The 57,671-nt window shown below is 40.8% G+C and carries 49 protein-coding genes and 3 pseudogenes (2 of these 52 only partly in view); 34 read left to right on the forward strand and 18 right to left on the reverse strand.

The window, feature by feature from the left end; genetic code table 11:
* From V7K56_RS26570 to V7K56_RS26600, 7 genes are all read left to right on the forward strand, one after another.
* Positions 1–198 carry the 3' portion of a hypothetical protein gene (locus V7K56_RS26570; protein WP_334915236.1) on the forward strand. The gene continues 189 nt to the left of window position 1, outside the view, so only the last 198 of its 387 coding nucleotides appear in the window; its start codon lies beyond the left edge, outside the window; its stop codon occupies positions 196–198.
* 101 nt (positions 199–299) lie between these two features.
* Positions 300–1,580 (forward strand): S41 family peptidase, encoded by a 1,281-nt coding sequence (locus V7K56_RS26575; protein ID WP_334915238.1) that lies wholly within the window; start codon positions 300–302, stop codon positions 1,578–1,580.
* 146 nt (positions 1,581–1,726) lie between these two features.
* A complete protein-coding gene (locus V7K56_RS26580; RefSeq protein WP_334915240.1) occupies positions 1,727–2,635 on the forward strand; it encodes a hypothetical protein in 909 nt (302 codons plus the stop codon).
* Between the two features lie 17 nt (positions 2,636–2,652).
* Positions 2,653–3,636 carry an RNA polymerase sigma factor, RpoD/SigA family gene (locus V7K56_RS26585; RefSeq protein WP_334915242.1) on the forward strand — a complete coding sequence of 328 codons (984 nt, stop codon included), beginning with the start codon at positions 2,653–2,655 and terminating at the stop codon, positions 3,634–3,636.
* Between the two features lie 254 nt (positions 3,637–3,890).
* Positions 3,891–5,489 carry an efflux RND transporter periplasmic adaptor subunit gene (locus V7K56_RS26590; protein WP_334915244.1) on the forward strand — a complete coding sequence of 533 codons (1,599 nt, stop codon included), beginning with the start codon at positions 3,891–3,893 and terminating at the stop codon, positions 5,487–5,489.
* Positions 5,486–8,608 (forward strand): efflux RND transporter permease subunit, encoded by a 3,123-nt coding sequence (locus V7K56_RS26595; RefSeq protein WP_334915246.1) that lies wholly within the window; start codon positions 5,486–5,488, stop codon positions 8,606–8,608. Before V7K56_RS26590 ends, V7K56_RS26595 begins: the two co-directional genes overlap by 4 nt.
* Positions 8,609–8,929: 321 nt before the next feature.
* Complete coding sequence (locus V7K56_RS26600; RefSeq protein WP_334915248.1) at positions 8,930–12,052, forward strand: efflux RND transporter permease subunit; 3,123 nt, start codon at positions 8,930–8,932, stop codon at positions 12,050–12,052.
* A 144-nt stretch (positions 12,053–12,196) separates the two neighbouring features.
* Here the strand turns inward: V7K56_RS26600 and V7K56_RS26605 are convergent, their stop codons facing one another.
* The 3 genes from V7K56_RS26605 to V7K56_RS26615 all read right to left on the reverse strand — a co-directional run bounded on the left by V7K56_RS26605 (position 12,197) and on the right by V7K56_RS26615 (position 15,035).
* On the reverse strand, positions 12,197–12,400 hold the full coding sequence (locus V7K56_RS26605) for a hypothetical protein (protein WP_334915530.1): 204 nt from the start codon (positions 12,398–12,400) through the stop codon (positions 12,197–12,199).
* A gap of 725 nt (positions 12,401–13,125) precedes the next feature.
* Positions 13,126–13,356, reverse strand: coding sequence for a DUF6737 family protein (locus tag V7K56_RS26610; RefSeq protein ID WP_292871492.1), 231 nt, complete (start codon positions 13,354–13,356; stop codon positions 13,126–13,128).
* A 59-nt stretch (positions 13,357–13,415) separates the two neighbouring features.
* Positions 13,416–15,035: a cyclic peptide export ABC transporter gene (locus V7K56_RS26615; protein ID WP_334915252.1), complete on the reverse strand. Its 1,620-nt coding sequence runs from the start codon at positions 15,033–15,035 to the stop codon at positions 13,416–13,418.
* Positions 15,036–15,374: 339 nt separating this feature from the next.
* Here V7K56_RS26615 and V7K56_RS26620 point away from each other — a divergent pair, with 339 nt between their 5' ends.
* Entirely contained in the window at positions 15,375–17,030 is a 1,656-nt protein-coding gene (locus V7K56_RS26620) for a B12-binding domain-containing radical SAM protein (RefSeq protein WP_334915254.1), read from the forward strand.
* 126 nt (positions 17,031–17,156) lie between these two features.
* Here the strand turns inward: V7K56_RS26620 and V7K56_RS37260 are convergent.
* Positions 17,157–17,303, reverse strand: a pseudogene (locus V7K56_RS37260) (IS5/IS1182 family transposase); the annotation flags it as partial.
* Positions 17,304–17,509: 206 nt separating this feature from the next.
* Between V7K56_RS37260 and V7K56_RS26625 the strand changes: the two are divergent.
* On the forward strand, positions 17,510–18,538 hold the full coding sequence (locus V7K56_RS26625; RefSeq protein WP_334915256.1) for a helix-turn-helix transcriptional regulator: 1,029 nt from the start codon (positions 17,510–17,512) through the stop codon (positions 18,536–18,538).
* A 219-nt stretch (positions 18,539–18,757) separates the two neighbouring features.
* On the opposite strand, the gene V7K56_RS26630 is transcribed toward V7K56_RS26625, so the two are convergent.
* The gene (locus V7K56_RS26630) at positions 18,758–19,423 is read right to left on the reverse strand and encodes a hypothetical protein (RefSeq protein WP_334915258.1); all 666 of its coding nucleotides are present in this window, start codon (positions 19,421–19,423) and stop codon (positions 18,758–18,760) included.
* A 389-nt stretch (positions 19,424–19,812) separates the two neighbouring features.
* Here V7K56_RS26630 and V7K56_RS26635 point away from each other — a divergent pair, with 389 nt between their 5' ends.
* The 8 genes from V7K56_RS26635 to V7K56_RS26670 all read left to right on the forward strand — a co-directional run bounded on the left by V7K56_RS26635 (position 19,813) and on the right by V7K56_RS26670 (position 28,638).
* A complete protein-coding gene (locus V7K56_RS26635) occupies positions 19,813–22,338 on the forward strand; it encodes a TonB-dependent siderophore receptor (RefSeq protein ID WP_334915260.1) in 2,526 nt (841 codons plus the stop codon).
* Positions 22,339–22,424: 86 nt separating this feature from the next.
* Complete coding sequence (locus tag V7K56_RS26640) at positions 22,425–23,573, forward strand: PepSY-associated TM helix domain-containing protein (RefSeq protein ID WP_334915262.1); 1,149 nt, start codon at positions 22,425–22,427, stop codon at positions 23,571–23,573.
* An 80-nt stretch (positions 23,574–23,653) separates the two neighbouring features.
* Complete coding sequence (locus tag V7K56_RS26645; protein WP_334915264.1) at positions 23,654–23,890, forward strand: helix-turn-helix domain-containing protein; 237 nt, start codon at positions 23,654–23,656, stop codon at positions 23,888–23,890.
* Positions 23,891–23,961: 71 nt separating this feature from the next.
* Positions 23,962–24,294, forward strand: a complete 333-nt coding sequence (locus V7K56_RS26650) for a hypothetical protein (protein WP_334915266.1) — start codon at positions 23,962–23,964, stop codon at positions 24,292–24,294.
* A 75-nt stretch (positions 24,295–24,369) separates the two neighbouring features.
* Positions 24,370–24,900 carry a helix-turn-helix transcriptional regulator gene (locus tag V7K56_RS26655; protein WP_334915268.1) on the forward strand — a complete coding sequence of 177 codons (531 nt, stop codon included), beginning with the start codon at positions 24,370–24,372 and terminating at the stop codon, positions 24,898–24,900.
* A 104-nt stretch (positions 24,901–25,004) separates the two neighbouring features.
* A complete protein-coding gene (locus V7K56_RS26660) occupies positions 25,005–25,460 on the forward strand; it encodes a hypothetical protein (RefSeq protein ID WP_334915270.1) in 456 nt (151 codons plus the stop codon).
* A 305-nt stretch (positions 25,461–25,765) separates the two neighbouring features.
* Positions 25,766–26,371: a CDP-alcohol phosphatidyltransferase family protein gene (locus tag V7K56_RS26665; RefSeq protein ID WP_334915272.1), complete on the forward strand. Its 606-nt coding sequence runs from the start codon at positions 25,766–25,768 to the stop codon at positions 26,369–26,371.
* Positions 26,372–26,919: 548 nt separating this feature from the next.
* The gene (locus tag V7K56_RS26670) at positions 26,920–28,638 is read left to right on the forward strand and encodes an iron uptake porin (RefSeq protein ID WP_334915514.1); all 1,719 of its coding nucleotides are present in this window, start codon (positions 26,920–26,922) and stop codon (positions 28,636–28,638) included.
* A gap of 273 nt (positions 28,639–28,911) precedes the next feature.
* Here V7K56_RS26670 and V7K56_RS26675 read toward each other — a convergent pair whose 3' ends face one another.
* Complete coding sequence (locus V7K56_RS26675; RefSeq protein WP_334915274.1) at positions 28,912–29,574, reverse strand: GNAT family N-acetyltransferase; 663 nt, start codon at positions 29,572–29,574, stop codon at positions 28,912–28,914.
* A gap of 444 nt (positions 29,575–30,018) precedes the next feature.
* A complete protein-coding gene (locus V7K56_RS26680; RefSeq protein ID WP_334915276.1) occupies positions 30,019–30,210 on the reverse strand; it encodes a hypothetical protein in 192 nt (63 codons plus the stop codon).
* A 249-nt stretch (positions 30,211–30,459) separates the two neighbouring features.
* Here V7K56_RS26680 and V7K56_RS26685 point away from each other — a divergent pair, with 249 nt between their 5' ends.
* The 4 genes from V7K56_RS26685 to aepY all read left to right on the forward strand — a co-directional run bounded on the left by V7K56_RS26685 (position 30,460) and on the right by aepY (position 35,289).
* On the forward strand, positions 30,460–31,173 hold the full coding sequence (locus V7K56_RS26685) for a 2OG-Fe(II) oxygenase (protein ID WP_334915278.1): 714 nt from the start codon (positions 30,460–30,462) through the stop codon (positions 31,171–31,173).
* A gap of 142 nt (positions 31,174–31,315) precedes the next feature.
* Entirely contained in the window at positions 31,316–32,071 is a 756-nt protein-coding gene (locus V7K56_RS26690; RefSeq protein ID WP_334915280.1) for a phosphocholine cytidylyltransferase family protein, read from the forward strand.
* A gap of 255 nt (positions 32,072–32,326) precedes the next feature.
* Positions 32,327–33,982 carry a phosphoenolpyruvate mutase gene (gene aepX / locus V7K56_RS26695; RefSeq protein WP_334915282.1) on the forward strand — a complete coding sequence of 552 codons (1,656 nt, stop codon included), beginning with the start codon at positions 32,327–32,329 and terminating at the stop codon, positions 33,980–33,982.
* A gap of 128 nt (positions 33,983–34,110) precedes the next feature.
* Positions 34,111–35,289 carry a phosphonopyruvate decarboxylase gene (aepY, locus tag V7K56_RS26700; RefSeq protein WP_334915284.1) on the forward strand — a complete coding sequence of 393 codons (1,179 nt, stop codon included), beginning with the start codon at positions 34,111–34,113 and terminating at the stop codon, positions 35,287–35,289.
* A gap of 51 nt (positions 35,290–35,340) precedes the next feature.
* On the opposite strand, the gene V7K56_RS26705 is transcribed toward aepY, so the two are convergent.
* The 5 genes from V7K56_RS26705 to V7K56_RS26725 all read right to left on the reverse strand — a co-directional run bounded on the left by V7K56_RS26705 (position 35,341) and on the right by V7K56_RS26725 (position 41,357).
* Positions 35,341–36,045, reverse strand: a complete 705-nt coding sequence (locus tag V7K56_RS26705; protein WP_334915287.1) for a hypothetical protein — start codon at positions 36,043–36,045, stop codon at positions 35,341–35,343.
* A gap of 226 nt (positions 36,046–36,271) precedes the next feature.
* Positions 36,272–37,111 (reverse strand): SAM-dependent methyltransferase, encoded by an 840-nt coding sequence (locus tag V7K56_RS26710; protein WP_334915289.1) that lies wholly within the window; start codon positions 37,109–37,111, stop codon positions 36,272–36,274.
* A 49-nt stretch (positions 37,112–37,160) separates the two neighbouring features.
* Complete coding sequence (locus V7K56_RS26715; RefSeq protein WP_334915291.1) at positions 37,161–37,928, reverse strand: class I SAM-dependent methyltransferase; 768 nt, start codon at positions 37,926–37,928, stop codon at positions 37,161–37,163.
* Between the two features lie 579 nt (positions 37,929–38,507).
* On the reverse strand, positions 38,508–39,284 hold the full coding sequence (locus V7K56_RS26720) for a PIG-L deacetylase family protein (RefSeq protein WP_334915293.1): 777 nt from the start codon (positions 39,282–39,284) through the stop codon (positions 38,508–38,510).
* Between the two features lie 138 nt (positions 39,285–39,422).
* A complete protein-coding gene (locus V7K56_RS26725) occupies positions 39,423–41,357 on the reverse strand; it encodes a multicopper oxidase family protein (protein ID WP_334915296.1) in 1,935 nt (644 codons plus the stop codon).
* A 1,121-nt stretch (positions 41,358–42,478) separates the two neighbouring features.
* Here V7K56_RS26725 and ribA point away from each other — a divergent pair.
* The 12 genes and pseudogenes from ribA to V7K56_RS26785 all read left to right on the forward strand — a co-directional run.
* Positions 42,479–43,075: pseudogene (gene ribA, locus V7K56_RS26730) on the forward strand (GTP cyclohydrolase II); the annotation flags it as partial.
* Between the two features lie 426 nt (positions 43,076–43,501).
* Positions 43,502–44,158, forward strand: a pseudogene (locus V7K56_RS26735) (RibD family protein); the annotation flags it as partial.
* A gap of 291 nt (positions 44,159–44,449) precedes the next feature.
* Positions 44,450–45,430 carry a zinc-dependent alcohol dehydrogenase gene (locus V7K56_RS26740; RefSeq protein WP_334915298.1) on the forward strand — a complete coding sequence of 327 codons (981 nt, stop codon included), beginning with the start codon at positions 44,450–44,452 and terminating at the stop codon, positions 45,428–45,430.
* A gap of 5 nt (positions 45,431–45,435) precedes the next feature.
* Positions 45,436–45,693, forward strand: coding sequence for a 6-pyruvoyl trahydropterin synthase family protein (locus V7K56_RS26745; protein WP_334915300.1), 258 nt, complete (start codon positions 45,436–45,438; stop codon positions 45,691–45,693).
* The gene (locus V7K56_RS26750; RefSeq protein WP_334915302.1) at positions 45,686–46,414 is read left to right on the forward strand and encodes a glycosyltransferase; all 729 of its coding nucleotides are present in this window, start codon (positions 45,686–45,688) and stop codon (positions 46,412–46,414) included. Before V7K56_RS26745 ends, V7K56_RS26750 begins: the two co-directional genes overlap by 8 nt.
* 87 nt (positions 46,415–46,501) lie before the next feature.
* On the forward strand, positions 46,502–47,740 hold the full coding sequence (locus V7K56_RS26755; protein WP_334915304.1) for a glycosyltransferase: 1,239 nt from the start codon (positions 46,502–46,504) through the stop codon (positions 47,738–47,740).
* Between the two features lie 26 nt (positions 47,741–47,766).
* Positions 47,767–48,144 carry a 6-pyruvoyl trahydropterin synthase family protein gene (locus tag V7K56_RS26760; protein ID WP_334915306.1) on the forward strand — a complete coding sequence of 126 codons (378 nt, stop codon included), beginning with the start codon at positions 47,767–47,769 and terminating at the stop codon, positions 48,142–48,144.
* Positions 48,145–48,274: 130 nt separating this feature from the next.
* Complete coding sequence (locus V7K56_RS26765; RefSeq protein ID WP_334915308.1) at positions 48,275–49,129, forward strand: hypothetical protein; 855 nt, start codon at positions 48,275–48,277, stop codon at positions 49,127–49,129.
* Positions 49,130–49,566: 437 nt separating this feature from the next.
* Complete coding sequence (locus V7K56_RS26770; RefSeq protein WP_334915311.1) at positions 49,567–49,944, forward strand: 6-pyruvoyl trahydropterin synthase family protein; 378 nt, start codon at positions 49,567–49,569, stop codon at positions 49,942–49,944.
* The gene (locus tag V7K56_RS26775) at positions 49,928–51,001 is read left to right on the forward strand and encodes a glycosyltransferase family 4 protein (RefSeq protein WP_334915313.1); all 1,074 of its coding nucleotides are present in this window, start codon (positions 49,928–49,930) and stop codon (positions 50,999–51,001) included. The genes V7K56_RS26770 and V7K56_RS26775 overlap by 17 nt, the downstream gene beginning before the upstream one ends.
* Positions 51,001–51,888, forward strand: coding sequence for a class I SAM-dependent methyltransferase (locus tag V7K56_RS26780; protein WP_334915315.1), 888 nt, complete (start codon positions 51,001–51,003; stop codon positions 51,886–51,888). Before V7K56_RS26775 ends, V7K56_RS26780 begins: the two co-directional genes overlap by 1 nt.
* A 79-nt stretch (positions 51,889–51,967) precedes the next feature.
* Positions 51,968–53,041, forward strand: coding sequence for a 2-aminoethylphosphonate aminotransferase (locus V7K56_RS26785; protein WP_334915317.1), 1,074 nt, complete (start codon positions 51,968–51,970; stop codon positions 53,039–53,041).
* A gap of 113 nt (positions 53,042–53,154) precedes the next feature.
* Here the strand turns inward: V7K56_RS26785 and V7K56_RS26790 are convergent, their stop codons facing one another.
* From V7K56_RS26790 to V7K56_RS26815, 6 genes are all read right to left on the reverse strand, one after another.
* On the reverse strand, positions 53,155–53,595 hold the full coding sequence (locus tag V7K56_RS26790) for a DUF7689 domain-containing protein (RefSeq protein ID WP_334915319.1): 441 nt from the start codon (positions 53,593–53,595) through the stop codon (positions 53,155–53,157).
* Positions 53,579–54,244, reverse strand: coding sequence for a hypothetical protein (locus V7K56_RS26795; RefSeq protein WP_334915321.1), 666 nt, complete (start codon positions 54,242–54,244; stop codon positions 53,579–53,581). Before V7K56_RS26795 ends, V7K56_RS26790 begins: the two co-directional genes overlap by 17 nt.
* Before the next feature lie 64 nt (positions 54,245–54,308).
* Positions 54,309–55,037: a hypothetical protein gene (locus V7K56_RS26800; RefSeq protein ID WP_334915323.1), complete on the reverse strand. Its 729-nt coding sequence runs from the start codon at positions 55,035–55,037 to the stop codon at positions 54,309–54,311.
* A gap of 470 nt (positions 55,038–55,507) precedes the next feature.
* Positions 55,508–55,834: a DUF433 domain-containing protein gene (locus tag V7K56_RS26805; protein ID WP_334915325.1), complete on the reverse strand. Its 327-nt coding sequence runs from the start codon at positions 55,832–55,834 to the stop codon at positions 55,508–55,510.
* Between the two features lie 287 nt (positions 55,835–56,121).
* Positions 56,122–56,577 carry a cupin domain-containing protein gene (locus V7K56_RS26810; protein ID WP_334915327.1) on the reverse strand — a complete coding sequence of 152 codons (456 nt, stop codon included), beginning with the start codon at positions 56,575–56,577 and terminating at the stop codon, positions 56,122–56,124.
* A 128-nt stretch (positions 56,578–56,705) separates the two neighbouring features.
* Positions 56,706–57,485 (reverse strand): cysteine hydrolase family protein, encoded by a 780-nt coding sequence (locus V7K56_RS26815; protein ID WP_334915329.1) that lies wholly within the window; start codon positions 57,483–57,485, stop codon positions 56,706–56,708.
* 172 nt (positions 57,486–57,657) lie between these two features.
* On the opposite strand from V7K56_RS26815, the gene V7K56_RS26820 reads away from it, so the two are divergent.
* Positions 57,658–57,671: the 5' end (the start) of a FecCD family ABC transporter permease gene (locus tag V7K56_RS26820; RefSeq protein WP_334915331.1), read on the forward strand. It continues 1,003 nt past the right edge of the window; the window shows 14 of its 1,017 coding nt (coding positions 1–14); the start codon lies at positions 57,658–57,660; its stop codon lies beyond the right edge, outside the window.

Consider the following 57,671-nt stretch of genomic DNA (forward strand, 5'->3'; position numbering starts at 1 on the left):
GAAATTCGCAAGCAAGTTGAGGCAGTTCTTACCCCCGATCAGGTAAAGGAATTGTCAACGAAATTACAAAACGGCGAAAGAATGCGTAAAGCAGTATTGAGCCTAAATCTTACTGCTGAACAAAAGACTAAAATTCAGGATATATTTAAGACTGCTTATCCCCATCGCAAAGGAAAATCTCAAGATAATTCCCAGTAGTTTTATCAAAACAGAATTCAGAAGTAATGATCTGTTCTTGAGGTATTCAACCTTTCATTTATGGGATTCTGAATTCTGGATTATTCTTCAATAATTAAAGTATGTTTAAACAAAAATTGCTCGTCAAGATAGAACTGGCTGTTATAGCCGCAATCTTTGTAGGAACTAGTTTATACACTTCCAAAGCTATAGGTAAACCACAACCTAGCTCTCAAAAACTGGTGGATGAGGTATGGCAAATCCTAGATAAAAATTATGTTGATGTCAGCTTTAACCATCAAGATTGGCAAGCAATTCGCCAGCAGTATATTAGCCGTTCCTATAGTTCCAAGAAACAGGCTTATGGAGCGATTCAAGAAATGGTAGCGAAATTAGGCGATCGCTACACCGAGTTTTTTGACCCCCAAGAATTTAAAGCCCTAAATAACGATATTTCTGGCAATCTCAGTGGTGTAGGGCTGGAACTGGCAGAAAATCAAAAAACTAAAGCCTTAACCGTTGTCGCCCCAATTCAAGGAACCCCGGCTTTTAAAGCGGGTATTTTGCCGGACGATGTAATTGTCCAAATTAACGGTGAAAAAACTCAGGGTATGAAAATTGAGGATGCGGTGAAGCGGATTCTCGGCCCGGTGGGAACCAAGGTAGTACTCACGATTCAACGGGGTAGCCAATTGCAAACTTTCAAACTTACTCGTGCCAATATTGCTATCCATCCTGTAACTTTCAACACGCAAACAACAGCATCTGGTAAGATTGGTTACATTCGTTTGCCAGAGTTTACGCAAAGCGCCCCAGCAGAGATGCATCAGGCAATTCAAGCATTAGAAAAACAACAAGTGCAGGGCTACGTTTTAGATTTGCGTTCCGATCCAGGCGGATTGCTGGATGCAAGTTTGCAAATTGCCAGTATGTGGTTGAAGCAAGGGGCGATCGTGTCTTTGATAAATCGAGACCAAGTGAAAGAAAGTTACAATGCGTCGGGACATCCCCTCACCGACAAACCCTTAGTGATACTGGTTGATAAGGGATCTGCTAGCGCCAGCGAAATTCTTTCGGGAGCGCTGCAAGACGACAATCGCGCCACCTTAGTAGGGACTCGCACTTTCGGTAAAGGTTTAGTTCAAGCCGTAGAGCCACTGGAAGATGGTTCCGGGCTGAAACTAACGATCGCCAAATACTACACACCAAAAGGTCGAGATATCAATCATGTTGGCATTGCCCCAGATATTAACGTGGAGTTAAGCGAGGCACAACAAAAAGCCTTAGTGCAAAACCAAACCTTGGGAACATTAGCCGATCCTCAGTATGCTAGCGCTGTTGCTGACCTGAGTAAATTGATTCAGTCTGGGGCCAATCATCTGAGTTTGCAACGTGGTAAATAAGTACTATGGTCAACAAGTTATCGTAATTCGTAATGACGCTCCTGCGTCGCTAACGCTGCGCTAACGTAATTCGTAATTGAATTATAATTGCAACTCTGAATTAATTGAATCACGAATTACTCTGTTAGGAACTATAGTTTTCTATCATGCCAACCCGCAAAGCCCAACGACTTGAAATTTGTGAACCAGTCCCAGGTCTGCAAATCCTGGTTCAACTTAGTAACACTCCTTTAGTACGGACAGTCATCGCTATTGTTACTCACCATCAGCTAGCGATCGTTGGGTTTGTATTTGTTACCACCTTGGTTTTTTCGATCCGCGAAAACGCCCCCTGGCTGACAGTACCTAAACAGGTAGCGATTGAATTCTTTTCTGCTGTATCCCAGTCTCTAGCTGCTTTATTAGGGGTGTTAATTGTTTTCCTTACTTTTACTAGTCAGTTGATCGCTCAAAGGAGGTATGAGGACTACTATACACTTCAGATTCAGATTGACCAACTTATTCGTCTAACTCAGTCTCTTCCCCCGGAACTCAGTAATTTTGATAAAACTCTGATCGCACTGATTAACTATTTAGTTCCTTTGCATTTAAAGGATTTCCCAGTCTGGTCAACTAGCTCTCAGGTGCTACCTTGGGACGAACTTTTAGATAATTTCAAGAATGAATATGAATTGACGCAAGTGCAGCAACAATACTCTTTAGCTACCCATCTGCACCAACAACAAATTTTATTGGTCATCAATAATATGGAGGAAATTCTGGAAAGATTTTCCAGACTTTACAATCGCATCTTAGAGATGAGCCGTTTCATTCTCGCAATTGTAAAGTTGTCCTTTCTTCTGGGAGTTTCTCTCGTGTTTTTGCTGTTATTTGGCATTATCGATTTGCAAAGGAAGTTTCCCGATCTCAGCCTACCTGTAATTGTTTCTCTAGCAGTTTGGGTATTAATTGCTCTTTTGGAGTTAGTACTTGATACCTGGTTTTTATATAAAAATGTCTATGGCTCGTCGAGTCATTATCTGCATTTTTTCCCAAATAAAAAATATCTTAATTAATAGGTAGCTAACTCACCATGAGTAACTTAACATTCTTAGACACCAAATCTAATAATACAAGCAAAGCATCTCAATTTACAACTGATACAGTACGTGCTTATCTTCAAGAAATTGGGCGAATACCTCTATTAACCCAGGAGCAAGAAGTTTTTTTTGCCCAACAAGTTCAGCAAATGATGAAAATACTTGCTGAATCCGAAAAACTGACTGTTGAATTAAAGCGGACACCTACACTGTCAGAATGGGCTGACCAGATGCAGTTAAACGAACAAGAACTACTTCAAAAGCTAAATCAAGGGAAAAAAGCCAAGCAGAAAATGATGGCGTCTAATCTCCGGCTTGTGGTGTCAATTGCCAAGCACTATCAAAGACGAAACTTAGAACTGATGGACTTAATTCAAGAAGGTACTTTGGGTTTGGAGAGAGGAATTGAAAAATTCAATCCGGCTCTCGGATACAGATTTTCAACCTACGTTTACTGGTGGATTCGTCAAGGAATTACTAGAGCGATCGCTCAACAAGGACGCGCAATTAGATTACCCATTCATATCAATGAGAAGTTAAATAAAATTAAGCGCGTTCAGCGAGAGTTATCTCAAAAACTGGGTCGTGTTGCTACCACTACAGAAATTGCTCATGCACTTTCTTTAGAGCCTAGTCAGATTCGAGAATATCTAACTTTGGCTCGTCAAACTATCTCTCTCAATCTTAAAGTTGACTCAGACAGAGATGTGAAGTTAGAAGATTTAATCGAAGATTATAGATATTCAGAAAATGGCTATAATTCTGAACAATTTATTAATCAGGAAGTTGAAAGTTTGTTGTCAACTTTGTCTAAACAACAACAAGAAATCTTAAACTTGCACTTTGGTTTGAAAGATGGAGAGGAACTTTCTCTAGAACAAATTGGTCAGCGCATGGGTATTAGTCGCGAGCGAGTCAGACAGATAGAAAAACAAGCTCTCCAACTTCTATATCGGCAGCTAAGAAGTAATAAGTAAATATAGGCAAAAAAACAAAGTATTGAATTAAAATTATAAAATATTTTAAATATAATTACTGAATAAAGTATTTAAAAATATTATTAGTTTGATTTAAAATTGACAAAATTATCATTATTTGACAAGGCATATCGAGCAAACCAGAAAAAACTAATTATTCAGATGTACCTTTTCAAATGAAATTAGTATCAGTTAGAGTTGAGGTATAAAGGATTTTACGGCTTTTAATTAACTAAAATATATTGGGGGTTCTGATGAACCATGATATTTCTAACGATTTGACTGAGAATAGTATAAAACCAGAGATACAGCGATCGCCAAAAAAGAAAAAGATTCGTTTGATATTTTTGGGAATGATATTGCTGGCTGGGCTGGGTTTTTTGGGTATTTATACAGGTGCAGCCAAATCAGACAAAGCTGAAAAATCTGGGCGTAATAAACAGCAAGTGACACCTGTAACTGTGGCAATGGTGACACAAAAAACGGTTCCGATACAATTGCAGGCGATTGGTAATGTGCAATCGGGGTCTACAGTATCGATTACGCCTCAAGCTAGCGGACGGATCGTTGGAGTTTATTTCAAGAAAGGTCAAGATGTGAAAAAGGGGCAACTTTTATTTACCTTGGATGACCGAGCACAAACTGCTGCGATCCAGCAAGCTCAAGGAACTGTAGCAAAAGACCAAGCCTCGGTACAACAAGCAAGAGCTACATTAGCTAGAGACTTGGGTCAGGTAGACCAAGCCAGAGCGACTTTAATCAAAGACCAAGCCTTGGTACGACAAGCCCAAGCGAATTTGGCTAAGGATCAAGCGCAAGCACAATTTGCTCAAGGACAGAGCGATCGCTATAGTGCATTGTATAAGAAGGGCGCGATTAGTTTAGATCAAGCACAGCAATACGTTTCCAATAGCAAATCGGCGACAGCAACACTACAAGCAGATCGAGAAGCGATCGCTAATGCTGAGGCTGTTTTGAAAAGCGATCGAGTGGCGCTGACTAATGCTCAAGCTGTTGTCAAGGGCGATCAAGCTGCGATCGTGAATGCTCAAGCCGTTGTCGTTTCAGACCAGGGAGCATTAGACAATGCCAAAGTGCAATTGTCTTACGCCAAAATTTATGCCCCAATTGATGGTCGCGCGGGGAATGTTTCGGTGACTCAGGGGAATGTGGTGCAAGCCAACAGCAGTGCTTCACTGACTCAGGGAAACGCCTTGGAAAGCAACAGTACGTCTGGTACGACTAGCAGCACAACTCCACTTGTTACCATCACCCAAATTCGCCCGATTGAAGTTGCTTTTTCCATTCCCGAAACAAATCTACCCCAGGTGCAAAAGTATATGCACAATGGCAAGTTGAAGGTAGATGTCACATTCCCCAATAGTCAAGGTCATCCGACACCAGGCGTTTTGACATCTGTCAATAATACGGTTGATAACACTACAGGAACAATTCAACTGATTGGTCAATTTGACAACGCTCAAGGAGACTTGTTTCCTGGTCAATTTGTGAACGCAACGTTAACACTGACTGAAGAACCGAATGCCACGGTTGTTCCCTCCCAAGCCGTACAGAATGGCCCGGATGGACAGTTTGTCTTTGTAGTTAAGCCAGACATGACAGTACAAAACGTCCCAGTTACAGTTAGCAGCACCATTAATGGACTAGATGTAATTCAGAAAGGGCCGCAACCAGGCGATAAAATTGTTACCGATGGTCAAGCGAATCTCGTTTCGGGTAGCAAAATCCGCATCAAAACGGCTGGCAATGATTCAAATGCAGGTGAAAATTCCTCGAAATCAAGAAGAGGCAGGGGGGTAAGGGGTAGAGAGCAGGGCGGAGGTGAATCATGAACCTTTCAGAACCATTTATCCGCCGCCCAATCATGACAACTTTGGTGATGGCGGCGATTTTAATCTTCGGTTTCATGAGTTATCGCTTGCTACCAATCAGCGATTTACCAAGTGTGGATTATCCCACAATTCAGGTAACTGCCGCCCGACCGGGAGCCAGCCCCGAAACAATGGCAGCATCAGTTGCCCGTCCTTTAGAAAAGCAATTTTCCAGTATTGCTGGACTCGATTCGCTTAACTCAACTAGCACTCTGGGACAGACTCAAATTACCCTGCAATTTAACTTGAGTCGGAATATTGATGATGCAGCGCAGGATGTGCAAGCCGCAATATCGGGAGCATCGGGGCAAATTGCTGACGATTTACCCAATCCTCCGACTTACAGTAAGGTTAACCCCGCAGATCAACCGATTCTCTACCTTTACCTGGACTCTCCCACATTGCCCCTTTCTCAGGTAGATAATTATGCTGAGACTTATCTGGCGCAAAAGCTATCTACAATCAACGGGGTGGCACAGGTAGCCGTCTATGGTTCCCAAAAGTATGCGGCTCGAATTCAACTCGATCCGCAGCAATTGGCAACGCGGCAAATTGGGCTAGATCAGGTGGCAACGGCGATTCAACAGGGTAACGTCAATTTACCCACCGGCAGTCTTTCGGGAAATCACAAGAATTTTACAGTCCAGACTAACGGGCAACTTGAGGATGCGGCTGCTTATCGCCAGTTGATTGTGTCTTATAAAGATGGAATGCCCATCTATCTCAATCAACTGGGTAGGATTATTGACAGTGTAGAAAATGACAAGATAGCAAGCTGGTACAACAATACCCGTGCGATTATTCTCACCATTCAAAGACAGCCCGGAACCAATACGGTACAAGTCGTAGACACGATTAAAAAATTACTTCCAAATTTGAGCGACCAGATTCCGGCATCCGTGGAAATTGGGATTCTTTATGATGCGTCTCAGTCAATTCGCGATTCAGTGGATGATGTCAGATTTACGTTGATTTTGACGATCGCTCTAGTTATCTTAGTGATTTTCCTGTTTTTGCGGAACCTCTCGGCGACGGTGATTCCCAGTTTGGCATTACCCGTTTCCCTGATTGGTACTTTTGCGGTGATGTATTTGCTGCACTACTCACTAGATAATCTGTCGCTGATGGCGTTGACCCTTTCGGTGGGCTTCGTCGTGGATGATGCGATCGTCATGCTAGAGAATATCGTCCGTCACATGGAAATGGGGGAACGTCCCTTAGAAGCGGCGTTAAATGGGTCGAGAGAAATTGGTTTCACAATTTTATCGATGACCCTTTCTTTGGTTGCAGTTTTCATCCCCATGTTGTTCATGAGTGAAGTTCTGGGACGATTATTTCATGAATTTGCTGTAACGATCGCAGTTGCAATTCTCGTATCTGGTTTTGTGTCTTTGACTTTGACTCCGATGTTGTGCAGCCGTTTCCTGCGTCCTGTGGATCATGCTAATCAAAGTCGGTTATATCAAGCTTCCGAATATGTATTTGATCGCTTCCTAGCTCTCTACGATTGGAGTCTCAAAAAAGTCTTAAAATATCACTTTACGACGATGATTTTATCTGTCGTTCTCTTGGTGGTAACAGTTGGGTTGTTGGTGGTAGTTCCCAAGGGCTTTATTCCTAGCGAAGATACCGGACAAATTACAGGCGTTACGCAAGCAGCCCAAGATGCATCCTTTGATAATCTTGTCCAGCATCAGCAGACAGTTGCTGACCTGATTCGTCAAGACCCAAATGTAGATGCAGTCAACTCCAATATTGGGGCGGGAGCGAGTGCTAGTGGCAGTGGGGCAGCAGTTGCAGCCAATTCCGGGAGTTTATTTATTCGGTTAAAACCGCGATCGCAGCGCCAGCTTGGTGCTGACGAAATCGTGCAAAATTTGCGAACCAAACTCGCCACTGTTCCAGGCATCCAAGTATTCTTACAAAATCCCCCAGCGATACCCATTGGCGCTCAACAAACCACAGGACTTTATCAAGTAGCACTCCAGAGTTCTGATGTCAAACCCTTACAAGAATATGTTCCCCAACTTGTTCTTAAGATGAAGGAGATGACAGAACTTCAGGATGTCAACAGCGATTTACAATTTGCTTCCCAGATTCAAATTGACATTGACCGCGATAAAGCCTCAACTTATGGGATTACCGCCGAGCAAATCGAAAATACCCTGAGAAATGCCTACGGTTCTTACCAAGTGTCAACCATCTATGCAGCGACCAATGAGTATCAGGTGATTTTGGAATTAGCACCCCAGTTTCAGCAGGATATTAACGCTCTATTAACTTTATACATTAACTCCAGCACCGGAGTAGCGGTTCCTCTGAAGACATTCGCCAAACTATCTCAGGGAGTCAGCCCGTTAATGGTCAATCATAACGGTCGGATGAACGCTGCCACCATTTCCTTTAACCTCGCTCTCGGTGTTTCTTTGGGAAATGCCAACCAAGAGATTGAAAAACTGATCGATCAGGTGATTCCTGCTAGCATTAGTACTAGCTTTCAGGGTGCAAGCCAGGTATTTCAAAGTTCACTGCCGAGTTTGGGTTTATTGTTAGCGATCGCCATCTTAGTAATTTATCTGATTTTGGGCGTTCTCTATGAGGATTTCATTCACCCGATTACAATTCTTTCCGGTTTGCCTTCAGCAGGTTTTGGGGCATTGTTAACGCTGATATTATTCCATGTCGAACTCAATGTTTATTCCTTCATCGGCATAATTCTTTTAGTGGGCATCGTCAAGAAAAACGGGATTATGATGGTGGACTTTGCTATCGAAGCCCAGCGAGAAGAATTGAAAAAACCTTCTGAAGCAATTTATCAAGCCTGCTTGGTGCGCTTCCGCCCAATTATGATGACGACGATGGCAGCATTAATGGGAACCTTGCCCATAGCGATCGGATTTGGCGCTGGTTCGGAATCCCGCCGTCCTTTAGGTATTGCAGTTGTAGGCGGACTAGTGTTTTCTCAAATATTGACTTTGTATTTAACACCCGTCTTCTATATCTACATGGAATCATGGCGGAAAAAGCTTAGTCAAGTTAAATTCCGGCGGGTATTTTCATTTTCAGATGAGCGATCGTGATGTTCAATTTTCTAAACGAACCGCAAAGGACACAAAGGAAGAGATAAATAAGTTCAAGAAGCAGTGCAGGAGTCGTTAGAGATATTTATAAATCACAGATAGAGCCGTTGCACCCATCACACATTTATTAAACTCACGGTTGACATTATATTTCAACACAGTTGGGTTAAGCATTTCTTCCTTTGCGCTCTTTGCGTCCTTTGCGGTTCGTTTAATAAAAATTGACTTTAAAAAAGAGTTAAGCCTTAACCCAAGACTATTGCCTTATATTTTTATATTTAGCGATCGCATCGCCATCACATTTCTGGGAGAACAAAACTCATGAACCTTTCAGAACTCTTCATCCGTCGTCCAGTCATGACCACTTTGGTAATGATGGGTATCCTCATCTTCGGTCTCATGAGTTATCTACTGTTACCCATTAGTGCCCTACCCAACGTTGAATATCCTTTTATTTCTGTCTCTGCTAGTCTCCCTGGTGCTACCCCGGAAACAATGTCATCTTCGGTCGCCGCACCTCTAGAAAGACAGTTTACCGAAATTGCCGGACTTAATTCATTCAATTCCACCAGTTCCACAGGTAGCACCAACATCTCCCTACAATTTGACTTTAGCCGCAGAGTGGAAGATGCTGCCAAAGATGTACAGGCGGCAATCTCAGCCGCAGCCGGACAACTGCCAGCCGGAATGCCTCACCCGCCTACCTACCGCAAAGTTAACCCATCTGTCTCACCAGTTATTTACCTCTATATGTATTCTGAGACACAGCCAATCTCGACAGTAGATGAATACGCAGAGGTAACAGTTGGTCAGCCGATCTCGATGATTGATGGTGTTGCTCAGGTACAGGTGTATGGTCAACAGCAATATGCAGTCCGCGTCCAGCTCGATCCACGAGAATTGGCATCGCGGGGAATTGGTCTAAATCAGGTAAAAACTGCAATTCAACAGGGAAATGTCAACTTGCCAATCGGCAGTCTCTCTAACACTTACAAAAGTTATACGCTTCAAGCGAACGGTCAACTCACCGATGCTGCCAGCTATCGCCAGCTGATTGTAACTTATAAAAATGGTGCGTCTGTGCGGCTTCAAGATTTGGGGCAGGTGATTGACAGCGAACAAAACGTCAAAGTCTCGAATTTGTATAGCGATCAGAAGGTGACAAACCGCCATTCTGTTGTTCTGGCTGTACAGCCACAGCCGGGAGCTAATACTGTAAATATTGTTGATGCTATTCAGAAACTTTTACCTACACTCCGCGAACAAGTTCCCAAATCCATTGAAATGGGGATTATGTATGATCGCTCCCAAACAATCCGAGCTTCTGTCAATGATGTGAAATTTACCTTAGTTCTCTCGGTTTGTCTAGTTGTCTTGGTGATTTTCTTATTCTTGCGTGACATCACTGCTACCCTAATTCCCAGTTTGGCGCTACCTATAGCGATTATTGGCACTTTTGCTGTCATGTATCTATCGGGCTTCTCCTTAGACAACCTCTCCCTGATGGCGTTGACCCTCTCTGTGGGGTTTGTGGTGGATGATGCGATTGTTGTGTTGGAAAATATCGTTCGTTATCGAGAAATGGGCGAATCTCCCCTAGACGCGGCATTGAAGGGATCGAGGGAAATCAGCTTCACAATTTTGTCAATGACCCTCTCCCTAGTGGCGGTGTTCATCCCGATTATGTTTATGAGTGGAATAATCGGGAAATTATTTCATGAATTTGCCGTGACGATCGCTGTGGCAATTTTGGTTTCGGGTTTTGTTTCCCTCAGTCTCACTCCCATGTTGTGTAGTCGCTTTCTGGGTTCACATCAGCAAACGCCAAATCTGCTGTATCGAGTCTCAGAAGGGGCATTTGATTTACTACTGCGGGGATATGATTGGACGCTCAAGCCCATTTTAAAATACCGCCTGATGACACTCATTGGTTCTGGTATTTTGCTGGTAATGACCGTTTATTTGTTCGTCATCGTTCCCAAAGGATTTATTCCAACCGAAGACACTGGACAACTGACGGCGAATACCAAAGGAGCGCAAGATATTTCTTTTGATGATATGCGGCGTCACCAGCAAAAGGTTGTTGATATCATTCGTCATGACCCCAACATTGAAGCAGTTGACTCGATTGTGGGTGCAAGTGGCCCGAACGGTTCAGTCAACTCTGGGCGAATTACGATTCGGCTCAAGCCACGTTCTCAACGTCAACTGAGTGCTGACCAAATCATTCAAGAACTAACTCCCAAGTTGAGACGTGTAGTTGGGGTTAAGACATTCCTCCGTTCTCCACCAGCTATTCCCATCGGTGGGCAACAAACTAATTCTACTTATCAGTTCACGTTGCAGAGTTTGAATTTACAAGACTTGCGCCAATACGTTCCTAAACTTGTAGATAAAGTTAAAACCCTACCAGGACTCCGGGACGTTGACAGCGATTTACAACTCAGCACTCCTCAAATCCAAGTCCAAGTTGACCACAACAAAGCCACAATCCTTGGCATTAGCGCCCAACAAGTTGAACAAACCCTTGGTGCTGCCTATGGTTCTAGCCAGGTGTCAACTATCTATACCCCAAATGACCAATTTTATGTAATCTTAGAAGTGAAACCGGAGTTTCAGCGAGATCCTAGCGCCCTATCGATGCTTTATGTGCAATCGAGTACTGGGAAACTGATTCCCCTGAGTGCGATCGCTAATATAACTCAAAATGTCGGCCCTCTCAGCGTCACTCACGTTGCTCAACTCCCCTCTGCAACTATCTCTTTTGATACGCTCCCAGGAACGTCTCTAAGTCAAGCTACAGATGCCATCAAGCAAGCAGCCAGTCAGGTGTTACCCTCAACAATTACCCCCAGCTTTCAGGGTTCAGCCCAAACTTTTCAACAGTCCTTCAACGATTTAGGCGTGCTGTTGTTGGTGTCTATTGTAGTCATCTACCTGATTCTCGGTATCCTATATGAGGATTTCATTCACCCAATCACCATTCTTTCCGGTCTGCCTTCCGCGGGTTTTGGCGCATTACTAACGCTGTTGATTTTCCAGGTTGATTTAAATCTTTACTCTTTCATCGGCATTATCCTGTTAGTGGGCATCGTCAAGAAAAATGGGATTATGCTGGTGGATTTTGCCATTGAAGCGCAGCGAAAGGAAGGGAAAAATTCTTTTGATGCCATCTATGCCGCTTGCTTGATTCGCTTCCGTCCGATTATGATGACGACGATGGCAGCTTTGATTGGGACATTACCTATTGCTTTGGGAACAGGAGTAGGTTCAGAAGCGCGTCGTCCTTTGGGAATTGCGATCGTAGGTGGATTAGTGTTCTCTCAAATATTGACTCTCTATCTGACTCCTGTGTTTTACATTTACATGGAGACATGGCGGAAAAAGCTGAGTATGCAAAATCAGAAAGCTAAAAAAAAGCATCTGCCAGCAGTTAAAAGTTAATCATAGTTTTTGCTAAAACCGAGTATGAGTAAAGCGATCGTTTAGCTCGACTTTATCCATTTTCCCTTTGGGTGATTACAAAAGTACGCGATTGCTAAAAAATACGGGTTTGCTGCATACATAGCTAGAACACCGATTCAGTAATCAGGATAAGGTAGCAGACTGTTCAGTAGCGTAGGTAAAAATTTTGGCAAGGACATGAAGATTATGAACAACAGCAGTACGCCGAAGGTCAAAGAGATTTTTGCGAGTACCAATATAACGCCCTAATTCTGTTGTTTCTAGTTCTTTTGTGATCCATTGTTCCATTTGTTGACTTTGGTAGATTTTCCCTCTCGGTTTAGACACTACACAATTTCTCGCTCTTGTCAAACTTTCTGTTAAGAAAGATGTTTATAATGCATAGCTTAGAAAGAGGGGAAAAAAGAAATCTAGTTCCCTCCCCAATACATACGGGAAGGGTTAGGGTGGGGTAAAACTGACGCAAAAAACCAAGTGAGTTAAGCTATTTCAGACTTGTGTATACACCGTAGCCCCGATACATTGAGGAGGGTTAGGGAGGGGTGATTCAAAGATTTTTGCAAGAGGTCTAGTATATAAGTTCCGAGGGTTTGAGCGATCGCTTAACTTTGCAGCACAATCTTGCTCATCTCTGCGTAAACGTGCAGAGATGAGCCGATGTCCGGTTAAAGACTTATCATTACAGCAGTTTTCATGTATTTGAACCACACCTGTCGTAGGGGCGCAAGACCTTGCACCCCTACTGCGTGGTCTATTTACTTGAAAATAGCTGTAAGACCGTAGAGGGTAAGATAAAAGAGGTTTTTGAGATTATTGCATAAATTCGATAATTATAACTTAGGACTTACGCACACTCTACGATTCTTGGCGTTCTTCTCTACGAGACGCTGCGCGAAGGCGGTCTTGGCGGTTCGATAAATTAAGCTTTTTGGCGATTTTTGCGTAAGTCCTATAACTAATTAGCTGGACACGATCTCAGGTGCTGAATCTCTAAACATGGTGGAATAATTTTTTCTACCTGGACTAATTTACAGCATTACATTAAGCTCAAACTACTCTTTATACGACTCCAAAATTCCACTGCGAATCATTAGTTGTGGCCAAAACAACACAAAAAATGCCATCCACGTTCCTATAGGGATGGAAACGAGAACTGTTAGCCAGATAGTTTTAAATAGTAACCAGCTACCACCAATCAGTGTTACACCTGTGAGAACTATAGACCAGGGTTGACACCACCAAGGTTTGTAGTTCCAAGGACTTATGGGCTTTTGTTCAGACATTAGTTTTATTTAGTCAAACTCCAAATATTCTTTTAACAATTATGAATTGTTTTGACAGATTAAGTTTTATCGTACTCTATTTTTCCATAGTCAAGTTTGATAATTCGGTCTGCTAAATGAAAATAGCGATCGTCATGGCTAATCACCAGCACTGTTTTACCTCGCGATCGCAGTTCTGGGAGAAGTTGAGTGTAGAATATTTTCTTGAATACTGGATCTTGATCAGCTGCCCACTCATCAAATATAAAAATTGGTCGATCTTCCAAATAGGCTGTGAGTAAAGCTAGCCGTTTTCGTTGTCCTTGAGAAAGAGCAGTTGTAGAAATTTGTCCATGTTCAATTTTCACCTTATGGTCTAGTTGCAGTTGTTGTAAATATTTTCTGGCTTGAAAATCCAAGTTAGAATTTTTTAAACCTAAAAGTTCATCAAATAAATAAAAGTCGGAAAATACCACGGAAAAATGCTGGCGATACCATTCTCGATTTTCTTCGCTAATTAACTCATCATCAAACCAAACTTCGCCGTTTTCTGGGATATAAAGTCCGGTAATTAGTTTAGCTAATGTAGATTTACCGCTACCATTACCGCCGACAATGAAGACTAATTCTTGAGGATAGAGTGTCAAATCTATGGGGCCAAAAATAAAGCTATTGTCTTCTTGCTCTGTGTAGTAAGTGTGGATAACATTTTTAAATTTCAAGCTGTGCCAGTTAGATTTCAAAGCAGGTGGAACAGTGGATATTTCAGTTCGACTAGCTAAAGATAAACCCAGTGATTCAATTTTTTGTAAAGCAATGCTGGCTTTGCTTAACAGAGGAAGTTTACTGATGATGTTATCCATTGGTAACATCAAGTAAGCGAAGGTCAAAATGTAGCCAGAGAGAGTTTGGGGATTGATAGTAAGCAGATTAGGCAGTACAAACAGAACAAAACCGAGGGCAAAAAAGAATATGAGTTGACCCCAACTTGAAGTGATGGCAAAAAGAGTTAGACCGTTAACGTTGTGATCACGGAACTCGTTAGCAGTTGATTGCAGCTTTTCTTCTAAAAAGTCTTGACGCCGCCGATAGTTGAGTTTGAGTTCTTTGACTCCTTCGGTAATGGTGCGAAAATGTTTAAATAGATGATCTTCATCTTCACGAGCTAGGGTCAGTAATTGCCTGCCTCTGTTGAGTAGCCACTGACAACTAGCGATCGCAACTACTGTAATCCCACAAACCATCAGCAGTACTAACCAAGAAAGCCAGGTTATATACGTTATACAACCCAGGACGATCGCTAAATTAATAAAGATGAAAGGCATCTGATAAACAGCATTAGCAACCGCCTGAATATCTTCTGTTAAAGTTGCCAATAATCGAGGATTCCCTAAGCGTTCCAGATGACTCAACTCAGAATCGAGAATCTGGCGACTCAAACGCATCCGTAATTGTAAGACTGCATTCTGAGAAAGACGAATCAGCATCACTTGAGAAATGATACTGGTAATTAATGCAACTATTGCCAGCCCCGCAAAACCCCAAATTATCGATGTGAGGCGGGAAGCATTACCGCTACTTGCAGCATGGCTAATTAAAGCAATTAAACCAGCACTACTACCGCCACTCAAAAATCCAGTAGCGATCGCGATCGCTACCATCCCCCATGAAGAACGCAAAAGAAAGTAGATCAAATTCATGACAAATGCCTATACCCAGTTGGATACAACAAAAAATGAAAATCTCTCTTTTTATGTCCCATGCGCGATTTCCATAATAGTTGTTTGCCAACCAATTAAATTTGCATTGCTAGGGTAGATTTTATATTTTACCAGTTAAACACCCCTTCAAATATGACGATTAATCAGGCAGAAGGCAACATTGGGCGATTTATAATCTTTAGGACTTTGTTTTGAGCAAAAATACATTTATAATCCCTTCTGCCTTCTGCCTTTCTTTGGTAAGCTAGTTGGAATTACAGCTAATTATCTCAATAAACTGTCAAATTACCTGCTCAGTTTTCCAGGGTGAAATTTGCGATGACTGTGAATTTAAAGTCTTTAGAGAACCAAATTAATCTAGCGGGCGATTCCAAAACCGCTCCTGTGACTAAAGGAACCCGCTACGTTCCTTCGCACCATCGACGCATTCTGTGTATTTTTCCTAAGTACAGCCGCTCCTTTGGTACTTTTCATCACGCCTACCCACTCATGGGTAATGTCCGGGCTTTTATGCCACCCCAAGGTATTTTAATTGTGGCTGCCTACTTACCTAAAGAATGGGAAGTCCGGTTTATTGATGAAAATGTCAAATCAGCAACGAGGGCTGATTATCAATGGGCTGATGTGGTGATTGTCAGTGGAATGCATATCCAGAAACCACAGATTAATCAAATTAATGAACTTGCCCATCGAGCGGGGAAAATTACAGTTGTGGGTGGCCCCTCGGTATCTGGGTGTCCAGAATATTATCCTGAGTTTGACATTTTAAATTTGGGTGAATTGGGAGATGGAAGCGATCGCATGATCGAATATCTAGACCAAAACTCTCAACGTCCGCAAGCGCAAATTCGCTTTGAAACCAAGGAACGTCTCCCTCTAACAGAGTTTCCCACTCCAGCTTATCATTTGCTGAATATCAATGATTATTTCCTGGCAAATGTCCAGTTTTCTAGTGGTTGCCCTTATCGCTGCGAGTTTTGTGATATTCCCGAACTCTATGGCAACAATCCCCGGATGAAAACACCAGAGCAAGTAGTCGCTGAGTTAGATGCAATGCGACAATCTGGCAATTTGGGGGCAGTGTATTTTGTCGATGATAACTTTGTTGGCGATCGCCGCGCCGCCATGAAGTTGCTTCCTCATCTGATTGACTGGCAAAAGCGCAATGGCTACCCTATCCAGTTTGCCTGTGAAGCAACGCTCAACTTAGCTCAAAGTCCAAAGCTGCTGCAAATGATGCGCGAAGCTTATTTCTGCACAATCTTTTGCGGTATCGAAACACCAGAACCAAATGCTCTCCATGCGATTTCCAAAGACCAAAATCTGAGTATGCCAATCTTAAAAGCGATTCAGGTTTTAAATAGCTATGGTATGGAAGTAGTATCAGGAATCATCATCGGGTTAGATACAGATACACCAGAAACAGCAGACCGAATTCTCGAATTTATTCGGGTGTCGCAAATTCCCATGTTGACAATTAACCTACTTCATGCATTACCGAGAACTCCATTATGGCGGAGATTAGAAGCAGAAGGGCGACTTGTCTTTGATGAAAGCCGCGAATCAAATGTTGAGTTTTTGATGCCCTACGAGCAAGTTGTTGAGATGTGGCGGCGCTGCATCACAACTGCTTATGAGCCAGAATTTTTATATCAGCGGTTTGCCTACAATATGGAACACACCTATCCAAACCGGATCGAAGTTCCTAACAGCCCATCTCGGGTTTCTGGGGCTAATATTCGCAAAGGTTTAACTTATTTAACCAATATTTTGCTGCGGATAGGTTTATTTAGTAACTATCGTCAAACTTTCTGGAAAATGGCCAAGCCAGCACTGAAAGCAGGTAATATTGAAAACTTGGTTCACGTTGGACTTGTCGGACACCATTTAATTAAGTTTGCCCAGGATTGCGCTAAAAACGAAGAATCAGCTTCGTTTTATTCCCAAAAAATCCTTACCAAAGTTCGTAGCTAACTGTTAGAGAAGAGGCAGAGAGGCAGGGGTAGCGGGAGATGAGGAAAATGGGGAAGCAGGAGAAAAAGGCTTATTTTTAGTGTATTGATCTAAATGCAACTTTCTGCATTAGACTTCTTGCAAAAGTTAGATAGATTCGGTTTTATGAAGATGAAGCTCGTAGTTGTACAAACCAGCTATTAGATTTAATCTAAAACCAAATCTTTTTTTATGATTGCGATATCGTTAGGACAAAATTTTAAATATCTTGAGTTTTCAATTGATATGCTTACCTAAAATTTGCGCTTTGACTAACTCCTGATTACTCTTTTTATCTTGATAACTCAACTCACCTCCCCTGAGCTTTTTTTGGTATCCAACTACAAACATGAAGCTGATGAATTCCTTGATATCCTTCTAAGCGATCGCTGCTTTGACTAAAAACAAAGTCGCCATTCTGCAAGATACTAAAGATACTTGTGGTTAAGCAATCAAAGACTATGGAGACAATTACATCAGCACAATACCATCAACAGCATCTTGAAAACCGTAAGGGTTATGAAGTTGCCTATAATACTGAAGGTTACGATCGCATTGTCAAATATAGCGACCTTTATGTTACAGGCAGTTATCGAGAAGTTGAACTGCGACACGGAGTCCATCTGCTGTTGTATGATGGCAGATGGCTCAAAGACTTAAGTGTAGAAACCTTGTTTGACAGCCATCAATGGATTGTAGCAAGGTTTTCCCTGGCAGGAAGTGGTAGGATAGTGATTTCTGGAAATCAAGATAAATCTTTCAAAGCTGATTACTTACACCAAGCGGGTAAAAACTATTTATTTTATTTGTCAGATATTAAACAAATAGACGAAGTGGCAGTAGGTACTACGGAACTGACAATTTTAATTCTTTTCAACTTCGATTTCTTCAGGTCATTTTCTACAGGTTCAGAAGTTCTACCCAAACCATTACAAGTACTGCAAGAGTCTCAGACTCTGCCTCTATTTCATCATCAAGTTGGTCACATCACTCACCAAATGAATCTTGCTTTGCAGCAAATCTTGCATTCTCCCCATCAAGGGATGATGAAGCGGATGTATTTAGAAAGCAAAGTCATCGAACTTCTATCATGGCAATTGACTCAGTTTGTCGAAACTCAACAGGGACAGTATCCATTTACTAGTCTCAAGCCTGTTGATGTGGAAAAAATTTACCAAGCTAAAGAAATTTTAATTCAAAATCACATCCAGCCACCTTCACTTATTGACTTAGCAGAACTTGTGGGGCTGCATCATATGAAGCTAAAACTTGGCTTTCGTGAGATTTTTGGGACAACTGTATTTGGCTGTTTGCGTGATTACCGTTTAGAGCAAGCAAAGCAGTTTTTACAAGAAGGTACAATGACTGTGGAAGAAGTGGCGAATATGGTTGGTTACTTGCATCTAGGTCATTTTAGAAACGCTTTTAAGCGCGAGTTTGGCATTACTCCTGGTGCTTGTCGATCTGGGAAAAAGATTGTTATGGAATAAAATCCTTTCCATAATTTTTCTGAGTGAAAACCCATTGCCCTCGCTTATCAAAAGGCGTTGTGATACCAATTTGAAAAAAGAATGCGACAGATACATACGGACATACCTTTGTTCTGTTTGGCTTTCTTAATTTTGAATTTTGTTAGCGCAGCGTTAGCGAGTCCGCGAGCGTCATTTTGAATTTTGAATTGGTATGAGTTCCCCAATCCCTTTTATTTGCTAAAATTCAGAGATGGCTAAGGCTTCAGTGGAATGGGTTTGATCGAGAATGCCTTTAAGAATTTGAGTTAAGGGTTCTAAATCTTCAGGGATGCGATAGAGAGATAAATCTTGGACGATCTGATGTTGGGTTGGGTCGTATTGACTGAACTGCCAAATATCGCCAGTGGTAACGGCTCCAGTTAGGGGAGTAAGTAGCGACGCAATACCTTGCCGCTTCGCTAACCATAAATTTAAAGCAATCAGTTCGACTGCAAGTTGAACGGCTCCACGAGTAATATCGGCGTTCTTAGCTTCAATCACAATTAGATTGTACTGATTATTCAAGTAGTAATCGAGTTCACCTTTAAGGTATTGATTAACCTCAAGGGGATATTCAATTTGCATTGGGGTTTTAACAGTTTGTGCAAGTTCTAATAAAATAGGAGCTACTAGGGATTCGCGGCGAGCAGCTTCGCTAGTCAAACTAATATAGGGCAAGTAGGCTTCAATCCGCTGTCGCAATGCGCTAGTATCCCAAAGGGAATGGGGTAGAGAAAGTGGCGATCGCTTCAAGCTACATCCCAAATCTCCTAAGATATCTATTGGAGAAAAGCGCATTTCAAAGTAACTGCGAAATGTGTAAGAAGCACTGGCATCTAAAACAAGCGGATTGGAGACCAACATAGAACTGCACCCTCAAAAATTGGGTTTGGGTTATGGGATTTGGGTCAATTCTAGCTTGCATAAGCAATAAGAATGGATTATTAACGCAAGTTTAGCGTTACATTCGCTGCTTGTAGAGCAGAGAAAAAGATTTGTAATTTTAGTAAAAATTAATACTACACCATCGCTGCGACCAGTTAAAACTCGTCCTTTATGGCCTAATTTTTGTCCTCAATGGCCTAGATTTGTTGTACTGTAAATACGTAAACTCCTTAGAATAGTTGCAAATATTTTTTAATAAAAATTTGGACTGAATATGGAGGAGCAATATCTTGCAACAACCTTGGCGATTTTTAATTTTTAATCTCGGGATTGGGATTTTTGTCCCCCTATTCCTGACTCGAGGAGTTTTGGCTGAGTCTCAACACAGTCGAGTCATCACTGAAATACCCACACTCACTAATTCACAACCGCTCTCAACCGATGCCAGAGACTTGTTATCTCAAAATATAGAGAATGATTTAGTGGTTAAAATCACTCAAGTCAAAGTGAACACCACAAATAAAGGAATTGACGTAATTTTAGAAACAACTGCATCGGAGAAATTGCAAATAGATGTCAAAAGTCAAGGTAATAACTTTATTGCAGATATTAAAAATGCTCAATTGTTTCTGCCATCAGGTAACAGATTTAGCCAACAGCAACTAGCACAGGGAATCACTACTGTAACTGCCACTAACTTTGATGCCAATACTATCAGGCTGACAGTAACGGGTGAAGCGGGTTTACCAGTTGTGGAGTTGTATGATAGTCCGAGGGAGGGTTTGGTTTTTGCTGTTGCCAGTGCGGCTGCTTCTGGGCAACAACAGCCGGAAACTGAACAGCCAGCAAACCAAACCCAGCCACAGCAACCATCAGCTTCTGGTGATGAACCAATTGAGTTGGTGGTAACAGGCGAGCAAGATGGGTATCGCGTACCTAATGCCTCCGCCGGCACCCGCACCGACACCCCCCTACGTGACATTCCCCAATCGATTCAGGTAATTCCTCAAGAGGTTCTGCGGGATCAACAAGTTACGAGTACCTCTGAGGCGCTCAAAAACATCACCGGTTTGACGATAAGCGGTGCCGGTGGTGCTAATACTGGTACTGTAGATGTCCAATTTAAGACTCGAGGGTTTGATGGCAATGCTATCAGGAATGGGTTGCCAACTGGATTTGCAGCTAATTCGCTTGAAGTATCGAATATTGAGCGAATTGAATTGCTCAAAGGTCCAGCTTCAGTTCTGTTTGGTCAGGGTAGTCCAGGTGGGACGTTGAATATCATTACCAAACAGCCTCTGCGCGACCCTTTTTATGCCATTGAAGCAACCCTTGGCAATAATGACCTTTACCGGGGTGCTGTGGATCTGTCTGGACCATTGAATAACTCAAAGACAGTATTATATCGACTGAATACGTCTTACCTGAATAGAGAGGCAACCACTGATTTTTTCAACAACAGAGTATTTTTCATTGCACCTGTCCTGCGTTGGGACATTAGTGAAAAAACCAACTTGACTCTAGAGGCAGATTACACTGACCAAAAAAATGAAAATGGCCTGCGGGGTTTACCCGCCGAAGGCACTGTCCTTCCCAACCCCAATGGTAAAATACCGCTTAATCGCTACATTGGTGAACCTGACTATAATCAAGGAGGGAAGACGGGTAGAATAGGATACAAACTGGAACATCAGTTTAGCGACAACTGGTCATTCCGAAACGCCTTCAATGCAACGTTCTTTCGATTCGATTTTGACAAACTTGGCTTTCCTGTCGGTCTTGAGGACGACAAGCGCACCCTGGATCGTGTTGGTGTTACCGACTATAAAGAGTATTACAATGCCTATAACTTGACAGCTGATTTGATTGGTAAATTCTCTACTGGCTCGATTCGGCATCAATTACTATTCGGAGTCGATCTAAGTCGAACCGACACCATTGAATCGACCGGGGTTTATACCACTGCGCTATCCATTGACCTGTTCAATCCCGTGTATGGTCAGCCGTTCGGTGCTGTCACCGATCAATTTAAGAGTTCCGGTTCGACCGATACACTGGGCATTTATGTTCAGGATCAGGTCAACTTGACTAATAATCTGAAGTTGCTGCTAGGTGGACGGTTTGACACCTCCAGCTCCACAAGTAGAGATGAGTTAGCCAACACAGAAAGCAGCGATTCGAGTGATGCCTTCACTCCTCGTTTTGGCATCGTCTATCAGCCCATAGAGCCGATTTCGCTTTACGCCAGCTACAGCCGCTCCTTTACTCCAAACAGTGGAACAGATTTTTTTGGCAATCTATTCCAGCCCGAACGCGGTACTCAGTATGAAGTGGGCATCAAGGCAGATATTAGCAGCAAACTATCGGCAACCCTTGCCTTTTACGACCTGAGCAAGTCCAATATTCTCACCGAAGATCCAGATCATCTTAACTTTCAGATCCAAATTGGCGAACAGCGCAGCCGGGGGATTGAACTCACCTTAGCAGGTGAAATCTTGCCGGGATGGAAATTCTATGGTGGCTATGCTTACACCGATGCTCAGATTACAGACGACAACAGCTATCCGGTCGGGAACCGATTAAACAATACACCGGAGAATGCCTTTAACTTATGGACAACCTATGAAATTCAAAAAGGTTCTTTGCAAGGGTTGGGGTTTGGCGTGGGCTTTTTCTTTGTCGGCGACAGGCAAGGCGATTTGGAAAATACCTTTAAATTGCCCAGCTATTTCACTACCGATGCTGCTATTTTCTACAAACGCGGACAGTTACGCACACAGCTCAATTTCAAAAATCTGTTTGATGTGGATTACTTTGACACTGCGCTTAACGACCTGCGTGTTTTTCCCGGTGAGCCGTTCACCGTACAAGGTACAATTTCGTGGGAATTCTGAGCTTCCCTAGCCCCCCTGAAAAGCCTACTGTGTACACACAAGTCTTTTTAGGAGGGTAACAAAAACTAAATCAAGGAACATTAGCTATGAACTCTAAAAAACTCCGCGATTTGGTATTTGTTCTACACCGCTACATTGGTTTAGCTGTAGGACTGATTGCAATTATTGTCGGCTTGACTGGTAGTCTATTGGTCTTCCACTCCGAAATTGAAAACTTTGATCGGCAGCACCGAATTGGCACAATTACCCCTCAAGGTCAACCACTGCCCATTGAGGTTGTAATAAATACTGTAAAAAAGATATATAGCAATCAACCAGATGCAACTCTCCAGTCGATTTACCTGCCAAGTCAGCCAAGTGAGCCGATGAATGTTGTGCTGAAAACCAAAGAAAATGACTGGACAGAAAACTACGTTAACCCTTACACAGGAGCAATTATCGGTAACAACTTAAAGTCAAGCTTTGTGCAAAAGTTTTTTGAAATCGTCTACCCACTCCACTATAGTCTTTTAGCAGGTGACATTGGCTATAAGTTTGTGGGCATCATTGGTTTACTGATGTCTTTCATGAGCATTACAGGGATTATTCTTTGGCCTGGTTGGCGCAAATTGATATCTGGATTCAAAATCAAGTGGAATGCTCATCCTAAGCAGGTTAACTTTGATGTTCACAAAGTTGCTGGCGCGATCGCAGCAGTATTTCTAATCTTCGCATTTTTCACAGGATTTTGCTGGAGCTTCGGTGAGTTCGTCAACCCGATGATCTATGCAGTCACCTTCTCCAACCAGCAGCAAACGAATCCGGTTTCTGTCCCCCTGACTGGTAAGTCTCCACTCTTACTAAAAGACCAATTAAAAATCGCTCAAGCTGCTTTACCAAATGGCTCGCTCAGGAGTATTTCTTTTCCAACTAAACCAGAAGAAGTCTTAACGGTTAGCTTTAAGCAGACTCAAGAAGATGTAGACTATGATGTTTATCTCGACCAATACAGTGGTAAAGTTTTACAAGTCCATAGTTCTTTGCAGGTTTCATTGGGCGATCGCATCCTCAATTCTTTTGGCCCTCTACACTTCGGTACTTTCTGGGGATTGCCATCTCGTATTTTCTACGTCTTTGTGGGACTTGCCCCGTTAATTTTGTTCGTTACTGGCTTTATCATGTGGTGGTATCGCTACAAAGGAAAAAATCGCTCCCCACAGACTATAGAAATGGTTAAGTTAAGAGTAAAGAACTAGATTATAAAGCCAGCAATTTCACGATATCCCTTATTGAAGTAATTTATATGCGTTGATCTCTGCTGGTGTGAAAAGTTTATATGAAGCTAAAACTTGTCTTTCGTGAGATTTTTGGGACAACTGCATTTGGTTGTTTACAGGATTACCGTTTGGAGCAAGCAAAGCAGTTTTTACAAAAGGGCACAATGACTGTGGAAGAAGTGGCAAATGTAGTTGGTTACTTGCATCTAGGTCATTTTAGAAACGCTTTTAAGAGTAAATATTCAATTATGACAGCATTTTCCCCTAATGACTGTAAAATTAATGCTAATTACTAGCATTAAGACTATTGGTTGCCGACCATGACTATTACCATGACAGCGCCAGTAGAAGGAAACAGAAGCAGCAAATGAACAACTTGCAAAACCCAGAGCCGGATGAATTTATTGATCAAGTGTCTAGTTGGGAGGGTAAAGGATATGAGCGAGAGATTGAAGTACATCCCAATCTTCGGCTTTCAATTTATGACATAGAATTTTACTATGACTCGTTAGGAAAAAGTTGTGAATCGGATCATCCTGTACAATTCCAAGTTCTCTTGGTAGGCAAAGGGTTTGATGAGTTTGGGGGGCAAATTGGGGAAGGATACACCCTCATCTCTGGTAGCGGCGTGCAACGAGCAATGTTTCTGAAAAGTCCGAAAGGTCGGCAAGTAGATATCAACATCAGACTTGTCGCCTGATTTACTCAGAACCTTTTTCCCCGCAGAGGATGGAGATATTCTTCCCCAGTTGAAGTTTCTTGCAAAAGGTAATGATTGGCAGACATTAATTTACCCAAAAACTACAGCCCTATCCAGGGAGTGGCACAGCAAATCGTTAGCTGTCCCCACAAAGGAGTCACCAAGCAGATATATTTGCAGGGGAAGATTCAAGAATTAATGGCGTTGCAGTTAGCTCCGATTTTGGCAGAGCAAGATGGACTGCAATCATCCCCACGACTAAAGCCTCAAACCATTACCTGTATTCATTATGCTAAAGATATTTTACTTTCCCGTCTGGAGAATCCGCCATCAATACTCGAATTAGCGCAACTTGTGGGGGTGAGCGACAGAACTCTGCGTTATGGGTTTCGAGAATTATTTGGCACAACAGTGTTTGGTTATCTAACTAATAAACGCATGGAACGAGCAGAACAACTTTTGCGCTCTAGTCATCTGAGTATTGCCGAAGTTGCCAATTTGATGGGTTATTCTCAGCCAGGAAACTTCGCTGCTGTTTTTAAAAGAAAATTTGGGATTACTCCAGGTGAATGTTTGTCAGGGAAAAAGAATAAATTCGGAGCTTAATGCCGTTTTGTACTAGACTCGCCTACAAGTACCGCTCTATACTCAACTGATTGCAATTAATAACTATACGCAATAAACCTGATAAAAGCTGTGTGGGGAGCATTATGAAAAGTTGGCAGTTTAATATTTCTCTATGTCTTACAGCAAGTTTGGTGGGAATTATCGCTACCTTGGTAACTCAAACAGCTTGGGCAGAAGCGAAACTTGAGAATCGAGATAAATTTTTACAAAAAGGTGTTGATCATATCAATCAACAAATAAATTACTCTAACCTGGGCGTTAAGCGAAGCTATACCGAAGGTAATCGCCTCGACAAAAGGGTGAAGCAGGACAAAAAAGTTCTGATTTTGAAAGGGGAGGGAAAAATCCGGCAACTTAGTGAACTAGAGCGTCCTAGCACTAGCGCAACCATGCTAGTACAGACACTAAACATTTTTGAGGCAGAAACAAGCCTCAAACCTATACAGGATAAGGGAAATACACCGAAAGCTCAAAAACGCTTGAAACCCAGATATATCAAGAAAACAGGTAAAACGATGTCAAAGTCACTCTGTATATAGGTTTGATGGTTTTTTAAGGCTACTTTTTGTCTAAGTCCCACTAATGTTAAATTAACTAAAGGTTTGTAGGCAGTGGCTAGTACAGCATTTCATTAATTTGTAGCGAATTAAATTTGACAATACCTTGCAATGCCAAGGCATCCCGATACAATGTTAATCCGTCGGCCGCATTGTTAATGCATCCCCCTGCAATGCCAATGCATCCCCTTGCATTAAAAACGCTACGCTTTTACGCAAAACTGTACTTGTTGATTACTGTTTACTGTTATACATATTGCAAGACCACATCAAATTCAAGTTCATTTATGACCACTAAGCCTTGGGATGCTCAACTTGCTCACTGGCTAATTCAACCTCTAAAAGACAGTTGGGTAAACCCCAATCATCTCACCACTGTGCGACTTGTAACTGGGTTGGCGGCTGCCGTAGCGATTGCAGTTGGCGATACCATTTGGGTTAATGTTGGAGCATGGCTATTTGCTTTATCTAACTTTCTAGATCATACAGACGGTGAATTAGCTCGTTTGAGTGGGAAAAGTAGCAAATGGGGACATCAGTATGACCTCGCTAGTGATGCCATCATCCACATTCTTTTATTTGTGTGTATTGGATATGGTCTTAAGGAGGGAAATTTTGGTTGGTGGGCGTTGCTGATGGGGATATTATCTGGCGTGTCTGTTGCTTGTATCTTTCATTTGCGAAACCAAATGGAACAGCGTTTAGGTAAAGACGCCAGTCATCAACCAAATTTCGCCGGGTTTGACATTGAAGACGTGCTGTATTTGTTTCCCATAGTTACTTTACTGAATGAACTAGAACCGTTACTAATAGCAGCGACAATTGGTGCGCCAACCTTTGCTTTATGGGTAATTTGGCAATTTCGGGCACTCCCGCAACCTGAATCAAACTAATATAATGGGGCATTGGGCAGAAAGCTAATAAAACAGGCTTTTTAGGTTATTGAATGCATAATCAAATTTTGCGATCGCACTACCTAAGCCTAGTAACAGGTTTATTTTTCTATTATTTAAATGAACACATTTTTTAATATTTATTTATAAAGTTTTATATTTTACGTATATCCCAGCTAAATTTCTTATACAGCAAAGTTAAGAAAAAGAGTAATTTGAGTCAATTTATAGCAATACAGATTAATCTGCTCTTGATTTTCCATAAAAGTGTCTAAAAGCAGATGGTGGTCGCCATCTGCTTATTAAGACTCCTAATTGCAATTACTAAATAGGAGGCTAGTACCGCAAGGCGGAAGTCAACCCCTTCTCTGCGAGATGCTACGCGAACGGGGAATTCAAAATTCAAAATGACGCTCGCGGACTCGCTAACGCTGCGCTAACAAAATTCAAAATTAATAATCACCATAAATAAATTTCGGGGCTTGTACCTTTTTGTTTCTGTCAAATTATCTGTTTTTACAGTTTGAGGAGTGACTTCTGTGGTAACAATGCAAATAGTTTTGCGAATTTTTCTTTCGCGTTTTTATCGATCAACAGTTATCGCACCTGTAACGATCGCTGCTAGCCTATTGACTGTTACACATGCTCAAGCCGTAGAGCAATCGACTCTGCCTTTGAGCGAAATCAATGCAACAGAACTCAGCTTAGAATTACAGTCCGAAAACCAGCCAAATTATGCTGCTGTTAAAAAAGCAGACGCGATGGCACAAGTTACATCTGTCTCTCAACTTTCAGATGTTCGCCCCACTGACTGGGCATTTCAAGCGCTACAGTCGCTTGTTGAAAGGTATGGTTGTATTGTTGGTTATCCTAACACGACCTATCGTGGCGATCGCGCTTTGACCCGATATGAGTTTGCCGCCGGATTGAATGCTTGTCTTGATCGCATTAACGAACTGATTGCAGCTGCAACTGGGGATCTTGTCAAGAAAGAAGATCTGGCAACACTCCAAAAGTTGCAATCAGAGTTTACAACAGAATTAGCAACGCTTCGGGGTCGAGTTGATGCCATTGAAACTCGAACCTCTGCGCTAGAGCAGCAGCAGTTTTCCACAACGACTAAGCTGACTGGAGAAGCGATATTTGCTGTTGCTACTGCTTTTCAAGAAGGAAATGATGCCAACAATACTGTCTTTCAAGATCGAGCTCGGCTCTATCTTAATACCAGTTTTACAGGCAAGGATTTGTTATTGATGCGATTAACGGCTGGCAATGCCAATAATTTCAATTTCGATGTTCCTGGCACGCCGGGTGGTAGCAATTTCCAGGGACTACTACAATTTAATGTTGGGAATACAGGTGGTAATTCGTTTTATGTGGATTGGATTGGCTACTATTTGCCTTTAGGCAACAAAGTGGCACTGTACCTCGCCCCATTTGGAGGTTCACATTTCGATTATGCTCCGACCCTCAATCCGTTTTTGGATGGTGGACTCAACGAAATAGGCGTTGTTTCATTATTTGGACAGCGAAATCCCATTTATACGATCGGGGGTGGGTCTGGGCTGGGACTGACGTACAATATCACTCCCGCTCTGACAATCCATGCTGGCTACTTAGCTGATAATTCCGATGCAGCGGGTGCAATTCTTACTTCTGCTAACAACCCCAGCGCTGAAAATGGTTTGTTTAACGGCAATTATTCTGCACTGGGTCAATTCACTTTCAAAGCCAGCAATATATTATCGTTTGCGCTCACTTATGTCAATGCTTATCGAAGATCTGCTGTATTTGATTTTGGTGCAGGCCTGAGTGGATTTGTGGGAACGCTTGCAGCAAATCAATCGCCTGGTATCACTCCAGCAAAAGTCAATAGTTACGGAGCAACCTTTTCTTGGCAGACGAATCCGCAATTCTTGGTCAACGGATTCTTTTCGTATACGAATGCAGACTTCCTCAACGATGGTGAAGGTAATCGGAATATTTGGAGCTATGGGCTAGGAATTGGATTACCTGACTTGGGCAAAAAGGGCAATTTGCTAGGAATCGTTGCAGGTGTAGAACCTTACTTGAGTAATCCAACGGCAACTCAACGCGCCAGTGGAGTGCAAAATGATCTTCCACTTCACTTTGAAGCATTTTATCGCCATCAATTGAATGACAACATTTCCATTACTCCAGGGGTAATTTGGCTCGTGAATCCAGGACAGAATCAAAATAACAATGATGGTGTAATTGGCACGATACGGACAACCTTCCTCTTTTGATAAATTGATGTTGGACTATGGAAGAGTAGCGATCATATCATCGCTCACCAAACAAGGCAAAAGTAAAAAGTGAAAAGGTGAGACAGCGCGGTCTGTGGGGTTTCCCCCATGAGCGACTGCGAACCCGAAGGGCAAAAGAAAGAAAAAGAAAAATGGTTGTGGACCACCTAAATTTATTTATGGGGATTATCTTTTTACTTTTTAGTTTTTAATATCCTTCAGTCTTTTAATCTGGGCAACCAGAAAGAAAAAGGTACAAGCCCCGAAATTTATTTATGGGTTCAAAATGTTTGACTTTTGACTTCCCCGCAGGGGCTGACGAATCATTGGAAACAGCGTCGGCGATATACCTGCTTGAATAGTACCGATTGCTTCAAACCCGTGCTGCTCATAAAAGTGGACATTACTTAAGTTTGTGGATTCGAGATAGGCAGGGGTTTGGGTGCGATCGCATTCTTGCAAGATGTTTTGTATCAAGGCAGATCCATATCCTTTGCGTTGGTGCTTGGGTTCAACTCCTAGAATTGCCAAATACCAATGCGGCTCAGTCGGGTGATAGTGTTCCATCTGTTCTAGCAAAGCAAACATATCGGCTTGTGTTTGCTCTGGGAGGCTGTGCTGAATTAGGTCAACTAGCGGTTGGGTATCTGGTTCGATTCCAGGTGGAAGCCAAAGTGCTGCACCAACGTAGTCGCCGATATAGTAAGCAGTATTATGCTCAAAGGCTTTACCTCCAAAAAAACTAATGAATTGCGGGAAATAGGTCAGATATTGGCGAGGTTCAGGATATAACCATCGTGACGCCGGGTCTGCGTTAAACGCTAGCACCTCCAATGCAACGACATTGGCAATATTAGACTCAGTGACCAATTCAATGGTTGCAGTAATTGGTTCTACTTCATTTGTAGAACTTACATTCAAAGGTGTTGTGTGCATTACTGGCTCCTTACTGTTGGAGAAATGAGTATTCTTTTTCTTCTAGTGGCGTGGCAAGGCTAAATTGTTGCAAAAAGATTTGTAGGTTGGGGAGCCACTGCGTTGGACGGGTTTCCCGGCTTGTTAGCTCTTAGCGTTCCCGTAGGGTAGTAAGTGGCGTTTGAGGAACGAAACCCAACATTCCAATCAATATTGGGTTGAGCAACGCGAAACCCAACTTACATCTAATGCACTATTTTAGTTGTGCCACGCCACTAGAGTGCGTTAATAGTTATTGTAAAAGTGTAGGGATAGAAATTACTAGAAAAGTTCTGATTTTCACCTGATGGGGGGGACAACAAGCTGTAAATAAATTAGTTTTGGCAGAAAATCAACCGATGCTGCAAGCCATTGCTTCAGGGATAGAGCAACTGGCACAAAGAATTCGCGAATCGTGTTTGTGATTCAATCCTCTGGTTTTTCTTCCTCCGGCTCATCACCAGAACTTTGATAGCGTAAGCAAACGGTTTTTTCATATATAAGTTTGGCTAATATCAAGCAAGTACACAATTGCAGGGGATGTGGCTCGGATGTGACATAATCTGGATTTTGACTAGTGGATGGGGTAACAGTGCTAAAACGGAAAAGTTTTAACATGCAATTTTCCCATTTTGAACACTGTGACTGATCAATCAAAGCTATAGTAATGCAGCAAGACAAAAGTTTTCCTGCATTTGTGGAAAATACTGCAAGAAAAACAAGTGATACTTTCCTGAGTCCGTACAGTGTGGCTCATGCTACACATTGCAGGATTTTAGGAAGTAAAACATATTTTTCATAGTTCCACAATTACTAGAGTGAATGGTATGTTTATTTTTGCAATCCTGTATTCGTATTAAATTATCAATGGAGCTTCAAACTGAAATTGATAAAGCTATAGCAGCTATTGATTACCAGAAATTTCAGGCTGAATTTCAAGCTCAAAATGAATTTTTGGTAGTGGAGAACTTTGTCCCTAACTCCATCATCGAGCAGTTTTTGGCGCTGTTGCCGTCTTTGCAACCTGCTATCAACCGCAACTATATTCCCAATCATAAAAAGGGCGGTAGTATCAGCCGCTATAGCTTAGACAGCCTTGCTCCGATTTTTGGAGAGTTTTATCAACTCAGGGCCTTTTTTGAGTTTCTGAACAAAATTACGGCAGAAAAACTCCTTCCCTGTCCTGATGCTGATCCCCATACTTACGCACTGTACTATTACACTGAGCCAGGAGACCATATCCAGTATCACTACGATACCTCTTACTATCATGGGAAACGCTATACAGTGTTGCTTGGTTTAGTTGATAATTCATCCAGTAAGTTGGAATATCAACTCTACAAAGATATTCCAGAACGAGAAACGCAAACGCGATCGCTCTCCATAACTCCTGGTACTCTAGTCTTATTCAATGGTGACAAACTTTACCACAGAGTTACTCCTTTGGGTGAAAATGAACAGCGCATTGTCTTAACTTTGGAGTATGTCACTGACACCCGCATGGGTATGCTAAAACGTTTTGTCTCGAATATGAAAGACGCGATCGCCTATTTTGGTTTTCGCCAAGTGTTTCGCTCTTAGCACCACCAGATTGCATCCCTCCTGTCTCCTCCATGTTAAGAATTAATTAACAAATATTGTCTTGGGCAAAAAACAGTCATTATAAAATACTGGGAAAACTTCCAGATTTCCTGGTATCTAAGCTACTGTTGGTGACTTGACGATGAAGGCAATTATCTTAGCTGCTGGCGTTGGACGACGCTTAGGTAAAGATGGGCAAATCCAACCCAAATGCTTACTGAAATTTAACGGCAAATCTTTATTAGAGCGCCATTTGAACAATCTCCGTCATTACCAAATTGATGAAGTAGTGATTGCTGTGGGTTATCAAGCACAAAAAATTCAGGATCAAATCAAAGCATTAGGAGCCGAAAATTGGGTCAGTACAATTTATAATCCTGACTACACCAAAGGCAGTACGATCAGCCTTTGGACTGTACGTCAGCATTTAGTTGCTGGCGATAACATATTATTAATGGATGCAGATGTGTTGTGCGATCGCCGCATCATCGAACGACTGGTGAACACAAATATCCCCAACAGCTTTTTACTAGATCGTGATTTTGAACCTGGGGATGAACCCGTGAAGCTTTGTGTCAGAGATAATTATCTAGTAGAGTTTCGCAAACAAGTAGCTCCTGGTTTAGCTTACGATTTTATCGGTGAGTCGGTGGGATTCTTTCGCTTTGAAAGTCCTGTTGCTCACAGTCTTGCTACTCGCACAGAACAGTATGTTGCAGACGGACGCGATCATGAACCTTATGAAGAAATAATTCGGGATCTGCTCTTAGAAACTCCAGAAACATTTGGCTACGAAGACATCACTGGATTACCTTGGCTGGAAATCGATTTTCCCGAAGATATTCAACGTGCCCAAAACGATATTTTACCTCAGATAGAAGTCGCAGAAAATGTTTGAAAATATCTTCATTGATAGCGGTTTTGGTTTGAATGCATTACAGTTTGACCTCTCTCCTAAAAGGCTACGGTGTACACACATCTTGCCAAGGGGGGAAATATCCGGTTCTCCCCCTTGCCAAGGGGGAGCTAGAGGGGGTCAGAAGGACTTGTGTGTACACCGTAGCTCCTCTTAGGAGAGGGTTAGGGTGAGGTCTGTATTCCATGCAATTGAAAACCGCTAGTTATATTATATAGGTTGAGAAAAGCAGAATAGATGCATCAAATATTTGCACCCATTAACACCTCTGCAAAATTAAATAAATGTGCCCAATTGCGGCTATTACTAGAATCACCTCAACTCGACTTCATCATGGAAGCTCACAATGGGATTAGCGCCCGGATTGTGGAAGAGGCTGGATTTAAAGGAATTTGGGCAAGTGGATTAGCCCTTTCGGCTCAATATGGCGTTCGAGATAATAATGAAGCCAGTTGGACTCAAGTTGTAGAAATGCTGGAGTTCATGTCTGATGTCACCAGCATCCCGATTTTATTAGATGGAGATACTGGTTATGGCAACTTTAATAATATGCGCCGCCTAGTGAAGAAGTTAGAACAGCGAGGTATTGCTGGAGTCTGTATTGAAGATAAGCTTTTTCCCAAAACCAATAGCTTTATCAACGGTAGTCGCCAAGCTTTAGCTGATATTGATGAATTCTGCGGCAAAATTAAGGCAGGTAAGGATAGTCAGACAGACCCAGATTTTTGCATCGTCGCCCGACTCGAAGCTTTGATAGCTGGCTGGGATCTTTCAGAGGCATTGCGCCGAGCTGAAGCTTACCACGCTGCCGGAGCAACCGCGATCTTGATTCACAGTAAATCGTCGCGCCCGGATCAAGTGCTAGCCTTTGCAAAAGAATGGGCGGGTCGTTCTCCGTTAGTGATTATACCGACTAAATATTACAGCACGCCTACTGATGTTTTTCGCAAAGCTGAAGTTAATTTGGTCATCTGGGCAAACCATCTGATTCGAGCCGCTGTTGCTAGTATGCAAGCGATCGCCCGTGAAGTGAAAGCCAGCGAAACTTTAATCAACATTGAAGATGATATTGCTCCCGTAAAAGAAATTTTCCGGCTACAGGGGGCGGATGAACTCCAAGAAGCTGAAAAACGCTACTTTAACAACGGACGACAAAATACCCAAGCGATCGTTCTGGCTGCTAGCAGAGGCCAAGAATTAGCAGGATTAACGCAAGATAAACCAAAAGTAATGTTACCTCTTGGAGGTAAACCCCTACTCAGGTTGTTGGTGGACAAATTCAAGAAACTTGCCATCAATGATATTACCGTTGTCGCCGGTTACAAAGCAGAAACTATCAATGTTCCGGGGACTAAAGTTATCCGCAACCCAGATTATGAAACAACGGGAGAATTAGCATCCTTAGCTGTAGCTCAAGCCAGCTTTGGCGAAGAAATGCTGGTGCTTTACGGCGATTTACTATTTAGAAGCTACATCCTGCGAGATTTATTAGAATGTCCCGGAGAAATTGTGGCTGTAGTTGATTCTGTGGTCAACAGCAAGTCTGTTAGCGGTTCACCTGACTACGCTTATTGCTCAATTCCAGACGATCTTTCTCTCTTTGGACAGGATGTCAACCTGTTGAACGTTTCTAAAACAACACAAACGCAATTCGGAAAGTCTAGCGGACGCTGGATTGGGATGTTGCGCCTACGAAGTCAAGGTAAAGAGTGGGTGAGTGAAGCACTCAATGAGTTGCAAAAACGGCCGGAATTTAACAGTCTGGGTTTGCCAGAATTATGCAATTATTTAATCGAGCAAGGCAAACCGATCAAGGTGCTTTATATTCGCGGTAACTGGTTAGATGTTAATTCTTTGGACGATCTTGACCTTGCTTTTCAATTGAAACAATAGGAGTGGGGCATGGGGCATGAGAAGATACAAAGGAGACAAGGAAGAAGGGGGAGACAAAGTTTCAATAATTCCCCCTTGTCCCCCTTGCTCCCCTGCTTCCCTGCTTCCCCCATTCCCCATCTCTTAATATGATCCAGGCAGAAGAATTTATAGAAGCTACGCGTAATCTTGGCTTTGGGTGGTACACTGGCGTACCCTGTTCTTTTCTTACGCCTTTTATTAACTACGTCATCAATGACGTTCAACTTAGATATATCTCCGCAGCCAATGAGGGAGATGCTGTAGCGATCGCAGCGGGAGCCGCAATTGCTGGTAAACCAGCTGTAGTAATGATGCAAAACTCTGGTTTGGGTAATGCAGTTAACCCGCTAACCTCCCTAACTTACATCTTTCGGATTCCACTGCTGCTGATTTGTACTTTAAGAGGCGATCGCCTATTGCAAGATGAACCGCAACATCAATTAATGGGTCAAATCACAGAAAAATTGCTGCAAACAATGACTATACCTTGGGAATTTTTTCCCACAAATGCAACAGAAATAGAACCCGTTTTGCAAAGAGCCACAGCCTATATGCAACAAGAACGCTGTCCTTATGCTTTAATTATGCGTAAAGGAGCGATCGCCCCCCATGCACTCACCCGTTCTTCTATCCCCGAACGAGAAAATAGTGCTAGCACTCATATTCAGCAAAGCTTTTTTCGGGATAACAAAGAACAACGCATTTCTCGCAGCGAAGCATTAGCTCGGATTGTGGAACTCATTGATCCAGAAAATACTGTAGTAATTGCCACCACCGGATATACGGGACGCGAACTCTTCGCCAGTAAAGACAGCGCCAATCATCTTTATATGGTCGGCTCGATGGGCTGTGCTTCCTCAATGGGATTGGGACTATCTTTAGCACGTCCAGACCTCAACGTAGTAGTGATTGATGGCGATGGGGCAGCATTAATGCGGATGGGTAATTTTGCTACCATCGGCACTTATGGCGGTGCTAACTTAATTCATATTCTCTTAGATAATGAAGTCCACGATTCCACAGGCGCACAAGCCACCGTCTCTGCGGGTATATCTTTTGCCAAAATTGCCGAAGCGTGCGGTTACGGCGTCACATTAGCCGGAGACGACCCAGCTCTTTTAGATGCCTTATTTTCTGCAGATACGAACACTAGACCTAAATTCGCTCATCTGAAAATCCGTCCAGGAACTTTAGAAAAGCTACCCCGACCCAACCTTACCCCAGAAGCAGTTTTGCAACGCTTCATGAAACATATTGGTTCCGATCTAATAATTCGTAATTTGTAATGACGCTACTATGTCGCTAAGGCTGCGCTAACGTAATTCGTAATTCTTAGTTTAAACTCCAGTTATTTTAGAGTCTGCTTTTTTGGTGTAAACAAGTAAACTTTTGTACTCTTCAACTTTTTCAATTCTTCCTTTTTTTTCAAATAATTGGACAATAGATAAAGCTTTTTCCCAGGCAAACGACTTTGTGAAAAAAAATATTTTACCGCCGAAATTTAGTTTTTCTAAGAAAAGTTCCAGAAGGGATTCATCATTATGATGGACAAAGGAAGCTTCTTCAGGCAAATAAAATTCGCACAGATGAAAAAGTGTAACCATATCTAGCAGGGGCAGATACCTATCAGTCAACGTGTAAATATCTCCAAAAATCACTTTGTAATATTTCATCAGTCCAGGCTCTTTTAAAGATAAATTAACGTATGCTTGGTGTTCAGAAACGGAAGCCGTAATTCCAATCACCTCGTTCGGTTTACTTAACTTTTGATTTTCAAGACCAACGATGTGATGAGAACCTGTACCGAAATGAAAAATGATCTTATTCTCGATACTATTTTTCTTCAAATACTCAAGTAACTCAATATCACATGGACATATATTTGGCTCTAAGTTCCATGATGAGTTTTTTCGGTAGTATTCTGTTCCTAACTGCTGTGGTAAAGCTGGTCGTAAAAACTTAACAAAATATAAAAATCTTTGCAAAGTTTTGTGATTTTTGGTACTTAGCCAACAAAACCTTCTGATTTTTTCTATAACCATCGCTTAATTCCTATTGGAAATTGAAACAAGAGTCAACAGACACAGTATTAAATTTTACCATCTACCGCCCCGGTTTTTGCAACACAACCAATCATAAGATACTACCAATTTAAGGATAGTATCATCGAAACTTGCAATTAACAGTAGTTGATAGCCGATGTCTACTCACCTTGGCGGAAAGGTTAAACATCAATTACCACATAATAAAATAGTGTGCCATCACTATTTAAACTTTTTGAAACACTAAAAATCGATATTCAACTAATTTTTTTATTAAACACTTTTGCAAAGCATCGCCGCCTACCAAAGCCTTAAAGTATGAAGAAAACTGTATAAAAGGCTTCAAAAAAATAGCATACAAACTAATTAAAATATCCCGATTCCTTCTTAATCTTAAATTAGGTGTTAAATCAATATTTTCAATCAATTTATAACCATATTTATCGGCAATAGTTTGGATTTCCTTTACACTCATTAAGGAACCTAAAACCCACCCTTTGCAAAAAAGTTCAATTAACTTTTTTTCTGAGGAATTAATAGGTAAATTTGCAGCTTTCTCCGAAATAAAATCGTCACAAACAATTAAAAAGCCATTTTTCTTCATCTTTGTACTTATTTCGTTAAAAAAAGTATCGTTATCAGTAGCATGAACGAATGCTTCAATGGAAAAAGCTAAATCTATCAAAGGAAGATCATCAGGCAATTTTTGAAAATCTCCTTTTAAAATCATATATTGATTTTCAATATTTAACTTTTTTGAAATTTCCCTAGATATTTGAACTTGTGCAGAGCTAATAGTTATTCCATAATAACAGGGCTTTGAATAAGCCTGGGCTAGATAAAAAAGACTGCCTCCTACTCCACATCCTAAATCAAGGATAGATTCTAATTTATGTGTTGTGATAATATTTAAGATTAAACTGTTAACAAAATTAAAGGCATCTTGAGGAGTTGCAACTCCATTTCCCCATACCTCACGATGTATACCGTAAGTTTCATAATGAGGATCATACTTTAGAAAGCGGCTTGTGTTGTGATCATAGTATGTTTCTACTTCAATGTTCATATAAGTGAGTGATTGAGTGATGTTATAGAAAATATCAAGATTAATTAACCTATTTTAAAGTAAAGACTAAACCGTAACCATCCCAAAATATCTTACCTAGACTATATAATAAATATGACATACCTCCACAAGGTAAAAGTTGAGATTTATTTAATAAATAACCTTCGGTTTCAGCGTAATTTATAGTTTCTTTTTTTGAAGGATTTCTAACCCAGATAAATTCAGATTCTAATAGACTTTTAATTCTCAAAACAAGATTAGTCAAATTATTGGGATTATGATGGATAATAATCAGTTTTCCATCTGGTTTTAAAAGCTTTTTTAAAGAGTTAAGCACTTGGGGTATATTTTTAAAATAACATACGACTCCGTTCATCATAATGATATCAAATTGCTGTTCTCCAAGTTTCGACTTCCAATCATCATTCTCTAAATCTATTTGAATCCATTCATATTTACCCTTTGAATTTAGCGCTCTTTTTCGACATGTCTCAATCATTTCTTCAGTAAGATCAACACCTACACCATTTACACTATAGATATTTTCCAAAGCTTCTACAATATCTATTAGATAGAAACCATTGCCGCATCCTGCATCTAAGATTGTTAGATGAAAATTATTTTTTTCTGTCTTTTGATAAAATTCTTGGATAGTAGTTAATAACCACTGTCTTTTAATTTTATAGTGATAACTTAAATTTTGATTATCCCATTTATCTGAGTAATAAGCGAAACTTTGACGTATTTTTTGTTCGTAAACTGTATCGGCAATCTGCGATTTATAGTTATACTCGTCTCCGGGCGATGGCAATGTCATAGTTATAGCCTTTCATTGATTACATTTGGGCAAAAATTAAACTTAAATTCAAGTGCTAAAAGGGTTTTGTACTAATTTTTGTATAAATTTATTATTACACTGGTCAATACCGTTCAGTTAAGAGTTATTTCCATACGTGTAGAGACATAGCTACGTCTCTACATAGGTCATTGTGCCTGCAAAGTATCTTATTTGAACCGTATTATTACACTAGTCTACTTGAAAATAGTGTTAAGATATCAACTGAATCTACAGCAATCCTAAATCATTTGTGAAATATTTTTGGAGTTAGCTGTCATTAGTCATTAGTCCTTTGTAATTGCAAATGACAAAGGACTAATGACCAAGGACGACCATAACAACAATTTTCACAGATCAAATAGAATTCCTATAGCAATCCTAAATGATTCATGAGAAAATACGGTGAAATATAATGTAATTTATACAACTTGCTTTTAAACGATGTATTATGCAATATATGTAATTCGAGCCTCAAAATTAAGTTATTAACGAGTGTTTAAAACTACAGTCGTAGTTTAAGTATTTTGTCACATATGATTCCGGATTGCTATATATGCATCAGTTTTGAATTGGTCTTTTAAAAAAAATTTCACGAGGTATGAAAAACTGCCTTAGGAAGCTCGACGGGAAGATTTGACATTGTGAGTGATATGCTTTAATTGCTCTTTGTTTTTTGTTATATACAGATTTAATACATAGATTGTAAGAATCATCCATTTCCTGTAAGTTAAACTCAAAAAGCTGTGTATCATCATTCCAAAATAACCAGATTGGATATTCAAAAACTTCAACTTGAACTTTAGATTCGATGAACGCAGCTTGAACCAAGTCGTAAGTAGCCTGATGATCGTTATGCTTATCTTTTCGATGAGGGAGATAAACTTCATCTGGTTGAAAGGACTGTAGTAGTTGCGCTAACTGATTGATCATGCGATAACGTTCTTCTTTAGACAGTTGCATCAGACTCCCATCCATATAGTCAAGAAAATAAATGTCTGATGATGCAATTCCCAAAATTTTTAGCGCATTCACAGCTTCTTGCTTGCGAATTTGAATAAGTTCCTCTGGTTTTATATGTAAGTGAGATTTCTGTCCATCAGTTAGGAAAACAACTTTAATTGGTGTTTCCAGTTCATGTTTGAGAGCAATCAAACCACCACAGCCAAGAGTTTCATCATCTTGATGGGGAGCAAATACTATCGCTGGTTTCCGACTAACAGTTAATGTTTGAGTTTTAATATTTAAAATCCACCAAAAAATTATTTTAGATTTAATTATTTCCAAACTTTGCAAGAGGTTTTCTTGAATTTTATAATAAAAATTTTGGTTATACATAAAAATTTTTTCACAAATTACCAAGAGGTTAGCCAAAACTTCTCTTTTTTAGTAAATTTAGGGTGAGCATCCCTGCCCACCCCACGAGACTTTTACTAATCTTGTATCTTGCAGCTTAAACCACGTTTTGCACTTTACTTAGGTAGAAGATTTAAGTGGAGGTAAGACCAGAATATTCTGCATCATTCCATGATCTTCATGATACAGGAGATGACAGTGATAGACGAATTGGCCACCGATGAATTGGCCATTTTTGTATATAGAGCTGTGAGTGTCTGGATTGTAATCTTGATTGCCATCGAATTGGGCAGCAATGATCTTGTTTGTAAAGGGAATACGCACCACAGTTGTGCTTACTGTGTTAGGGTCACAACTATCATTATTATCCTTTGCTGTGGCACAAGGAGGAAGATCGATTACATCTTGATACCCCTGTGCATAGTTCGATGTAAGTTGGCTTTTATCATTGACCTCAGTAACCAAAAAATCGAGTTGGTGGATATGGAAGGCATGATGAATTGGTGTTGCATTTACAAGAGTCCATTCTTCAATATCACCCAGCCTGACGACTGTATCAAACTGGTTCTCATCGTATATATTATCGTTGATATAAAACTCTCCTCCTCTGGCCGCTTTATTCTTATTGGTAAAATTTTGCGTGAATGTGAATGTACGTTGATGGCTCGGGAGTATCGACATCTTGGTTAGCTGATCAATACTTGGTAAATCATCCAACTGATCTTGTGGTTTTTGGCTCAGTATGTATTCTTCTAAAGCACCAACATCGTAGTTTACTTGCTCACCCTCAGATGAAACTGTTGCTACTGTGGGATTCCCTGCAAAGGTTGCCGGACTAGGAGGATTACCTCCTATTGTGTCTCTGTTCAAAATCTCGGTTGAGACTAGATTGTACTTTTGTCCTGATGGAGGTCCAATTACTAGTACCTCAACTCGATTACCAGGCGCTAGCAGAATCGGCTCTTTTTGTAAAAACGGCGGATTCACGATGTTGCCGTCACGTGCCAATATGTAGAAAGGACTTTTATCACCTGTTGACTTTTGTAGCGACAGATTTATGTAATTGTCTGCGCCAATATTGCCAATGCGCCAGAACTGAACCTCTCCCGGTCTAATAGTAATGTTGGGGTTGACTAAACCGTTGAGGATGTAGCAGGCGTAGCTGTTTGGCGGGTCAGTTTTAAGCTGCTCCTTAAGCTGCAAATCTTTAAACAAAAGCACTCTCTCAGTGAGACTAGACTTAAGCTGCGGTAGAATTCCCTTAATAGTGGTATCATAAGGTTGCTCAATGTCCTTAACAATCTCCTTGACAAGGTTAGGCTTATCTGGCTTCAGGGGAATTCCATTAATAATGGGGTAATAGTTCTCAATGCCTTTAATAATAATCGCACCTGACATGCCACTACTAACCTGTGAGTCGCTATCATCGTGGACATGCGGGTGATACCAGAACAGCCCAGGTTGATGATTCTCCGGGATTACGAAGTCCATTGGATCGCTTTGTCCAGGACGAATGTGGGTGAGTACATCGTCAGCATGTTCGGTTGCCGGTACATTGAAACCATGATAATGAAAATTAGTATCTTGCGGAGCGCTTCCAGTCCATTGACCAGTCAATTTATTGTTCAGCTTCAGCTTGATAGTATCACCAGGCGATACCCGTAAGACTGGTGGTATGTATGTGCCTGGTTTATCATCCTCGGTCTGGTAGAGAGCAATCCTCTGGTTGTTTGAGTCCGTCTGGAAATTCGCTGCCTTCTCGTCGTATGTTGCTTGATAGCTGCTTTTGAAAGTTACGTCTCCGAGGGTGAAAGACTCTGGATTAATAACATTTAAGGTTGCGTTTAATACATGATTGCTGTCGCTGTCTATGTAGTCCAGACCCAGATTTTTTTGGAAGTCTACCGACTGATTAGTATTGGGACAATTTCGCGGCTGTGGGGGGGCCTCGCCTAGCTGTGGGGCACCTGGTCTTGGAGTACCTAGCCTTGGTTTACGGAGTTGCGCTTCTTGCTGTCGTGCTTGCTCTCGATATTGCGGAGGAGTATTCCTCAAATCAAAAGCTATTGCTTTTGCTGGAAACGTGCTTATAGAGATGAAAATGCCTACTAAAATCGTGAGCAGCAGCTTATACAGAAACTGAGATAAACGTTTCATAATCATGAATGAGTTAAATCTTTACAAAAGTGAGATTACAAGCCTCTATATTCATCCGTGGGGATATTTTAAGTTCTGGTTCTTCAAATAGGATTGTTATCAAAATAAGGAGTTCACGCCTTGTGCAACTTTTTCTCAAACCTAACCCCCAACCCAAACGCTACAAGGGTTGGGGAGCAAGAATCAAAGCCTCTCAGGAGTAAAAGAGAGGAATGGAAGCGAGGTTCTAAGAATAAGTTGCACATTGCGTGAGTTCACTATTCAAATATTATTAAGTTATGGTCAGATACCCTGCTGTGTCTCTCTCATTTATCTAACAAGTGACATCATATTACCATATTGTGCATATATGACAGCCTGTCATATTAACAAATATGACAGATAAATTTTGATAATTTATACAAAAAATATGAGATAATATGCAAATTTTGGTCATTAAAAAAATCCGATTAATCTTTTTGCTGATCTATGGAATATGGTATTCTCACAGCAGGAGGATCTCTGGTAGCCGAAGCTTTTGGGGCAAAGAAAATAGACCAAGGTAGCCGGATCGCTTGTCAGGAATTATAGCTAGCAGGTGTTCTGTCTTGAAAGGATGTTTTAAAAGTCCAAGAAAGTATAATTTTTACGTTTTGACTGGGTTAACTCGGACAAAAACTCAATATTTTAGCCATGTGCTGAGATACTATGCAGTGTGAATAATGAGAGCAAAAGATACTTTTAAAACATCCTCTTAGCCGTAATGCTTCTAATTTGGTATTGGGGTTCTATTCTACTATTATCAGCAGTGACTTTAATTACGTATTTTGTCTAGTAATTGCCAACAAGATTGCCAGTAAGGAGGATGCAAAAGAAAGGGTTGTGTTGTCAGAAATGAGCAAGATGGTAAATTAAGAAGTTGATGTGCTGCTCAATGGAATGTAGCACTCCAGCTAGTTAATCTAAACACCAAAATATTGTCATAAATTATGAGCGACCTAAAATCAATTACCGAAAGTGCATTTGCAGAAACTGTAGCGATCGCCAAATTACCCAGCGAATTTGGTCAGTTCAAAATTTACGGCTACCGTAATATTTTAGACAACTCGGAAAACGTTGCGATCGTCAAGGGAGAACCGGCCAAGTTCAACAACCCAATAATGGTAAGAATACACTCGGAATGCCTAACAGGGGATGCCTTGGGTTCTCTGCGTTGTGATTGTGGAACGCAGTTGCAAACAGCACTGAGGATGATTGATAACGCAGGTCAAGGGGTAATAATTTATTTGGCGCAAGAGGGAAGAGGTATTGGTCTGTTGAATAAGGTGAAAGCCTATTCTCTGCAAGATTTGGGACTGGATACAGTCGAAGCAAATGAACGTCTGGGATTCTCTGCTGACCTCCGTGATTACAGCATGGCGGCGCAAATACTTAAAGATTTAGGAATGAATAAAATTCGCTTAATTACCAATAATCCTCGTAAAATTGCTCGTTTGCAAAACTACGGTATTGAGGTAGTCGAACGGATTCCCTTAGCGATTGAACCCAATGTCTACAATTTAAATTATTTGACGACTAAGGCAAAGAAGCTGGGGCATCTTCTAGAAGTTAAACACCGACAATCTCTAGCAATAAATGCATTGAAAATTGATGAATATTTAGAATTTATTTGGTCAGCATTGTTAGAATGCAAGGAGGTCATGAGAAATGAAACTCCCCAACTCCATGAATATTGGGCTTTTTTTGGTAATGCGAAAAGTCCGTGGAGTTTCCAAAAAATTTCTAACGAAAAGATACCCCATATTCCAAAAAGTGATTTCTTGATTATCATCGATTTTCCAAGTGATTTTTGTCAAAACTTGAATTTCGCAAATCAATTGTTTTCTCAAGTACAATCTGCCATTGTATTCAAAAGTGGCTCCCCTTTTAAAAGCGATATCGTGCAAGATGCCCAATGTTTTAAAGGAATGTGGAGCAGCAATGGATGGCAAACTTTTTCTTTATATATAAGGCTCTTAGTTGCTCAAAGAGAAGCTTACCTAGAAAAGCGTCCTTTTCTGATGGCTCACTTGGCACAATCTCTTGACGGCAAAATTGCAGCAGTCAATGGAAATTCTCAGTGGCTCAGTAACGAGGCTAACTTGAAACATGCCCATCGTCTGCGTGCCCTTCATGATGCCGTCATGGTAGGAGCAGTAACAGCAACACTCGACAACCCTAAGTTAACGGTTCGTTTAGTACCTGGCAAGCATCCAACTCCTGTGATTATAGAAGGTCAAAACGATTTGAGGGTTGATGATTTGCATATGATGGCGCTTCATGAAAGAGTGATTGTGTTATGTCCTCAAGAAAAGCAGCATCGAGTACTACCACAAACGGCCAAAGAAAAAATTTTGGAGCTTCCTATATCTGCAACAAAAGATTCTCAAGAAAGACCCGTTTTAGCTCCCTCAGAAATTTTAAAGGTTTTATACGAAAATGGCATTTCTACTATTTTTTTGGAAGGTGGAGGACAAACCGTATCCTATTTCTTGCAAGCTAATTGCATAGAGCTACTGCATCTCCATTTTTCTCCTTTGATTTTGGGTTCTGGACGGTCGAGTTTCACCCTTCCAGTTATAGACTCCATCGACAAAGGACTCCGCTTTAAAATGAAACACTTCGATCTCGATGGAGAAATTCTGGTGGAATTGCTCCAAGATAAGCAGTCACGCATTTAATTTGCTCGTTCAGGTTGATCAGGAAGTTAGAGAGATGAATTGTTTGTGCTATCGCTTAAGACTATAGCAGTCCTAAATCATTTGTGAAAAATATATATCTCTTTGTTCTTTCTTTCTTTTGCGGACTTGGCACGCCAGTTGTTAAAGAGCGGGAACGCTAAAAGCGAACAAGTCAGGCATTGCCCGCTCAACTCACTGGCTCGTTCTTAGCGATTCGTTTCCTTATCTATATTTTTCACGACTCATTTAGGATTGCTATATACGCAATTAAAATGTTTAACAGCTTTAAAGATGTCTACAAATTCTCAAGCTTATGCCTACTGGTTAGTCTCTCCTAGCCTTGGTGAAATTAGAGAAACCTTAGTCACGCCGTCCCTAAAAGATCCTCTGTTTTTGGACACGCTCTACAGTGGCATTAGTCCGGGTACAGAGCGGCTGGTAGGTCTAGCAAAAGTCCCCGAAGAGTGCTGGGAAACAATGCGCTGTTGGTATATGGAAGGCAGTTTTGCCTTGCCTTTAAAGTACGGTTACAGTCTTGTTGGTCAAGCTGATGAAGGTTCTAATCAGGGGAAACGATTTTTTGTCATGCATCCCCACCAATCGAGAGTCGTCGTCGAGAGTTCTGATGCTTTAGAGTTGCCAGATTGGCTACCTAGTAAACGGGCGACTTTAATTCCCAACACGGAAACAGCCTTGAATGCGGTCTGGGATGCTCCCGTTAGTCAGGTAGATCGCATCCTAATTGTTGGTGCAGGCATTATCGGTATTCTCATTAGCTTTGTCCTAAATAAAGAGTATGGTATTGGGGCAGACTTTTTAGAACAAGATAAGCAGCGAATTCAATACTTAGAACAACTACCTTGGCTGCAAAATTCCCGTTTAGCAACTGACTACAAAGAAGGCGATTACAATATCGTTTTCCATACCAGCGCTTCTTCTTCTGGACTTCAGAGTGCGATTAATGCTCTAGCTTTTGAAGGTCGCTGTATCGAACTGAGTTGGTACGGAACACAATCAGTTTCCTTGCAATTGGGTGGTTCTTTTCATTACCAACGCAAACAAATTATCGCTTCTCAAGTTTCCGCGATCGCCAAACCCATGCGAAAGCTGATTGACTATCGTCAGCGCAAAGAACGGGTTTTGAGCTTGCTCGCAGATGCAGCCGTAGATATTCTTCTTGAACCTGTGATTTCTTTTAGAGACTTACCACAATTTATGTCACTGTTATATCAGCGTCAAGTGCATCCAGTTTCACCGTTAGTTGAGTATTAAAAATCATGTTTTCTGTTGCAGTAAAAGACTATATCATGATTGCTCATAGCTTCCAAGGGGAAATTTTTGGCCCTGCTCAAAAGCTGCACGGAGCTACCTATATAGTCACAGATGAATTCAAAGTCGCTCAGTTGGACGAAGATGGCTTAGTGATTGATATCGGTCAGGCGATCGCAATTCTTAAAGAAGTTCTGGAACCGTTAAATTACCAAAATCTGGATACTCTTGAACAATTTAAGGGAATAAATACTAAGTATGAATAAAATTATTCAAAGTTTATGGATTGGTGACAAACTATCATTAATGGAACAGTTATCCATTCAATCTTTTTTAAAAAATCAGCATGAGTATCATCTCTATGTCTATAGTGATATCAAAAATATTCCTGTAGGGACAACCCTTATGGATGGCAATGAAATATTGCCCGAGAAGTCAATTTTTACTTATCAACAGGGTCTTGGTAAGGGAAGTTATGCAGGATTTGCTAATTTTTTCCGTTATATGCTACTCCTTCAAAAAGGTGGATGGTGGGTAGACACTGATGTTATTTGTTTAAAACCCTTTGATTTCACAAGTGATTACATTTTTGGTTCTGAATATGTTGCTCCAGAAAGAAAGAAGATAATTGGCAATGGAATTATTAAAACTCTACCAAAATCAGAATTTGCGTTGTATTGTTGGGAAACCTGTCAGAAGCATGATATAAATCAATTGCTATGGGGAGTAACAGGACCAGCACTAGTAACTGAGGCAGTAGAAAAGTTTAAACTTAATAATTATGTCAAAGAACCGGAAGTATTTTCTCCACTATATTATGTTGATGTAGTTGAATTAATTGACCCAGAAAAAAATTTAGATGAAATTCTAAAAAACTCATATGGGATTCATCTGCGGAATGAAATGTGGAGACGGTCTCAGATAGATAAAGAGAAAAAATATCATCAAAATTGTTTGTATGAAAAATTAAAATCAAAATATTTGTAAAATCGTAATAGAAGCAGGGCAAACATATCCTTAGCATTCAGCGCGTAAAGTTCATCCAGTTTCGTCGTTAATTGAGTATTAAAAATCATGTTTTCTGTCGCCGTAAAAGACCATATCATGATTGCCCAGAGCTACGGCTTAAAAACAATGAGTGCAGTAGATTGGATTCTAGCAATCTGGGCAGTACTTGCGTGCCTAGCGTGGTGTCTGACCTATTTCAGGGCGCTTTACCACTTCCTATCAATCCCTCTGCTCAAGCAGTTCACACCTCAAGAACCCCAGTATTGGCCAAAGCTCAGTGTAGTTATTCCCGCCCGTAACGAAGCTGATATGTTGGAGCAAGCAGTCACAACGCTTTTAACGCAGGACTATCCGAACCTAGAATTGCTCCTGATCAATGATCGCTCAACCGACGATACAGGAAGCATCATTGACCGGATGGTGGCTCTTGACTCCCGCATTTTGCCAATACACATAAATAGTTTACCAGCAGGATGGCTTGGTCAAGTTCACGCCATGCACATTGCTACCCAGAAGGTTAGCGGTGAGTGGATGCTTTTGACTGACGCAGTTATTGACTTCCAGCCTGGTAGCTTACGCAAGGTTGTGGCGTTATGTCTTGAACAGCAAATTGATCACTTGGCTATCCTTCATAAAAACTACCAGCAGTCTTTCTGGCAACAGGTCTTAAGTGCTGCCTTAGAAATGGTGTCTTTACTTCAGATCAAAGCCGCTGATATTGGCAAACCAGGTTCAGATAGGTACATTGGGACTGGAGCGTTTGCTCTGGTTCGCAAATCGGTTTTTGACCGGACTGAAGGCTTCAACTGGTTGCGGATGGAACTCTGCAATGACTTGGGCTTGGGTTTGATGATGAATCGAGCTGGCGCTAAGGGAAAGCTGATGTTTGGCATGGATGAGATTGGATTGACTTGGTACAAATCTCTACCTGCAATGGTGCGTGGTCTGGAAAAACATTTATTTGGCCTGATTGCCCAGTTTCGTTATTCAAAAATGATCTTCAGTGCCTTGAGTATCTGGCTGCTGATTATCGGCTGGGGAGTTGCCTTTTTACGCCATGAAATCCCTTATTTGTGGACTCTAGGCGTGGTTGCGTATTTATCATTAGTTCTTTATGCACTGATTACGTCGGTCAAACTTAAACTTGAGCTACTCCCTATTTTGCTGATGCCCATTGGACAATTCATGCTGTCCATTATCTCTCTGCGTTCAGCTATCCTTTGTTGGCAACGTCAAGGTATAGTCTGGGCTGACACGATTTATCCCCTAGAACCCCTGCGTGCAGGTCAGCACGTTAAGCTTTAGAAATCTAGTAATACAACACTATAATTATGTTTTCTGTTGCAGTAAAAGACCACATCATGATTGCCCATAGCTTCCAAGGGGAAATTTTTGGCCCCGCTCAAAAGCTGCACGGAGCAACCTATATAGTCACAGCTGAATTCAAAGTACCTCAGTTGGACGAAGCTGGCTTAGTGATTGATATCGGTCAGGCGATCGCAATTCTCAAAGAAGTTCTAGAACCGTTAAATTACCAAAATCTGGATACTCTTGAACAATTTAAGGGGATAAATACAACGACGGAACACATGGCTTATTATATTCACCAGCAAATTAGCAAACAGGTCAGTTCTTTTTTCAAAGGCTCTCTCAAAGTCACTTTAGAGGAAAGTCATATCGCTTGGGGAAGCTATGAAGCCCAGGTATGAACCGAGCGTGATTTATTTTATTCAGCCTCAATTGAGGCAGAGAACTTTTTACGGTTATTGAAAAAGCAGTGTATTTCTAAGATTTTACCGATTTCAGGCTTTTCCTTACGTTTATAACTGACTTTCCTTCATGAAACCAAAACAACCAACTCAAGGCGTAGTATACTTTGCTGTAGACGCATGGCCATATTTAGAATCTGCTGTGATCAGTGCTTTTGCTCTTCGTCAGGTATCGCCTCAGTTACCAATCATCATCTTTTCAAATATAAAATGTATAGGGCTTCAAGAGCAGTTATCAAAATTTAATATTGCCCTCAAACCAATTGTGATTCCTGAAAAAGAGAGGTTGAGTAATGTAATGGTTTCAAGGGTTATTAAAACCAGCTTGCATACTTTTACAGTGTTTGATGAAACTTTATACTTAGATGCTGATATTTTGCCGATAAAACCAATTAATGAAATCTGGAGCTTTTTCAAACATGGAAATATTGCTATGATACCTGACCCAGTCCCTAAACTGGTTGATTGCATTGATTGCTCCGAGTATATTTCTTCTGAAGAAAAAGACTACACGTTAAAAACTTGTGCAGCTGATATGGTTCAATTTAATGGCGGTCTGATACTTTGGAAAAATACACCCGATGCTCATACTCTATTTGAGATTTGGCAAAAAGAATGGAGAAGATTTAAGCAGCAGGATCAATTAGCTTTGTCCCGATCAATTCAGGAAACGAAAAATCAAATCGTACATCTACCATATGTTTATAATTATCCGGTTTCTTGGCTTACCAACATATACCCGATAGAGCAGATAGTTCCTGAACTTCCTGAACTGAATGATATTAAGATGATTCATTGTTATAATTCATTCACATTAGAGGAGCAGGTTTTTAATAAAGTTGCTAGAAGATTAATGCCTGATGCAACCGAAAAAGCCGTAAGATGTTTACAATCTTCAAGTAAACATGAGTTTGACGTGTATTGACCGTAAGCATTCAGCTGTCAGCTTATCCTGCTGTCAACTGCCCTAACTGCCTACATGATTCATCTTGTAAAGACCGCAACACCCTGAGCAACCTATTTGCTTCTCTACTGAAATGGTTAGCTTAAAATCAATTATTTATATATCCCTTGACAACTTGCCTTTTGTGTGGGCTGACACTGGGCAAATAGCTATAGTCAATTTATTTAAAAATCCCCTTTTAGTGAGTAACATTACTGAACGTGCTTTTTTGAGGTACAAAATTTTACCTGGGATAATCGCGCCAACCAAGTTTTGCAGTCTGCGTCGAAAAGATTACAGGAATATAAACAGCACTGAGGATAATTGAAACCTAAGTCAAGGGGTGGAAGTTTACTTGTGTCACTATTATATCAGCGTCAAGTGCATCCAGTTTCGCCATTAATTGAGTATTAAAAATCATGTTTTCTGTTGCAGTAAAAGACCACATCATGATTGCCCATAGCTTCCAAGGGGAAATTTTTGGCCCCGCTCAAAAGCTGCACGGAGCAACCTATATAATCACAGCTGAATTCAAAGTCGCTCAGTTGGATAAAGATGGCTTAGTGATTGATATCGGTCAGGCGATCGCAATTCTCAAAGAAGTTCTAGAACCGTTAAATTACCAAAATTTGGATACTCTTGAACAATTTAAGGGGGTAAATACAACGACGGAACACATGGCTTATTATATTCACCAGCAAATTAGCAAACAGGTCAGTTCTTTTTTCAAAGGCTCTCTCAAAGTCACTTTGGAGGAAAGTCATATCGCTTGGGGAAGCTATGAAGTCGAGGTATGAAGCGAAGACAATCCATTTTATTCAGCCTCAATTGAGTCATGTATCAGGAGGCTCGATTTACAATTTAGAAATTGTCAAACGCCTAGAGCAGTCAGCCAGAGGCAAGGGATTTTTTTACGCCTTAAATAGCCCTGTTTTAGAGCTGATTGAGCGTTTCAATGCTTGGCCTTCTAGCTGCACCTTTGTGCTTGATGGACTCTACTTAACAATTCCTGAATTCAAAGCTGCTGTTGAGAAATTTAGTCCCTATTTCCAGCGGATTTACCTGATGCTTCACTATCTTGAGTCGAGGAATATCTACTACTCAAATCAGGAGAAGGAAGCCCTCTGGACTAGCGAGAAACTATGGCTAAAAGCTGTAAATGGGATTATTGTTCCCAGTTGGCAAATGCGAGATTATCTTTCAAGTCAGGGTATAGAAAAAGATAAGATTACAGTAGCATTTCCCGGGATAGAAAAGGTTCAAGTGTCCCGTTTTTCTCATCCTAAGAAACTTTCTGAAGATGAGCCGATAAATCTGATTACAGTAGGAACATTTTCTCAAGGCAAAGGACAACTCGATTTAGTACAAATGTTAGCCCAGATGCAGGTGAAAAATTTTCGGCTGCATTTGATTGGTGACTGCGAACAGAACGCCAGTTACACAGAGGAGATTCTGGCGATAATAGAGCGATCGCAAATACAAGATTGCATCATTTTACATGGCTACCTTCCGCAACAGCCTATGTTTGACTTGTTCCCCCAATGCGATCTTTATCTCTCTCCATCTACCTATGAGAGTTACTCTATGGCTACTGCTGAAGCAGTTGCTCACGGGCTACCCGTATTAGCTTATGCAACGGGAGCAATTGTTGACTGGGTTGAGGATAGTAAAAATGGCATACTAATTGAGCCAGGTAAGCAGGAGCAGTTTTTCAAAGCACTCACAAGGCTGCTTACAATGCGTAATGAACTGACTCAATTACAGACAAATGCTTTGGCTCACATCGCTAACCTATCCTTTAACTCTTGGGATAAAACTTATCAGGATTTCTTACAAGCATTTAATAAGGACTAATGAATAAAAATCAAAAATTAGCTCAATGGCTAGAACTTCGTATTTCCTATGATGCTAAAGCGCGTAACTTAAATGTGGAAACAAGCTGCCAAGAATATATGCAAAGGCACAATCATCTCAAAATTCTTGATTTGGGAGCGGGTACAGGAGCTAACTGCCGCTACTACTTTAATAAAATTTCCCAGGAACAGGAGTGGTTTTTAGTAGAACAAAATCAGGAACTTTTGAAAATCGCTTTTGATCGGCTAATCGTTTGGGCGCGAGAAAATGGATATGAGTCACAATTGCAAAATTCAATATTAGTCTTGAAAAATCAAGTCCATAAAATTACCATCCACACAATTGTCGGCTCTATTTTGGATCTGGAGAATTTGATAGATTTAAATACTTTCGACTTAGCTGTTGCCAATGCAGTATTCGATTTATTTAGTGAAAACCAGTTTCAAACTCTACTCGAATGTTTAAAAAAGTACCAATTGCCGCTTCTCGCAACTATTAACTATACTGGCATGAATTTTATTCCTCAAACCGACAAAGATTCATGCTTTATTAAATACTACGATCAGCACATGCAGCGCCATCAATACTTCGGCAGAGGGATGGGGCCTGACTGCGGTTCGTCTATGTGGGAGGCAATGAATCGTATTGGCATGAAGGTATTACAAGGAGAAAGTCCGTGGAAAATTAGTAATAATGATCCTATATTTATTGAGTTAATCTTAGGATTTATGGAAGAATCGATTCCAGAAATTATTGAAGAAGCAACTTTACAAGATGAGCTAAACACCTGGTTGCTTAAAAAACAAGAGATGATTGCTCAAAATAAACTTAGTTGTAACGTCGCGCATCTAGATTTTTGGGGTTACTGGGATGGTTCTGTTACATAAACTTGATTAAGGATAAAAGCTCGGTATCAATCACCTAACTCTTAGTTTTCATCGATCTGACATCAACCACCATTTCCTAATGATTTTACTAAATCCTGGCCCCGTTAATTTGAGCGATCGCGTCCGAAATGCCCTGTTGCGTCCCGATTTGTGTCACCGTGAGGTAGAATTTTCTCAACTTCAAAGCAGAATTCGCGAACAACTACTTCAAGTTTATGGGCTTGGAAGCAATCGCTGGGCAGCAGTTCTTCTCACGGGTTCTGGAACCGCCGCGATGGAAGCGATGATCGGCAGTTTAGTACCCACAGATGGGAAATTACTAGTCATTGAAAACGGTGTATATGGTGAGCGACTATCCAAAATCGCCAAAATCCACGGCATTGATTACATGACACTTTCCCATCCCTGGAATGCCGAAATAGATATCAACGCTTTAGTCAAACTCCTGGATGAAAACACCGACATCACCCACCTTGCTGTCGTCCATCACGAAACTACTACCGGTCGCTTAAATAATTTGGCGGAACTTGCGCCAATTTGTCAAGAACGCGGTATCAAACTATTAGTAGATGCAGTCAGCAGCTTTGGTGCTGAGGAACTAAATTTTGCAGATTGGGGAATCACCGCTTGCGCTGCGACAGCGAATAAATGTCTGCACGGTGTCCCCGGAACGTCTTTTGTTATCCTGCAACGGGATGCACTGCCTTCTGTAGATACAATCCCCCGCACATTATATTTAGATTTAGCAAACTATTGCCAGCAACAAGACCGAGGCGACACACCTTTTACTCAATCAGTACAGACATTTTATGCCTTAACAGAAGCTTTGCAAGAAATGGCAGAAGCAGGAGGTTGGCGTATCAGACACAGCCTTTACAACCAACTTGCCAGCTTAGTCAGAGACGGGTTAGCCTCAATCGGAATTAAACCTCTACTTCCTCTTGGCAGTTCATCCGTTGTCTTGAATGCCTACTATTTGCCAGACGGTTTCAGCTATGAAGAATTTCACGACCAACTGAAAGCACGAGATTATATTATTTATTCTGGACAGGGAAATTTAGCTCAATCTATTTTCCGAGTCTCGACAATGGGAGCCATAACCCATGCTGACATGGAACGGTTTATTGCTGTTGTTAAACAAATTTATCTTTAGCTATTAACAAAAAAGCTTGATGCAGTAAGCGTTTTACTTTGTAGACATATCAACGAGAATCATCGTGTTAAATCATTAAGGGAAGTCTTAAACAAAATAATTTCATCAAAATTCTATAAAGCACGTTTCATAAACTGTTGTACATTCCCGTACAGTTCACCAACTAATCCGTCGAGTTCATGCCTTATATCTTCATAGCGTCCAAGTTTGCTAGTCCACATACCATCATTTAACTGTTTAGCTACGTGCTGTGGCTTACCATCTTCTTTTACATATATAGCAATCTTCTCGAATCCAGCTTCAATTTCTGCATTAACGCATATCTCGTAACCGTAAATTTGAAATGCAATAGTAAATGCTTGTAGTGTTTCCTCTCTAGGGGCACTCTCAGGCCAATAATAATCCTCTCCAGGAGCCGGAGACCACCAACGGTCATCTTCATTATTAATTGCCCAAGCAATACAATTGTATTCAGGTGTGTATTTACTTGTGATTTTGTATGTAGTTTTGGCTAAATTAGGCCAATCAGATTCGAGTTCAGCATTTGTATCCATGCTGTCTACCCCAATCCAGCCAAGCCTCTGTCATTTTTTTGAGCCTACCTTTATCTTCCGGTTTAACAGGATTAGCTCCAGTAATAGATTTTAATGCCCAAAACCAGTGTTCCGGCTCTCTACTTAGTTCTTCAAGAATTAAAGGCACTGCGTTTTTCCCCATGCCTATTATTTGTTGATATGCAGGGTGTAAAACCATATCACTTATTAATGACATATGTTTGGTTTCGCTATGCCATTGATTAGCAAGCTTAATGAAAGTTTCTTTTAGCTCTGCTTGCCTTAATAGATAACTTGACGAACGGTTTGTTATTTGCTTCGCTTTACTAGGGTTATTTCTTTGCAGTAAGGATCGTTCAGAAAAAATATATGACAAATTTTCGTTTGTACAAAAATAAATTACCGAGTTCCAATTTTTAGTCTTCAATAATGATGCTTTGCTTTTTTGAGTTTTAGTTTGATTATCTAAATAAATATCGCAGTTATCATCTTTGGCTAAATCGAACCTTTTGTAATTTTCTGGAATTGATATAGGAGAGACACCAGTTCTACGAGAATTAAGAAAATATTGATATTTACTTCTTTGTTGATTATTATCTTTTAAATTACAAAGACTTGTTTTAATTTTTGCTCTTTCTAGTACTAACATATTCTTACCTAGATGTTTTTTGTTTAGAACTTATCGATTTTCCTGTTTTCTTTTTAAATCAGCCTTATTGTTCATCTTCATTTTCTATGCTTTCTAATCTTTGAATTTCTTGTATAGGATTGATACACTCTATTTCTGCTTTTTGCAAAACAGATCCCAAAACATCTCTATTGTTTATTGCAATAATTATTTGCTCATGCAAATTATCTAAATCATCTGAGTCAAGAGCTACATAAAATTCTTTAGTTCCTTGTGCATCTCTATACTCGATTTTAAGTGTATGGATTAATATAGCAGCTTCTACTTTTCTCTCAGTTTCTGAGTCAAATACTGGTCTAATATCAGTAACAATGCTTGAGTCTGAAAAGATTCGCTCGTTTTCAATCAGTAAATTAGAAGCTTTTCTCGAAATATCTAAGGAAAAAGCAATACTTTCCAAAGCTTTTATTAAATTGGATAGCCTCGTGCTAAAACGTTCGATTTGCTCTACTTCGGTTACAATTTCGTTGTTTTCTTGTATATACTTACTGAGAAAATCTATGATCTCCTCATCAGACAAGTTTTCTTCTTTGTAGAATTGTCTTAAAGATACTAAAGTATCAACAACATCTACAGCAGTGCGCCTATCAACTTTTTGTGCTTGAACTATTCTTTCAGAAATTTTATATACAATGTTTTCGACAGTCGGAGGAAAATCGCGTAAAGCTGATATAATCATATTAATGGCATCGTCATCAGCGTTTAAAATAAATTTAATTCCACTCTTATACTGCTCAGGAATGCCCAAATACATAAATTCTCCCACTCTTACCAAAAATACTTAGAACACAAAGGCTATACAGCAATAGTAATGCACTTTACTGTACTGAAATGTATACGCATTACATTTTTACCATAAAGAACAAGCTTTTATTTAAAAAGCTTTACAGCTTACTCTATATACTATATTATAGTCAATACAAAGACTGATTGGTTTTTCTTATGTGTCAAATATTGATAATATTTTTTACTTTACAAAATGAATATTTTACTTTATTGAGACACCTATTAAAGATACAAGCAAGAAATTGCTACTATCCAATTAGCATTTCAGTAGATTTTATAAATTATTACAATTAAGAACAGGAAAAACACTATAGATTTAGTATCTGTATTATCTGAACTCTAACAATATCAATCTCAGATTTTCGTCGAAGAATACCTCGAACAATTTGGTTGTTAAAGTTCTCGTCTGCTAAAAGGCGCAGCATTTCAACTCTGCCCTTAGTGGGTAAGTCTTGCCATCAGCCGATTGCGTATCCCAATTGGATTGAAACGACGCTCATTTTCTTGACGAACTTGGGTGGCACGCTCTTGTCGAATTTTTAGATAAGCATCAACTTCAGTTTTCCGCCGAAGGTAGTAGCCAATCACCGAGTACACATCTGCAAGCTGAAGAGATGGATATTGCTCGACAATCTCTTCTGCTGTAACACTCTCCAAGAAGGCAACAACCACAGTATCAAGGGTTACACGAGTCTTACTAACACGCACAACGCCATCAGAATCAAGTGATAGAGGTATAGGATCAGTTGCTACGGTAAGAAACATTTTAGGTTACGGGAGACTTAGCTTTATCCAGGAAGGCAGGAGGTAGATAGCGTAGCGTAAAGCCTTCTCCTAAAGGAGACGCTAACGCGAACGGCATGGCTTCTCTTCGAGACGCTACACGAACGCTTAGAGCGAGTCCGCTTACTCTGTAAGAGTTGCAAGCTACGCGCAGCGTCTCGTAGAGAGCGTCGGGCAGGAGGCAGGAGGAAAACTGCCCTTTGCCTTCTGCCTTAAAACCCGTAGCTTTGTACTTCATGCAAAAGAAAACTGCTGTATTACTAATTATTTTAACAAGGCATCAAAGCATCTAATCTCCCTAGTACTGCCATATCTTCTTCATCTAACTCTGTCGGAATACCACTGCGAATTAATTCTGAAAAGTTTTCATTGGGAACCATAACAGTCAACGTGTACAAGCGACTAGAACCAGTATTTTTAATCATATGAGTCCCAGTGGGAGGTATCAATAAACTATCTCCAGCTTTGATCGTGGTACTCTTGCCGTCACACGTGGCGATCGCTTCCCCTTTAATAACGAAAAACATTTCCACCGCCCACTGATGGCGATTTGGCGGTGTTTGTCCACCAACATCAAAAATTTCTATACAGCAAGTCAAAGAAGTATTCGCATTTGTCGAATCGAAGATAATTGCTAATCGATTAGAGTCGTTGGGACTGATGCGATAAACTTGGTAATCTTTAGCAGATTTGATAACCGGAATTACACAACTAGTAGCGTTCATTTATTTATTCCCTCTAAAGTTATCGATAGGTATGAAAATTCCTAAAATCCGAGTCCGGAATTTTGAATTGTTAGTTGTATCTCTAATTCACAAAATCTCCTGTACAGACGCGATTAATCGCGTTTCTCCTACTCCTCACTCTTTTGCAGCGCTGTTAAAATTCCTTGTGAGTTAGTGACAAAACCGAAGCATTGTTTAACATTATACAATGTCGCCTGCCAACAATATTCAGGAGAAGTGGTAGCGGTGCAATCTTTAACCAACACGCAGTCATATCCTAAAAAGTTGGCATCACATAACGTGGTTAGTACACATTGATCGGCATTAACACCAGCAAAAAATAATGTTGTCCTTCCCAGATTCCGCAAGATACTATCTAAGGGTGTATCCCAAAAACCACTCATGCGATATTTGTCCACACGAATATCTTCGGGAATCTGTTCTAGTTCGTCCACTACTGCCGCAGCCCAACTACCTGCCATGAGTACTCTAGCACCATTGCTTGGTAGTGGATCGCCCAATCCCACACCTTCCCCAGTGGGATTATAGACGTGGCGCGAACTAGCACTAATATTGAGCAAGTCGGGACGATTTCCCCAATTTACCCAAATAACTGGAACACCAACCTCACGTAGTTCTGGAAGTAAGTTGTTCAAAGGTTCAATAGGCTGACGCGCTGGAGTTACGTCTACACCGATATGCGCTAACCAGCCATCAGGATGACAGAAGTCATTTTGCATATCAATGACGAGGATAGCAGTTTTTGCCAAATCTAGGCGCAGGGTTTTAGTTTCTGTTGGTAAGATAACGGGTTGTGGGGTCTTTTGAAGACGAGTGATATCTGCGATCGCATCATTCACTGTCCACGCATTTGGTGCAACTCCCAATGTCCGTAATGGTAAATTCATAAAATTCCAGTACCCAACACCATTTTCTATTTTGTAACTTGAAATTCAAGTCAAAATACAATTACTTAATCAAGGTTAAATGTTCCTGGGTGTTAACGGTAAGCCAGTCATTGAATACGAAGTCACAGAAGTGAAGAAAACGCAGCAAGAGCGCAAAAATGGATAAACCACCATGACTAAACCATT

Origin of the sequence: Nostoc sp. (genome assembly GCF_036917535.1) — a bacterium.
In the GTDB taxonomy this organism is placed as follows: Bacteria; Cyanobacteriota; Cyanobacteriia; order Cyanobacteriales; family Nostocaceae; genus Nostoc.

Excerpts from the sequence above, each read along its gene's own strand:
- V7K56_RS26590 (WP_334915244.1), top strand. The coding sequence starts at position 3,891 with ATGAACCATGATATTTCTAACGATTTGACTGAGAATAGTATAAAACCA.
- V7K56_RS26600 (WP_334915248.1), top strand. The coding sequence starts at position 8,930 with ATGAACCTTTCAGAACTCTTCATCCGTCGTCCAGTCATGACCACTTTG.
- V7K56_RS26665 (WP_334915272.1), top strand. The coding sequence starts at position 25,766 with ATGACCACTAAGCCTTGGGATGCTCAACTTGCTCACTGGCTAATTCAA.
- V7K56_RS26680 (WP_334915276.1), bottom strand. The coding sequence starts at position 30,210 with ATGTTAAAACTTTTCCGTTTTAGCACTGTTACCCCATCCACTAGTCAA.
- V7K56_RS26805 (WP_334915325.1), bottom strand. The coding sequence starts at position 55,834 with ATGTTTCTTACCGTAGCAACTGATCCTATACCTCTATCACTTGATTCT.
- V7K56_RS26720 (WP_334915293.1), bottom strand. The coding sequence starts at position 39,284 with ATGTATAACCAAAATTTTTATTATAAAATTCAAGAAAACCTCTTGCAA.
- V7K56_RS26775 (WP_334915313.1), top strand. The coding sequence starts at position 49,928 with ATGAAGTCGAGGTATGAAGCGAAGACAATCCATTTTATTCAGCCTCAA.
- V7K56_RS26670 (WP_334915514.1), top strand. The coding sequence starts at position 26,920 with ATGCAAATAGTTTTGCGAATTTTTCTTTCGCGTTTTTATCGATCAACA.
- V7K56_RS26795 (WP_334915321.1), bottom strand. The coding sequence starts at position 54,244 with ATGTTAGTACTAGAAAGAGCAAAAATTAAAACAAGTCTTTGTAATTTA.
- V7K56_RS26790 (WP_334915319.1), bottom strand. The coding sequence starts at position 53,595 with ATGGATACAAATGCTGAACTCGAATCTGATTGGCCTAATTTAGCCAAA.
- V7K56_RS26595 (WP_334915246.1), top strand. The coding sequence starts at position 5,486 with ATGAACCTTTCAGAACCATTTATCCGCCGCCCAATCATGACAACTTTG.
- V7K56_RS26645 (WP_334915264.1), top strand. The coding sequence starts at position 23,654 with ATGAAGCTAAAACTTGTCTTTCGTGAGATTTTTGGGACAACTGCATTT.
- V7K56_RS26785 (WP_334915317.1), top strand. The coding sequence starts at position 51,968 with ATGATTTTACTAAATCCTGGCCCCGTTAATTTGAGCGATCGCGTCCGA.
- V7K56_RS26750 (WP_334915302.1), top strand. The coding sequence starts at position 45,686 with ATGAATAAAATTATTCAAAGTTTATGGATTGGTGACAAACTATCATTA.
- V7K56_RS26705 (WP_334915287.1), bottom strand. The coding sequence starts at position 36,045 with ATGGTTATAGAAAAAATCAGAAGGTTTTGTTGGCTAAGTACCAAAAAT.
- V7K56_RS26815 (WP_334915329.1), bottom strand. The coding sequence starts at position 57,485 with ATGAATTTACCATTACGGACATTGGGAGTTGCACCAAATGCGTGGACA.
- V7K56_RS26615 (WP_334915252.1), bottom strand. The coding sequence starts at position 15,035 with ATGAATTTGATCTACTTTCTTTTGCGTTCTTCATGGGGGATGGTAGCG.
- V7K56_RS26620 (WP_334915254.1), top strand. The coding sequence starts at position 15,375 with ATGACTGTGAATTTAAAGTCTTTAGAGAACCAAATTAATCTAGCGGGC.
- V7K56_RS26675 (WP_334915274.1), bottom strand. The coding sequence starts at position 29,574 with ATGCACACAACACCTTTGAATGTAAGTTCTACAAATGAAGTAGAACCA.
- V7K56_RS26625 (WP_334915256.1), top strand. The coding sequence starts at position 17,510 with ATGGAGACAATTACATCAGCACAATACCATCAACAGCATCTTGAAAAC.
- V7K56_RS26610 (WP_292871492.1), bottom strand. The coding sequence starts at position 13,356 with ATGTCTGAACAAAAGCCCATAAGTCCTTGGAACTACAAACCTTGGTGG.
- V7K56_RS26745 (WP_334915300.1), top strand. The coding sequence starts at position 45,436 with ATGTTTTCTGTTGCAGTAAAAGACTATATCATGATTGCTCATAGCTTC.
- V7K56_RS26575 (WP_334915238.1), top strand. The coding sequence starts at position 300 with ATGTTTAAACAAAAATTGCTCGTCAAGATAGAACTGGCTGTTATAGCC.
- V7K56_RS26640 (WP_334915262.1), top strand. The coding sequence starts at position 22,425 with ATGAACTCTAAAAAACTCCGCGATTTGGTATTTGTTCTACACCGCTAC.
- V7K56_RS26685 (WP_334915278.1), top strand. The coding sequence starts at position 30,460 with ATGGAGCTTCAAACTGAAATTGATAAAGCTATAGCAGCTATTGATTAC.
- V7K56_RS26760 (WP_334915306.1), top strand. The coding sequence starts at position 47,767 with ATGTTTTCTGTTGCAGTAAAAGACCACATCATGATTGCCCATAGCTTC.
- V7K56_RS26710 (WP_334915289.1), bottom strand. The coding sequence starts at position 37,111 with ATGAACATTGAAGTAGAAACATACTATGATCACAACACAAGCCGCTTT.
- V7K56_RS26770 (WP_334915311.1), top strand. The coding sequence starts at position 49,567 with ATGTTTTCTGTTGCAGTAAAAGACCACATCATGATTGCCCATAGCTTC.
- V7K56_RS26780 (WP_334915315.1), top strand. The coding sequence starts at position 51,001 with ATGAATAAAAATCAAAAATTAGCTCAATGGCTAGAACTTCGTATTTCC.
- V7K56_RS26810 (WP_334915327.1), bottom strand. The coding sequence starts at position 56,577 with ATGAACGCTACTAGTTGTGTAATTCCGGTTATCAAATCTGCTAAAGAT.
- V7K56_RS26660 (WP_334915270.1), top strand. The coding sequence starts at position 25,005 with ATGAAAAGTTGGCAGTTTAATATTTCTCTATGTCTTACAGCAAGTTTG.
- V7K56_RS26690 (WP_334915280.1), top strand. The coding sequence starts at position 31,316 with ATGAAGGCAATTATCTTAGCTGCTGGCGTTGGACGACGCTTAGGTAAA.
- V7K56_RS26630 (WP_334915258.1), bottom strand. The coding sequence starts at position 19,423 with ATGTTGGTCTCCAATCCGCTTGTTTTAGATGCCAGTGCTTCTTACACA.
- V7K56_RS26740 (WP_334915298.1), top strand. The coding sequence starts at position 44,450 with ATGTCTACAAATTCTCAAGCTTATGCCTACTGGTTAGTCTCTCCTAGC.
- V7K56_RS26755 (WP_334915304.1), top strand. The coding sequence starts at position 46,502 with ATGTTTTCTGTCGCCGTAAAAGACCATATCATGATTGCCCAGAGCTAC.
- V7K56_RS26800 (WP_334915323.1), bottom strand. The coding sequence starts at position 55,037 with ATGTATTTGGGCATTCCTGAGCAGTATAAGAGTGGAATTAAATTTATT.
- V7K56_RS26580 (WP_334915240.1), top strand. The coding sequence starts at position 1,727 with ATGCCAACCCGCAAAGCCCAACGACTTGAAATTTGTGAACCAGTCCCA.
- V7K56_RS26765 (WP_334915308.1), top strand. The coding sequence starts at position 48,275 with ATGAAACCAAAACAACCAACTCAAGGCGTAGTATACTTTGCTGTAGAC.
- aepY (WP_334915284.1), top strand. The coding sequence starts at position 34,111 with ATGATCCAGGCAGAAGAATTTATAGAAGCTACGCGTAATCTTGGCTTT.
- V7K56_RS26585 (WP_334915242.1), top strand. The coding sequence starts at position 2,653 with ATGAGTAACTTAACATTCTTAGACACCAAATCTAATAATACAAGCAAA.
- aepX (WP_334915282.1), top strand. The coding sequence starts at position 32,327 with ATGCATCAAATATTTGCACCCATTAACACCTCTGCAAAATTAAATAAA.
- V7K56_RS26650 (WP_334915266.1), top strand. The coding sequence starts at position 23,962 with ATGAACAACTTGCAAAACCCAGAGCCGGATGAATTTATTGATCAAGTG.
- V7K56_RS26715 (WP_334915291.1), bottom strand. The coding sequence starts at position 37,928 with ATGACATTGCCATCGCCCGGAGACGAGTATAACTATAAATCGCAGATT.